At 70.1% G+C, this 54,473-nt stretch carries 55 protein-coding genes and 5 tRNA genes (1 of these 60 running past the window's edge); 25 read left to right on the forward strand and 35 right to left on the reverse strand.

From position 1 onward, the window contains the following. The 9 genes from rplA to EAT51_RS00830 form a co-directional block, all read right to left on the reverse strand. Positions 1-380, reverse strand: partial view of a 50S ribosomal protein L1 gene (rplA, locus tag EAT51_RS00790; RefSeq protein WP_130515948.1) — the 5' portion only. 319 nt of this gene lie to the left of the window's left edge; only the first 380 of its 699 coding nucleotides appear in the window; its start codon is at positions 378-380; its stop codon lies beyond the left edge, outside the window. A gap of 4 nt (positions 381-384) precedes the next feature. Then, positions 385-813, reverse strand: coding sequence for a 50S ribosomal protein L11 (rplK, locus tag EAT51_RS00795; protein ID WP_130515946.1), 429 nt, complete (start codon positions 811-813; stop codon positions 385-387). A 203-nt stretch (positions 814-1,016) separates the two neighbouring features. Then, positions 1,017-1,574 carry a transcription termination/antitermination protein NusG gene (gene nusG, locus EAT51_RS00800; RefSeq protein WP_130515943.1) on the reverse strand — a complete coding sequence of 186 codons (558 nt, stop codon included), beginning with the start codon at positions 1,572-1,574 and terminating at the stop codon, positions 1,017-1,019. Between the two features lie 13 nt (positions 1,575-1,587). Then, positions 1,588-1,980, reverse strand: a complete 393-nt coding sequence (gene secE, locus EAT51_RS00805) for a preprotein translocase subunit SecE (protein WP_130515941.1) — start codon at positions 1,978-1,980, stop codon at positions 1,588-1,590. 59 nt (positions 1,981-2,039) lie between these two features. After that, positions 2,040-2,115, reverse strand: a tRNA-Trp gene (locus EAT51_RS00810). 173 nt (positions 2,116-2,288) lie between these two features. Continuing rightward, the gene (tuf, locus tag EAT51_RS00815) at positions 2,289-3,479 is read right to left on the reverse strand and encodes an elongation factor Tu (RefSeq protein ID WP_130515940.1); all 1,191 of its coding nucleotides are present in this window, start codon (positions 3,477-3,479) and stop codon (positions 2,289-2,291) included. Positions 3,480-3,530: 51 nt separating this feature from the next. Beyond that, positions 3,531-3,606 (reverse strand) — tRNA-Thr (locus tag EAT51_RS00820). A gap of 53 nt (positions 3,607-3,659) precedes the next feature. Beyond that, positions 3,660-3,733, reverse strand: a tRNA-Gly gene (locus tag EAT51_RS00825). Between the two features lie 29 nt (positions 3,734-3,762). Next, a tRNA-Tyr gene (locus EAT51_RS00830) sits at positions 3,763-3,848 on the reverse strand. Between the two features lie 307 nt (positions 3,849-4,155). On the opposite strand from EAT51_RS00830, the gene EAT51_RS00835 reads away from it, so the two are divergent. After that, on the forward strand, positions 4,156-5,316 hold the full coding sequence (locus tag EAT51_RS00835) for an isovaleryl-CoA dehydrogenase (RefSeq protein ID WP_130515938.1): 1,161 nt from the start codon (positions 4,156-4,158) through the stop codon (positions 5,314-5,316). Between the two features lie 217 nt (positions 5,317-5,533). Here the strand turns inward: EAT51_RS00835 and ychF are convergent, their stop codons facing one another. The 8 genes from ychF to EAT51_RS00875 all read right to left on the reverse strand — a co-directional run bounded on the left by ychF (position 5,534) and on the right by EAT51_RS00875 (position 12,570). Then, positions 5,534-6,625 carry a redox-regulated ATPase YchF gene (gene ychF, locus EAT51_RS00840; RefSeq protein ID WP_130515936.1) on the reverse strand — a complete coding sequence of 364 codons (1,092 nt, stop codon included), beginning with the start codon at positions 6,623-6,625 and terminating at the stop codon, positions 5,534-5,536. 79 nt (positions 6,626-6,704) lie between these two features. After that, on the reverse strand, positions 6,705-7,286 hold the full coding sequence (gene pth, locus EAT51_RS00845) for an aminoacyl-tRNA hydrolase (RefSeq protein ID WP_130515934.1): 582 nt from the start codon (positions 7,284-7,286) through the stop codon (positions 6,705-6,707). 54 nt (positions 7,287-7,340) lie between these two features. Continuing rightward, a complete protein-coding gene (locus tag EAT51_RS00850) occupies positions 7,341-8,009 on the reverse strand; it encodes a 50S ribosomal protein L25/general stress protein Ctc (RefSeq protein WP_130515932.1) in 669 nt (222 codons plus the stop codon). A gap of 165 nt (positions 8,010-8,174) precedes the next feature. Continuing rightward, positions 8,175-9,134, reverse strand: coding sequence for a ribose-phosphate diphosphokinase (locus EAT51_RS00855; protein WP_130515930.1), 960 nt, complete (start codon positions 9,132-9,134; stop codon positions 8,175-8,177). Between the two features lie 148 nt (positions 9,135-9,282). Next, positions 9,283-9,360 (reverse strand) — tRNA-Gln (locus EAT51_RS00860). Between the two features lie 5 nt (positions 9,361-9,365). Then, on the reverse strand, positions 9,366-10,247 hold the full coding sequence (ispE, locus tag EAT51_RS00865; RefSeq protein WP_130515927.1) for a 4-(cytidine 5'-diphospho)-2-C-methyl-D-erythritol kinase: 882 nt from the start codon (positions 10,245-10,247) through the stop codon (positions 9,366-9,368). After that, positions 10,244-10,891, reverse strand: coding sequence for a lipoprotein insertase outer membrane protein LolB (lolB, locus tag EAT51_RS00870; RefSeq protein WP_130515925.1), 648 nt, complete (start codon positions 10,889-10,891; stop codon positions 10,244-10,246). Before lolB ends, ispE begins: the two co-directional genes overlap by 4 nt. Beyond that, positions 10,888-12,570 carry a tetratricopeptide repeat protein gene (locus EAT51_RS00875; protein ID WP_165422672.1) on the reverse strand — a complete coding sequence of 561 codons (1,683 nt, stop codon included), beginning with the start codon at positions 12,568-12,570 and terminating at the stop codon, positions 10,888-10,890. Before EAT51_RS00875 ends, lolB begins: the two co-directional genes overlap by 4 nt. Before the next feature lie 64 nt (positions 12,571-12,634). On the opposite strand from EAT51_RS00875, the gene hemA reads away from it, so the two are divergent. Together hemA and prfA are read left to right on the forward strand one after the other, a co-directional pair. Further along, positions 12,635-13,915 carry a glutamyl-tRNA reductase gene (hemA, locus tag EAT51_RS00880; protein ID WP_130515921.1) on the forward strand — a complete coding sequence of 427 codons (1,281 nt, stop codon included), beginning with the start codon at positions 12,635-12,637 and terminating at the stop codon, positions 13,913-13,915. After that, a complete protein-coding gene (gene prfA, locus EAT51_RS00885) occupies positions 13,893-14,975 on the forward strand; it encodes a peptide chain release factor 1 (protein ID WP_130515919.1) in 1,083 nt (360 codons plus the stop codon). Before hemA ends, prfA begins: the two co-directional genes overlap by 23 nt. 437 nt (positions 14,976-15,412) lie before the next feature. Here prfA and EAT51_RS00890 read toward each other — a convergent pair whose 3' ends face one another. After that, positions 15,413-16,153 carry an anti-sigma factor family protein gene (locus EAT51_RS00890; protein WP_130515917.1) on the reverse strand — a complete coding sequence of 247 codons (741 nt, stop codon included), beginning with the start codon at positions 16,151-16,153 and terminating at the stop codon, positions 15,413-15,415. Beyond that, positions 16,150-16,659: an RNA polymerase sigma factor gene (locus tag EAT51_RS00895; RefSeq protein WP_130515915.1), complete on the reverse strand. Its 510-nt coding sequence runs from the start codon at positions 16,657-16,659 to the stop codon at positions 16,150-16,152. Before EAT51_RS00895 ends, EAT51_RS00890 begins: the two co-directional genes overlap by 4 nt. Positions 16,660-16,798: 139 nt before the next feature. On the opposite strand from EAT51_RS00895, the gene EAT51_RS00900 reads away from it, so the two are divergent. The 5 genes from EAT51_RS00900 (at position 16,799) to EAT51_RS20720 (ending at position 21,661) form a co-directional block, all read left to right on the forward strand. Beyond that, complete coding sequence (locus tag EAT51_RS00900; protein ID WP_228257774.1) at positions 16,799-18,025, forward strand: S8 family serine peptidase; 1,227 nt, start codon at positions 16,799-16,801, stop codon at positions 18,023-18,025. 83 nt (positions 18,026-18,108) lie between these two features. Next, positions 18,109-18,993 (forward strand): hypothetical protein, encoded by an 885-nt coding sequence (locus EAT51_RS00905; RefSeq protein ID WP_130515913.1) that lies wholly within the window; start codon positions 18,109-18,111, stop codon positions 18,991-18,993. A 108-nt stretch (positions 18,994-19,101) separates the two neighbouring features. Next, a complete protein-coding gene (gene moaB / locus EAT51_RS00910) occupies positions 19,102-19,620 on the forward strand; it encodes a molybdenum cofactor biosynthesis protein B (protein ID WP_130515911.1) in 519 nt (172 codons plus the stop codon). A gap of 32 nt (positions 19,621-19,652) precedes the next feature. Further along, positions 19,653-20,438 carry a polyphosphate kinase 2 gene (gene ppk2, locus EAT51_RS00915; RefSeq protein WP_130515909.1) on the forward strand — a complete coding sequence of 262 codons (786 nt, stop codon included), beginning with the start codon at positions 19,653-19,655 and terminating at the stop codon, positions 20,436-20,438. Between the two features lie 155 nt (positions 20,439-20,593). Continuing rightward, positions 20,594-21,661 (forward strand): glycosyltransferase, encoded by a 1,068-nt coding sequence (locus tag EAT51_RS20720; RefSeq protein WP_323052876.1) that lies wholly within the window; start codon positions 20,594-20,596, stop codon positions 21,659-21,661. An 18-nt stretch (positions 21,662-21,679) separates the two neighbouring features. Here EAT51_RS20720 and EAT51_RS00925 read toward each other — a convergent pair whose 3' ends face one another. The 3 genes from EAT51_RS00925 to EAT51_RS00935 are packed head-to-tail and all read right to left on the reverse strand — an operon-like array spanning position 21,680 to position 23,801. Beyond that, a complete protein-coding gene (locus tag EAT51_RS00925; RefSeq protein WP_130516246.1) occupies positions 21,680-21,952 on the reverse strand; it encodes an acylphosphatase in 273 nt (90 codons plus the stop codon). Next, entirely contained in the window at positions 21,949-22,524 is a 576-nt protein-coding gene (locus EAT51_RS00930; protein ID WP_130515905.1) for a TlpA family protein disulfide reductase, read from the reverse strand. Before EAT51_RS00930 ends, EAT51_RS00925 begins: the two co-directional genes overlap by 4 nt. Further along, entirely contained in the window at positions 22,524-23,801 is a 1,278-nt protein-coding gene (locus tag EAT51_RS00935) for a YihY family inner membrane protein (RefSeq protein ID WP_130515903.1), read from the reverse strand. The genes EAT51_RS00930 and EAT51_RS00935 overlap by 1 nt, the downstream gene beginning before the upstream one ends. Positions 23,802-23,919: 118 nt before the next feature. Between EAT51_RS00935 and wrbA the strand changes: the two genes are divergently transcribed. From wrbA to EAT51_RS00950, 3 genes are read left to right on the forward strand one after another with little or no spacing between them, the layout of a single operon-like run. After that, the gene (gene wrbA / locus EAT51_RS00940) at positions 23,920-24,519 is read left to right on the forward strand and encodes an NAD(P)H:quinone oxidoreductase (protein ID WP_130515901.1); all 600 of its coding nucleotides are present in this window, start codon (positions 23,920-23,922) and stop codon (positions 24,517-24,519) included. Continuing rightward, the gene (locus EAT51_RS00945) at positions 24,516-24,878 is read left to right on the forward strand and encodes a DUF2069 domain-containing protein (protein ID WP_130515899.1); all 363 of its coding nucleotides are present in this window, start codon (positions 24,516-24,518) and stop codon (positions 24,876-24,878) included. Before wrbA ends, EAT51_RS00945 begins: the two co-directional genes overlap by 4 nt. A gap of 56 nt (positions 24,879-24,934) precedes the next feature. Further along, positions 24,935-25,420 (forward strand): asparaginase domain-containing protein, encoded by a 486-nt coding sequence (locus EAT51_RS00950; RefSeq protein ID WP_130516244.1) that lies wholly within the window; start codon positions 24,935-24,937, stop codon positions 25,418-25,420. 676 nt (positions 25,421-26,096) lie between these two features. Here EAT51_RS00950 and EAT51_RS00955 read toward each other — a convergent pair. From EAT51_RS00955 to sufT, 3 genes are all read right to left on the reverse strand, one after another. Next, positions 26,097-27,863 carry a S8 family peptidase gene (locus tag EAT51_RS00955; RefSeq protein ID WP_130515897.1) on the reverse strand — a complete coding sequence of 589 codons (1,767 nt, stop codon included), beginning with the start codon at positions 27,861-27,863 and terminating at the stop codon, positions 26,097-26,099. Positions 27,864-28,272: 409 nt separating this feature from the next. Further along, positions 28,273-29,367 (reverse strand): branched-chain amino acid aminotransferase, encoded by a 1,095-nt coding sequence (locus EAT51_RS00960; protein ID WP_130515895.1) that lies wholly within the window; start codon positions 29,365-29,367, stop codon positions 28,273-28,275. Positions 29,368-29,476: 109 nt separating this feature from the next. After that, positions 29,477-30,028: a putative Fe-S cluster assembly protein SufT gene (gene sufT / locus EAT51_RS00965; protein WP_130515893.1), complete on the reverse strand. Its 552-nt coding sequence runs from the start codon at positions 30,026-30,028 to the stop codon at positions 29,477-29,479. Positions 30,029-30,183: 155 nt separating this feature from the next. On the opposite strand from sufT, the gene EAT51_RS00970 reads away from it, so the two are divergent. Further along, positions 30,184-30,597, forward strand: coding sequence for a hypothetical protein (locus EAT51_RS00970; RefSeq protein ID WP_130515891.1), 414 nt, complete (start codon positions 30,184-30,186; stop codon positions 30,595-30,597). 27 nt (positions 30,598-30,624) lie between these two features. On the opposite strand, the gene EAT51_RS00975 is transcribed toward EAT51_RS00970, so the two are convergent. Continuing rightward, positions 30,625-32,079, reverse strand: a complete 1,455-nt coding sequence (locus tag EAT51_RS00975) for an NAD(P)(+) transhydrogenase (Re/Si-specific) subunit beta (protein WP_130515889.1) — start codon at positions 32,077-32,079, stop codon at positions 30,625-30,627. Then, complete coding sequence (locus EAT51_RS00980) at positions 32,076-32,375, reverse strand: NAD(P) transhydrogenase subunit alpha part 2 (RefSeq protein ID WP_130515887.1); 300 nt, start codon at positions 32,373-32,375, stop codon at positions 32,076-32,078. Before EAT51_RS00980 ends, EAT51_RS00975 begins: the two co-directional genes overlap by 4 nt. Before the next feature lie 145 nt (positions 32,376-32,520). On the opposite strand from EAT51_RS00980, the gene EAT51_RS00985 reads away from it, so the two are divergent. From EAT51_RS00985 to EAT51_RS00995, 3 genes are read left to right on the forward strand one after another with little or no spacing between them, the layout of a single operon-like run. After that, a complete protein-coding gene (locus EAT51_RS00985; protein ID WP_130515885.1) occupies positions 32,521-33,093 on the forward strand; it encodes an RNA polymerase sigma factor in 573 nt (190 codons plus the stop codon). Then, entirely contained in the window at positions 33,090-33,458 is a 369-nt protein-coding gene (locus EAT51_RS00990) for a hypothetical protein (RefSeq protein WP_130515883.1), read from the forward strand. Before EAT51_RS00985 ends, EAT51_RS00990 begins: the two co-directional genes overlap by 4 nt. Then, positions 33,455-33,940, forward strand: a complete 486-nt coding sequence (locus EAT51_RS00995; protein WP_130515881.1) for a DUF3106 domain-containing protein — start codon at positions 33,455-33,457, stop codon at positions 33,938-33,940. Before EAT51_RS00990 ends, EAT51_RS00995 begins: the two co-directional genes overlap by 4 nt. 186 nt (positions 33,941-34,126) lie before the next feature. On the opposite strand, the gene EAT51_RS01000 is transcribed toward EAT51_RS00995, so the two are convergent. From EAT51_RS01000 to EAT51_RS01010, 3 genes are all read right to left on the reverse strand, one after another. Next, positions 34,127-35,224 (reverse strand): NAD(P) transhydrogenase subunit alpha, encoded by a 1,098-nt coding sequence (locus tag EAT51_RS01000; RefSeq protein ID WP_130516242.1) that lies wholly within the window; start codon positions 35,222-35,224, stop codon positions 34,127-34,129. Positions 35,225-35,291: 67 nt separating this feature from the next. Beyond that, a complete protein-coding gene (locus EAT51_RS01005) occupies positions 35,292-37,682 on the reverse strand; it encodes a DUF1631 domain-containing protein (RefSeq protein WP_130515879.1) in 2,391 nt (796 codons plus the stop codon). Between the two features lie 136 nt (positions 37,683-37,818). Continuing rightward, positions 37,819-40,044 carry a DUF1631 family protein gene (locus EAT51_RS01010; protein ID WP_130515877.1) on the reverse strand — a complete coding sequence of 742 codons (2,226 nt, stop codon included), beginning with the start codon at positions 40,042-40,044 and terminating at the stop codon, positions 37,819-37,821. 138 nt (positions 40,045-40,182) lie between these two features. Between EAT51_RS01010 and EAT51_RS01015 the strand changes: the two genes are divergently transcribed. The 5 genes from EAT51_RS01015 to EAT51_RS01035 all read left to right on the forward strand — a co-directional run bounded on the left by EAT51_RS01015 (position 40,183) and on the right by EAT51_RS01035 (position 44,005). Continuing rightward, positions 40,183-40,767, forward strand: coding sequence for a nitroreductase family protein (locus tag EAT51_RS01015; protein ID WP_130515875.1), 585 nt, complete (start codon positions 40,183-40,185; stop codon positions 40,765-40,767). A gap of 117 nt (positions 40,768-40,884) precedes the next feature. Then, positions 40,885-41,778 (forward strand): 5'-3' exonuclease, encoded by an 894-nt coding sequence (locus tag EAT51_RS01020; RefSeq protein ID WP_235871573.1) that lies wholly within the window; start codon positions 40,885-40,887, stop codon positions 41,776-41,778. Continuing rightward, positions 41,775-42,326 (forward strand): NUDIX hydrolase, encoded by a 552-nt coding sequence (locus EAT51_RS01025; RefSeq protein ID WP_130515873.1) that lies wholly within the window; start codon positions 41,775-41,777, stop codon positions 42,324-42,326. The genes EAT51_RS01020 and EAT51_RS01025 overlap by 4 nt, the downstream gene beginning before the upstream one ends. Beyond that, positions 42,319-43,095, forward strand: coding sequence for an N-formylglutamate amidohydrolase (locus EAT51_RS01030; RefSeq protein ID WP_130515871.1), 777 nt, complete (start codon positions 42,319-42,321; stop codon positions 43,093-43,095). Before EAT51_RS01025 ends, EAT51_RS01030 begins: the two co-directional genes overlap by 8 nt. Before the next feature lie 43 nt (positions 43,096-43,138). After that, a complete protein-coding gene (locus EAT51_RS01035; protein ID WP_130515870.1) occupies positions 43,139-44,005 on the forward strand; it encodes a transglutaminase-like domain-containing protein in 867 nt (288 codons plus the stop codon). Positions 44,006-44,018: 13 nt separating this feature from the next. Here EAT51_RS01035 and pip read toward each other — a convergent pair whose 3' ends face one another. Together pip and prmC are read right to left on the reverse strand one after the other, a co-directional pair. Beyond that, positions 44,019-44,960, reverse strand: coding sequence for a prolyl aminopeptidase (gene pip / locus EAT51_RS01040; RefSeq protein WP_130515868.1), 942 nt, complete (start codon positions 44,958-44,960; stop codon positions 44,019-44,021). Positions 44,961-44,995: 35 nt separating this feature from the next. Further along, on the reverse strand, positions 44,996-45,868 hold the full coding sequence (prmC, locus tag EAT51_RS01045) for a peptide chain release factor N(5)-glutamine methyltransferase (protein WP_130515867.1): 873 nt from the start codon (positions 45,866-45,868) through the stop codon (positions 44,996-44,998). 63 nt (positions 45,869-45,931) lie between these two features. Here prmC and EAT51_RS01050 point away from each other — a divergent pair, with 63 nt between their 5' ends. The 5 genes from EAT51_RS01050 (at position 45,932) to EAT51_RS01070 (ending at position 51,800) form a co-directional block, all read left to right on the forward strand. Further along, on the forward strand, positions 45,932-46,771 hold the full coding sequence (locus EAT51_RS01050; protein ID WP_165421877.1) for an alpha/beta hydrolase: 840 nt from the start codon (positions 45,932-45,934) through the stop codon (positions 46,769-46,771). Between the two features lie 154 nt (positions 46,772-46,925). Continuing rightward, a complete protein-coding gene (ahpC, locus tag EAT51_RS01055) occupies positions 46,926-47,486 on the forward strand; it encodes an alkyl hydroperoxide reductase subunit C (RefSeq protein WP_130515863.1) in 561 nt (186 codons plus the stop codon). Between the two features lie 158 nt (positions 47,487-47,644). Beyond that, positions 47,645-49,240: an alkyl hydroperoxide reductase subunit F gene (ahpF, locus tag EAT51_RS01060; protein WP_130515861.1), complete on the forward strand. Its 1,596-nt coding sequence runs from the start codon at positions 47,645-47,647 to the stop codon at positions 49,238-49,240. A gap of 594 nt (positions 49,241-49,834) precedes the next feature. After that, entirely contained in the window at positions 49,835-50,797 is a 963-nt protein-coding gene (locus EAT51_RS01065; protein WP_130515859.1) for a LysR substrate-binding domain-containing protein, read from the forward strand. A gap of 43 nt (positions 50,798-50,840) precedes the next feature. After that, positions 50,841-51,800 carry a transaldolase gene (locus EAT51_RS01070; RefSeq protein ID WP_130515856.1) on the forward strand — a complete coding sequence of 320 codons (960 nt, stop codon included), beginning with the start codon at positions 50,841-50,843 and terminating at the stop codon, positions 51,798-51,800. A 93-nt stretch (positions 51,801-51,893) separates the two neighbouring features. Here EAT51_RS01070 and serB read toward each other — a convergent pair whose 3' ends face one another. From serB to EAT51_RS01085, 3 genes are all read right to left on the reverse strand, one after another. Continuing rightward, positions 51,894-52,607 carry a phosphoserine phosphatase SerB gene (gene serB / locus EAT51_RS01075; RefSeq protein WP_130515854.1) on the reverse strand — a complete coding sequence of 238 codons (714 nt, stop codon included), beginning with the start codon at positions 52,605-52,607 and terminating at the stop codon, positions 51,894-51,896. 72 nt (positions 52,608-52,679) lie between these two features. Then, on the reverse strand, positions 52,680-53,366 hold the full coding sequence (locus EAT51_RS01080; protein ID WP_130515852.1) for a YoaK family protein: 687 nt from the start codon (positions 53,364-53,366) through the stop codon (positions 52,680-52,682). A 111-nt stretch (positions 53,367-53,477) separates the two neighbouring features. Continuing rightward, positions 53,478-54,074, reverse strand: a complete 597-nt coding sequence (locus tag EAT51_RS01085) for a DUF922 domain-containing protein (protein ID WP_165421878.1) — start codon at positions 54,072-54,074, stop codon at positions 53,478-53,480. Between the last annotated feature and the right edge of the window lie 399 nt (positions 54,075-54,473).

Genomic DNA, 54,473 nt, shown 5'->3' on the forward strand with positions numbered 1-54,473 from the left:
AGCTTACCGACCACGCGCATCGCGTCCGGCGTGGCGATGACCACGTCGTAGTTCAGATCGCCGGCCTGCATCTTCTCGGCCAGGTCGTCCATGCCGACCGCTTCGGCGCCGGCGGCCAGGGCTTCGTCAGCCTTGGCACCGGCCGGGGCGAACACCGCCACGCGCACGGCCTTGCCGGTACCGGCCGGCAGCACGGTCGAACCGCGCACCTGCTGGTCGGACTTCTTGGCATCCACGCCCAGACGCACGGCCACGTCGATGGACTCGACGAACTTGGCCTTGGCGGCGGTCTTGAGGATGTTCACGGCCTCTTCGAAGGCGTACGCCTTGCCCGGGGTCACGGCGGCCAGGATGGCCTTCTGTCGCTTGTTCATTGCCATGTCTTCAGCCCTCGACCGTCAGACCCATGGAACGGGCCGAGCCCGCAATCGTGCGCACCGCCGCGTCCAGATCGGCCGCGGTCAGATCGGGTTCCTTCGCCTTGGCGATGTCCTCGAGCTGCTTGCGGGTGACCTTGCCCACCTTCTCGGTGTTGGGGCGCTTGGAGCCGGACTGGATGCCCACCGCCTTCTTCAGCAGCACCGAAGCCGGGGTCGACTTGGTCACGAAGGTGAAGGTACGGTCCGAGTAGGCGGTGATGATGACCGGGGTCGGCAGACCCGGCTCGAGCTTGGAGGTCGCTGCGTTGAACGCCTTGCAGAACTCCATGATGTTCAGACCGCGCTGACCCAGCGCAGGACCGACCGGCGGCGAGGGGTTGGCCTGGCCGGCCTTCACCTGCAGCTTGATGTAACCGACAACTTTCTTTGCCATTTCAATGCTCTCCGGGTGCTAGCGCCTAGGATCAGGCTCCCCATCGGATCGGGAAAATCACGCGTCCCGACATCGCGTATGCGTTCGCGACAAAGGCCGCCAACGAGGGCGGCCATTGCGGTTGCCCGGCTGACCGGACAAGGGAGCCGGGCACTATAGCAGGTTTTGGGCCGTCCGGCGCAAGCGGCGCCGGCGGCGGGGGCTCAGGCCTTCTCGACCTGGCCGAATTCCAGCTCCACCGGGGTGGAGCGGCCGAAGATGAGCACGGCCACGCGCAGGCGGCTCTTCTCGTAATTGACTTCCTCGACCACGCCGTTGAAGTCGTTGAACGGGCCGTCGACCACGCGGACCATCTCGCCCGGCTCGAACAGCACCTTCGGACGCGGCTTCTCGACACCTTCCTGAACACGGTCCAGGATCGCGGCAGCCTCTTCGTCGCGGATCGGCAGCGGACGGTCGGCGGTGCCGCCAATGAAGCCCAGGACCTTGCTGGTGTCCTTCACCAGGTGCCAGGACTCGTTGTCCATGCGCGGGATGCCGGCTTCGTCGTGGGTCTCGATCTGGACCAGCACGTAGCCGGGGAAGAACTTGCGCTCGGACCGGCGCTTCTGGCCCGACCGCATCTCCACCACTTCCTCGGTGGGCACCAGCACGTCGCCGAAGCGATCTTCCATGCCGTCGCGCACGATCCGATCGCGCAGCGCCTGTGCCACGGACTTCTCAAAGCCTGAATAGGCGTGTACCACGTACCAACGCTTCACTGTGGAAATCTCCTCAACGGCCCATCGTGAACAGTTTTTCGACCAGCCACTGAATGCCGAAGTCGAAGCCAGCCAGGATCAGGCTGAGGATCACCACCACCACCATCACCACCCAGGTCATGCGCAGCGACTCCTGACGGGTCGGCCACACCACCTTGCGCAGCTCGAAGCGCGACTCGGACAGGAATTCCAGGGTGTCCTTGCCCTTGGCCGTGGCCACAAACACCGCGGCGCCGGCGACCAGGCCGACGATCACGATCAGCGCGCGCAGCGGGGTCGCCCACTGGCCGGCAGACCACCACCACACCACCAGGCCGGCAACGACCAGTGCCCCGGCCGCCACGTACTTGGCGATATCGCCCGCGGACGTGGTCGGCGCCTTGGATGGTTGGATCTTGCTGTTCATTCGGGTTGGATGTGCCGCCTTGCACTGCACCGCCTGCGAAGGCGGGACGATCTGGACAGTGGCACGCCAGGAGGGACTCGAACCCCCAACCTGCGGTTTTGGAGACCGCTGCTCTGCCAATTGAGCTACTGGCGTATGAACTGTAAAGGCACCGGCGAACCGCAAGACTCGCCCGTGCCGATGCGTGGACTCCCGCGGGTGCGGGACTGATAGCTTGGTGCGTCTATGTCGAGTCGCTGGATCCCCGCTTTCGCGGGGATGACGCTCCGGCAAAGGCGCTCGCGCTTGCGCGCGAGCGCGCCGTCACGTCACTTGATGATCTTGGCCACCACGCCGGCGCCGACGGTACGGCCACCCTCGCGGATCGCAAAGCGCAGGCCTTCGTCCATCGCCACCGGGTTGATCAGCGTGACCTTCATCTTCACGTTGTCGCCCGGCATCACCATCTCGGTGCCTTCCGGCAGCTCGATCGCACCGGTGATGTCGGTGGTGCGGAAGTAGAACTGCGGACGGTAGCCCTTGAAGAACGGCGTATGACGGCCACCCTCATCCTTGGACAGCACGTACACCTCGGCCTCGAACTCGGTGTGCGGGGTGATCGAACCCGGCTTGGCCAGCACCTGGCCACGCTCCACGTCGTCACGCTTGGTGCCGCGCAGCAGCAGACCCGCGTTGTCGCCCGCCTGGCCCTGGTCCAGCAGCTTGCGGAACATTTCCACGCCGGTCACGGTCGTCTTCTGGGTCGGACGGATACCGACGATCTCGATTTCCTCGCCCACCTTGATCACGCCGCGCTCGATACGGCCGGTCACCACGGTGCCGCGGCCCGAGATCGAGAACACGTCTTCCACCGGCATCAGGAACGCCTTGTCGACGTCACGCTCCGGGGTCGGAATCCAGGTGTCCAGCGCCTCGACCAGCTTCAGGATCGCCGGCACGCCGATCTCCGACTGGTCGCCTTCCAGCGCCAGACGGGCCGAACCGTGGATGATCGGGGTGTCGTCGCCCGGGAACTCGTACTTGCTCAGCAGTTCGCGGACTTCCATCTCCACCAGCTCCAGCAGCTCGGCGTCGTCCACCATGTCGGCCTTGTTCAGGAACACGACGATGTACGGCACGCCCACCTGGCGCGAGAGCAGGATGTGCTCGCGGGTCTGCGGCATCGGGCCGTCAGCGGCCGAGCACACCAGGATCGCACCGTCCATCTGGGCGGCGCCGGTGATCATGTTCTTCACGTAGTCGGCGTGGCCCGGGCAGTCCACGTGCGCGTAGTGGCGGCTCGGCGATTCGTATTCCACGTGCGCCGTGGAGATCGTGATGCCGCGCGCCTTCTCTTCCGGCGCCGCGTCGATCGCGTCGTAGGCCTTGAACTCGCCGCCGAAACGCTCCGCGCCCACCTTGGTCAGCGCCGCCGTCAGCGTCGTCTTGCCATGGTCAACGTGACCAATCGTGCCCACGTTCACGTGCGGCTTGGTGCGCTCGAACTTACCCTTTGCCATGGCTGCTTCTTCTCGGATCGTTAGATAAGAGGGTGAAACGTACTGCTTGGATGGTGCTCACGAAAGGAATCGAACCTTCGACCTCCTCCTTACCAAGGAGGTGCTCTACCGACTGAGCTACGTGAGCGTGAAACGTGTGGCAGCTGCGGACCATCTGGCGACGATGGAGCGGCAGTTCAATGGAGCGGGAGACGGGAATCGAACCCGCACCATCAGCTTGGAAGGCTGAGGTTCTACCGTTGAACTACTCCCGCGCCGGGATACCGCAACTGCTCGAACTTCTTGGTGGAGGGAGGTGGATTCGAACCACCGAAGGCGTAAGCCAGCAGATTTACAGTCTGCCCCCGTTGGCCGCTTGGGTATCCCTCCGGATGACGCTTGGGTCCGGCCTTTCGGGCCGGGGTGAAACAGCCGGTGATTCTGGCGTGGGATCGATGTGCTGTCAACGACTGCGCGAGGATCCTGCCCGATTCACCGATGCGCCTGGAGCGGGCGCATGCTCGCCTGCGAAGGCGAGCCCCACGGCGGCCTGCCGCGGGGGCGCGCATTGTGGCAGGCAATGGCCGCCACGGGAAGCACCATGTTGCCCTGCGGCGTGCCATCACGGGCGCTCGTCTTCAGCCTGTATGGTGCGCAGCGCGTCGGATCGTGGCGTGGCGCCTGACTTCGGAGACTCATGACACAGGATTTCAGCTTCGAGCTTGGCGAGGACATCGACCAGCTCCGCGACGCCGTGCGCACGTTTTCCAGCGAGGTGATCGCCCCGCTGGCCGACCAGGCCGACCGCGACAACGCCTTCCCTAACGCGCTATGGCCGCAGCTGGGGCAGATGGGCCTGCTCGGACTGACCGTGGAGGAGGAATACGGCGGCACTGCGCTGGGTTACCTGGCGCACGTGGTGGCCATGGAGGAGATCTCGCGCGCGTGCTCGGCCATCGGCCTGTCCTACGGCGCGCATTCCAACCTGTGCGTCAACCAGCTGCGCAAGAACGGCGACACCGCGCAGAAGGCGCGCTACCTGCCCAGGCTCGTCAGCGGCGAGCACATCGGCGCGCTGGCGATGAGCGAGGCCGGGGCCGGTTCGGACGTGGTCGGCATGAAGCTGCGCGCGGACCGGCGCGGCGATCGCTACCTGCTCAACGGCACCAAGATGTGGATCACCAACGGGCCCGACGCGCACACGCTGGTGGTGTACGCCAAGACCGATCCGGCGGCCGGGGCGCGCGGCATCACGGCGTTCATCGTCGAACGCGGGTTCAAGGGCTTTTCCACCGCGCAGAAGCTGGACAAGCTGGGCATGCGCGGGTCGAACACCTGCGAGCTGGTGTTCGAGGACTGCGAGGTGCCCGAGGAGAACATCCTGGGCGGCCTGGGCCAGGGCGTGAAGGTGCTGATGTCCGGCCTGGACTACGAGCGCATCGTGCTCTCCGGCGGTCCGCTGGGGATCATGGCCGCGTGCCTGGACACGGTGCTGCCCTACGTGCGCCAGCGGCGGCAGTTCGGCCGGCCGATCGGCGAGTTCGAGCTGATGCAGGGCAAGCTGGCCGACATGTACGTGGGCTTCAACGCCTGCCGCGCCTACGTGTACGCGGTGGCGCGCGCCTGCGACCGCGGCCGCAGCACGCGCAAGGACGCGGCCGGGGCGATCCTCTACAGCGCCGAGAAGGCCACCTGGATGGCCGGACAGGCGATCCAGGCGCTGGGCGGCAACGGCTACATCAACGAGTACCCGACCGGGCGGCTGTGGCGCGACGCCAAGCTCTACGAGATCGGCGCGGGCACCTCGGAGATCCGGCGCATGCTGATCGGGCGTGAGCTGGTGGGCCGCTCGGATTGAGCGGTCCGGCGGGATCCCGGAACGGGTGACGCGTGCCGTGTCCGCAGCGCCCAGCGCCCTTGGCTCACTGCGCCAGAGTCGCTGGGTTCCCGCTTTCGCGGGAACGACGACAGGGATGCCTGTCAGCGACTCCAGGACGCATGCAACGAAAAGGCCGCGCAATGCGCGGCCTTCTCATGACGACTAGGCAATAGCGACCCGCAGGGCCGCGTCCGGCTCATACGTTGAAGCGGAAATGCAGGATGTCGCCTTCCTGCACCTTGTACTCCTTGCCTTCCAGCCGCAGGCGCCCGGCCTCCTTGGCCCCGGCCTCGCCCTTGTACTTGATGAAATCGTCGTAGGCGATGGTCTCGGCGCGAATGAAGCCCTTCTCGAAGTCGGTGTGGATCACCGCCGCGGCCTTGGGCGCCGTCGAGCCGGCCTTGACCGTCCAGGCGCGCACTTCCTGCACGCCGGCGGTGAAGTAGGTCTGCAGGCCGAGCAGCTGGTAGGCGGCGCGGATCACGCGGTTCAGGCCGGGCTCTTCCAGGCCCAGGTCGGCCAGGAAGGCGTCGCGGTCGGCGTCCTCCAGCTGCGAGAGCTCCTCTTCGATCGCCGCCGACACCGGCACCACCTGGGCGCCTTCGGCCTGCGCGCGGGCGCGCACGGCGTCCAGGTGCGGATTGTTCTCGAAGCCGTCCTCCAGCACGTTGGCGATATACATCACCGGCTTGAGGGTGAGCAGGAACAGGTCGCGCACCAGCGCCTTCTCCTCCTCGTCCAGGCCGGCCGCACGACCGGGCTTGCCGTCGTCCAGCGCCTTGCGCAGCTTCTCCAGCACCGGCTTGCGCGCGATCATTTCCTTGTCGCCGCCCTTGGCGCCGCGCTCGGCGCGGTTGAGCGCCTTCTCCACGCTGTCCAGGTCGGCCAGCGCCAGCTCGGTGTCGATGGTCTCGATGTCCGAGATCGGATCGACCTTGTTGTTCACGTGGATGATGTCGCCATGCTCGAAGCAGCGCACCACGTGGGTGATCGCATCGACCTCGCGGATGTGCGCCAGAAACTTGTTGCCCAGGCCCTCACCGCTGGCCGCACCGGCGACCAGGCCGGCGATGTCGACGAACTCCACCGCCGTGGGCACGACCCGCTGCGGCTTGACGATTTCCGCCAGCGCGCCCAGGCGCGGATCCGGCACCGGCACCACGCCCACGTTGGGCTCGATGGTGCAGAACGGGAAGTTGGCCGCGGCGATGCCCGCCTTGGTCAACGCGTTGAAGAGGGTCGACTTGCCGACGTTCGGCAGGCCGACGATGCCGCATTTGATGCCCATGTGTGTCATCCGGGAATGGAGAATCGGGAATAGGGAATCGAAGAGCGTGGCCGCCTTTCCATTCCCCATTCCCCATTCCCTATTTGCCCTGCGTGTGCAACCGCTTCATCGCCTCGTTGAAATCGCCGGCCACTGCCAGGGGCAGCACGTCCAGCGCGTCGTCGATCGCACGGCCGATCAGGATTTCGTCGTCCGCGCTCGGTCGGCCCAGCACCCAGCCGGTGACCTTGTCCTTGTGGCCGGGATGGCCGATGCCGATGCGCAGGCGGCCGAAGCGCGCGTGGCCCAGCAGCCTGATGGTGTCGCGCAGCCCGTTCTGGCCGCCGTGGCCGCCGTCGAACTTCAGGCGCGCGATGCCGGGCGGCAGGTCCAGTTCGTCGTGGACCAGCAGCGTCTGCTCGGGCTCGAGCTTCCAGAAGCGCAGGGCCGCCACGACCGACTTGCCCGATAGATTCATGTAGGTGGCCGGCTTGAGCAGGCGCACCGTCTGCCCGCCAAGGCTGACCTGGGCGGTCTCGCCGAACAGCTTGGCGTCCACGGCGAAGCGCGCGCCCAGCTGCATGGCGAGGGTGTCGACAAAACGGAACCCGGCGTTGTGCCGGGTCCGCAGGTGTTCGGGTCCGGGATTGCCCAGCCCGACGATGAGACGCACGCCTTCCATCGAAGGTTCGCCGAACCGCCGGGACGCGCCGCTGGCGCGCCCCGGCGCGTCCGGTTACTCGGCGTCCTTGGCTTCGCTGTCGTCGGCGACCTTGGCGGCCGGCACGTCGGCCGACGCCTCGCCCTCGGCGGACTCGTCCTCGACCTTGACGTACTTGGCGGTGACCACGGCCACGTCGTGCTCGGCGCCCAGCTTCAGCTCCGGCAGTTCCACGCCCTTGGGCAGCTTGAGCTGCGAGAGGTGGATCACGTCGCCGACGGCCAGGTTGGACAGGTCCAGCTCGATGAACTCGGGCAGGTCGCCCGGCAGGCACTCGACCACGACTTCGTTGAGCTCGTGGGCGACCACGACGTCGGCGGCCTTGCCGGCCGGCGAGGTGTCCTGGCCCAGGAAGTGCAGCGGCACGGCGGTGCGGATGGACTCCTTGTCGTTCACGCGCTGGAAGTCCAGGTGCATGATCTGCTGCTTGTACGGATGGCGCTGCATGTCACGCAGCAGCACCTTCTGCACGTCGCCGTTGAGGCTCAGCGAGAGGATCGAGGAGTAGAACCAGTCGTGCTGGCTGGCCAGCCAGACGTCGTTGTGGCTCAGCTGGATGCTGACCGGCTTGAGGTCGCCACCGTAGACGATGGCGGGGACGCTACCAGCGTGACGCAGGCGGCGGCTCGCACCCTTCCCCCCGTCCTCGCGGCGCTCCACCTTGATTTCATGTGTCGTTGCCATGGGTTTTTCACTTCTTTGCTTGAGTAAGCCACCTCGCGGTGGCGATGCGACTCCCCCGCGACCAGGAGAGCCGTTGGAAGGCCGGGATTCGGCATTCGGGATTGGGGATTCGCCAAGCGCGCTAACGCCTTGCGAATCGCCAATGCCCAATCCCCAATCCCGACCTCAATCCACGTACAGCGAGCTGACCGACTCGCCGAAGGCGATGCGGCGGATGGTCTCGGCCAGCATGCTGGCCACCGACAGCTGACGGATCTTGCTGCAGCCCTTGGCCGCATCCGACAGCGGGATGGTGTCGGTGACCACCAGCTCGTCCAGCACCGACTTGTTGAGGTTGTCCACGGCCGGGCCGGACAGCACCGGATGGGTGCAGTAGGCGGCGACCTTGGTCGCGCCCCGGTCCTTCAGCGCCGCGGCGGCGGCGCACAGGGTGCCGGCGGTGTCGACGATGTCGTCGACCATCACGCACTCCTTGCCCTCGACGTCGCCGATGATGTTCATCACCGTGGACACGTTGGCGCGCGGACGGCGCTTGTCGATGATCGCCAGCTCCGCATCGTCCAGGCGCTTGGCGACCGCGCGGGCGCGCACCACGCCGCCCACGTCCGGCGAGACCACCATCATCTTGTCGGTACCGTAGGCGCGCCAGATGTCGGCCAGCAGCAGCGGCGAGGCGTAGACGTTGTCGACCGGGATGTCGAAGAAGCCCTGGATCTGGTCGGCGTGCAGATCGACGGTGAGCACGCGGTCGGCGTTGACCGCGCTGAACATCTTGGCGGCGACCTTGGCGGTGATCGGCACGCGCGAGGAGCGCAGGCGGCGATCCTGGCGCGAGTAGCCGAAGTACGGCACCACCGCGGTGACGCTGGCGGCGCTGGCGCGCTTGAGCGCGTCGATGATCACCAGCAGCTCCATCAGGTTCTCGGCGCTGGGCGCGCAGGTCGGCTGGATCACGAACACCTCCTGCCGGCGCACGTTCTCCTCGATCTCCACCTGCACCTCGCCGTCGGAGAAGCGCGAGACCATCGCCTTGCCCGGACGCACGCCGAGTTCGCGGCAGATGCTGTGGGCCAGCGGCTTGTTGGCGTTGCCGGAAAAGACCAGCAGGCTGCGATCGTCTTGCATGGGAATCTCGTGGGACAGCGGCAGGAAAGCGGGATGGACGGCACTGCGCGGGCGCCGGACTGCGTGGCGTGCAGGCCGAGGACTCGCCTTGCGCGTCCCGGGCCGATGAGGCAACCGGTCGGGCCGCGCGCGCATGCGATGAGGACATTGGCTGGGGCGGTAGGATTCGAACCTACGAAATGCCGGGATCAAAACCCGGTGCCTTAGGCCTCTTGGCGACGCCCCAGTGGATCAGTCCTTGCGTGCGCTCCCGTCCAGGGCGTCCAGCAGGGGCGAACGCGCCGCCCCGGCCACCACCCAGCCGCGCAGTTCGCTCGGCAGCAAGGCCAGTCCGGCCTGGGCGGCCTGAAGGCTTGCGAACTCCACGAAACAGCCGCTGCCCGTCCCCGTCAGTCGTGGCGTCCCGATGCGCGAGAGCGTGGCGAAGACCGCCTCGATGGCAGGTTCGCGACGACGCAGCACCGGCTCGAACACGTTGTCGGGCACGGATCCGGAAAGGAAGTCCGCTATTTTCACGGGTGCGGCATTGCGCGTCAAATCCGGGGAGGCGAACAGGACCGGCGTGGCGACATGCAGGCCGGGGTCGACCAGCACATACCAGGCCGGCGGCAGCGCGATCGGGGTCAGGCGCTCGCCGACGCCTTCGGCCCAGGCGTTGCGCCCTCGCACGAAGATCGGCACGTCCGCGCCCAGCGTCAGGCCCAGCGCGGCCAGCGCGTCCTCGCCCAGGGCCGTGCCCCAGAGGTGGTCCAGGACGCGCAGGACGGTGGCGGCATCGGACGAACCGCCGCCGAAGCCACCGCCGGCCGGAATGCGCTTTTCGACGCGGATATCCGCACCAAGCGCGACGTTGGCGTGCTTTTGCAGCAACTTGGCGGCACGAACCAGCAGATCGTCGGCCTCCGCCACGCCCGGCACCGAGTCGCCGACGCGGGCGATCACCCCGTCCTGGCGCAGCCGGATGCCGACAGTGTCGCCCCAGTCCAGCAGCCGGAAGGCGCTCTGCAGCTCGTGGTAGCCATCCGGGCGACGGCCGGTGATGCGCAGACACAGGTTCAGCTTGGCCGGCGCCGGCCACCAGGACCAGCCGCCGGGCACGAGGGACTGGCTCATGGCGTCGCGACGGCCGGTTGCCAGGTGTCGACGATCAGGCGCACGCGCGCATCGCCGCGCTGGGCCTCGATCCGTGCCGGCAGCGCCGGCGTGCCGTCCGCCGCCGGCGGCTGCCAGGCGGTGAAGTCGATGGTCCAGCCGCCCTGCTGCAGCCGGGACAGCTGCCCGTCGGCACCGTAGGCGAGCCGGGCCGGCGCCAGCGTCGGCGCGGCCTGACCGCGGATCCAGTAGGCCAGGGCCTGCACGGGAATCTCCCAGCCGGTGGTCTCAAACAGCAGCTGGCCGGCGTCGGCGCCCTGGCGCGGGCCGCCGTCAACGCCCTCCAGCCGCACGTGCCCGGGGCTGCCGACCAGGCGCCAGGTCTGGCGCGTGACCGGTGCGGCGAGCGCGACATCGAATGCGTCGCTGCGCTGGGTCCAGTCGATGCGGCCGCTGCCGCCCTTGTCGGCGCGGCGGATCGCCACCCGCCCGGTCATCGACCAGTCGCGGTGGGCGGCCAGCCAGGTCTCGCGCGCGGCCTGGGCGTCGGCCGCGATACCAGCATCGACCGGGGCCGGCGCCGGTCCACGCACGCCGGGGCTGGCGCAGCCAGCCAGCAGCAGGACGCCGCACAGCGCGGCCACGGACAGGAGGCGAGCGATCATGCGCCGGTCTTCTCCAGCGCGCGCTGCAGCGAGCGGTTGTCCGGATCGAGCCGGCGCGCCTCTTCGAACAGCTTGCGCGCCTCCTCGTGCTGGCCCTTCTCCCACAGCAGCTGGCCCAGGTGGGCGGCGATCTCCGGGTCCTTCATCAGCGTGTAGGCGCGGCGCAGCTGCACCAGCGCCTCGTCCTTGCGGCCCAGGCGATAGAGCACCCAGCCGTAGCTGTCGATGATCGCCGCCTCGTCCGGCGCCGCGGCGCGGGCGCGGTCGATCAGCTCCAGCGCTTCCTTGTAGCGGTCGGTGCGGTCGGCCAGGGTGTAGCCCAGCGCGTTGAGCGCGGCGGTGTTGGTCGGGTCGGTGACCAGCACGCGGCGCAGGTCGGCCTCGGCGCGGTCGATGCGGTCGCGCCGCTCCCAGGCCAGGCCGCGCGCGTAGAGCAGGTTGTTGTCGTCGGGATAGGCGGCCAGGCCGCGGGCCAGGGCGTCCAGTTCGCCGGCATCGTCGTCGTGCTTCTGGCGCAGTTCGGCCTCCAGCAGGTAGGCGTCGCGGCGGGCGGATTCGTCGATGGACGCGTCGGCCTGCATGGCATGGACCCGGGCGAAGGCCTCTTCGGTGCGGCCGAGCTGGTCGAGGGTGCCGATCGCGCGCAGGCCCGCCTCGATCGCGTGCTCGCCGGCGCCGACGCCCTCGTACCACCCCAGCGCGTCCTGCGGGCGCTTGAGGTATTCGGCGATCTGGCCCAGCAGCAGGCGCTGGGCCGGGTCCTGCGCCTCGGCCGAGGCCTTGGCCTCGTCGTACAGCGCGGCCAGGCCGGCGTCATCCTGGGCCTTGGCCAGCAGCGAGGCGCGCAACCCGAAGCTGCGCGTGTCCTGCGGCCCCTTGGCCAGGGCGGCGGCGGCCAGCGCGGGCGAGCCCAGGTGGTCGTATTCGGCGGCCACGCCCAGGCGCACAGATGGGTCCAGGTTGGCCTGGCCCTGCAGGTCGGCCAGCACCTGGCGGGCCTGGTCGAGCTTGCCAGCCTGGCGCAGCTGGCTGGCATGCAGCAGGGCCACGCGCGGATTGACCGGGAAGCGCTTGACCACCTCGCCGACGATGCGTTCGGCCAGCGCCGGCTGGTCCAGCGACTGGGCCAGGCCGCCGAAGGCCAGCCAGGCGGTCAGGTCGTTCGGCAGCGCCTTGTCGTCCAGCAGCTGGCCGAGCAGGCGCCCGGCCAGGGCCGGGTCGCGGCCGCCGCTGCCCAGCACGGTCAGCGCGTAGCGCCAGGCCTGCGGGTCCCTGTCGCGCAGCAGGGATTCGAGCTGGCGCCGGGCCACGCGCTCGCGCCCCTCGCGCAGCGCCACGGTGGCCTGGGCCGCGCGCATGGCCAGCGAACTGGGCGCGCGCTGCTGCCACAGCGCCAGCGCCTGCGCGGCGCGCGCGTCGTCATTGGCCAGCAGGGCGATGCGGGTGGCCAGTTCGGCCAGGCCCACGTCGTGGCCGGCCTGGGCGGCCTGCAGGTACCAGCGCGCGGCCTCGGGCAGCTTGCCAGCCTGCAGGGCGAATTCGCCGGCCATGACCGGCTCGAGCACCGCGCCGGTCGTCCCGCCTGGCGGGACCGACTCCTTGGCGAGGACCGCGGCAGAGGATGCGAATCCGGCAACGAACAGCAGCAACGGCGGGACGAAACGCATCTTTGCGGGCATTAGGGGGAACCGGGCCGTAAAATGGCAGGCAACAACACGCCAGCAGCTTAGCGCAAGCCCCGAAATGACGTTGTGGGTCCTTGGACTGAATCACCAGACCGCGCCGGTCACCCTGCGCGAACGGGTGGCCTTTGCCGGCGAGGCGCTGCCTGCGGCGCTGGACGCGCTGCGCGCCCTGCCGCAGGTCAGCGAGGCCGCGCTGCTGTCCACCTGCAACCGGACCGAGCTCTACGCCGTGGCCGACGACGCCACGCCGCTGGTGCAGTGGCTGGCCGCGCATGGCGAGGGACTGGACACGTATCTGTATCGCCACCGCGATGCCGACGCGGTGCGCCACCTGTTCCGCGTGGCCACCGGGCTGGATTCCATGGTGCTGGGCGAGCCGCAGATCCTGGGCCAGGTGAAGGACGCCTGGGCCCTGGCGCGCGAGCATCAGGCGCTGGGCAGCGGCCTGGACCGGCTGTTCCAGCAGGCCTTCGCCGTGGCCAAGCGCGCGCGCACCGACACCCGCGTCGGCGCCAACCCGGTGTCGGTGGCCTCCACCGCGGTGCGGCTGGCGCAGAACTCCTTCGCCCGCCTGAGCGACTCGACCGTGCTGCTGGTCGGCGCCGGCGAGACCATCGAGCTGGCCGCCCGGCATCTGAGCGAAGGCAAGGTGCGGCGCCTGCTGATCGCCAACCGCACCCTGGCCCATGCCCAGGCGCTGGCCAGCCAGCACGGCGGCTATGCCCTGCCCCTGGACGAGCTGGACCGCCACCTGGCCGAGGCCGACGTGGTGTTCTCCGCCACCGCCGCGCGCGAGCCGGTGATCAGCCGCGCGCAGGTCGCCCAGGCGCTGACGCGGCGCCGGCACAAGCCGATGATGCTGTTCGACCTGGCCGTGCCGCGCGACATCGAGGCCAGCGTCGCCGACCTGGCCGACGCCTATCTCTACACGGTCGACGACCTGGAGCGCGCGGTCGAGGAAAACCGCCGCAGCCGCCGCCAGGCCGCCGACGAGGCCGAGGCCATCATCGACCTGCAGGTGGCGCGCTTCGTCGAGACGCTGCAGGCCGCCCCGCGCCAGGAGCCGCTCAAGCGCCTGCGCGCCTACGGCGAGACCACGCGCCGCGATGCGCTGGAGAAGGCCCAGGCGCAGCTGGCCAACGGCCGCGACCCGGCCCAGGTGCTGGAGCAGCTGGCCCACACCCTGACCAATCGCCTGCTGCACCCGCCGACCGCCGCCCTGCGCGAAGCGGCGCTGCGCGGCGATACCGAACTCACCCGCGCCGCCGAACGGCTGTTCCCGGCCAAGGCCCCCTACTCCCACGCCACGTTGCCCGATGACGCCGACCCTGCGCCGTAAGCTGGAAGCGCTGGCCGAGCGTCGCGAAGAACTCGAACGCCTGCTCGCGGACCCGTCCGTCGTCGCCGACACCACGCGCTTCCGCGACCTCTCGCGCGAGTTCGCCCAGCTGGCGCCGCTGGCCAGCGCACTGGACGCCGAGGTGCGCGCCAAGGCCGACCTGGTCGCCGCCGAGGCGCTGCGCGCCGACCCGGAGATGCGCGAGCTGGCCGAAGAGGAAATCGCCAGCGCGCAGACGCGCCTGGCCGAGCTGGAGGACGAACTGCTGGCCCTGCTGGTCCCGCGCGATCCGCGCGACGAGGGCAACCTGTTCCTGGAGGTGCGCGCCGGCACCGGCGGCGACGAGGCGGCGATCTTCGCCGGCGACCTGTTCCGCATGTACGCGCGCTACGCCGAGCGCCAGGGCTGGAAGGTGGAAGTGGAATCCGACAGCCCCGGCGAGCACGGCGGCTACAAGGAAGTGGTGGCGCGCATCGTCGGCCGCGGCGCGTATTCCCGGCTGAAGTTCGAGTCGGGCACCCATCGCGTGCAGCGCGTGCCGGCGACCGAATCGCAGGGCCGCATCCATACCTCCGCCGCGACGGTGGCGATCATCCCCGAGGCCGACGAGGTCGAGGAGATCGTGATCAATCCGGCCGATCTGAAGGTCGACACCTTCCGCTCCTCCGGCGCCGGCGGCCAGCACGTCAACAAGACCGATTCGGCGATCCGCATCACCCACGTGCCGACCGGCGTGGTGGTCGAGTCGCAGACCGAGCGCAGCCAGCACGCCAACCGCGACAAGGCGATGAAGCGGCTCAAGGCCCAGCTGCTGGACGCCGAGCGCAGCCGGCAGGCCGCGGCCGAGGCGCAGACGCGCAAGCTGCAGGTCGGCAGCGGCGACCGCAGCCAGCGCATCCGCACCTACAACTTCCCGCAGGGCCGCATCACCGACCACCGCGTCGAGGGCCTGACCCTGTACGACCTGCCCAACATCATCGAAGGCGGCCTGGACGAGCTGATCGGCCGGCTGGCGCAGGAGCACCAGGCCGACGAACTGGCGCGGTTGGCTGAGGGCTGAGCCAAGCGCAGAGCGTGGGCGCGCCTGCTGGGTGGATCAGGCCGTCGTTCCGGCACGCGCGTAGCGGGTCGAGGGAACGGCGCGACAGGCTGAAAGCCAAGAGCGCGGTGGGGAGAGCCCGCGCCGTCCATGCACTCGCGGACATGCATCAGTCCGTCATTCCCGCGAAGGCGGGAATCCATGGACGTGACGCTTCAGATCACAGGGCATCGAACCAGGTGATGGCCGCCCCAAGGCAGAACACCAACAGCCGTGGCTCCTGCGGACGCGGGCACCCAGTGCCTTCGAGTTTCCCGCGTCAACGTCCATGGGTTCCCGCCTTCGCGGGAACGACGGTAGTGGGACTGTAGGGACTTGAAACAGGGAGCCCACTGGAAGGTGCATGCTTCCAGGAAGCGACAGTCCGCCTGACCCTGTTCCGCCGGCTAGCCCGTCGCTCAGCGCCAGCCCGCCTTGCGCGCAGCCTGCTCCCCACCGGCATCCAGCGCGTCGCCGTCGATACGCGCATCCACCGCATCGAGCACCGCCGGCGGCAGCGGCGAGGCGGCCTGCCTGAGCTCGCCCTGCGCGTGCTCGGCATCGCGCGCCAGCACCGGCAGCGACCAGCCCTGGGCGCCGCGGCAGGCCAGGCCCGCGGTCCTGGCCGATTCGACGCGGAAGGCGCGGCAGTACTGCCCGTCCTGGTCGCGGAAGCTCAGGGCGATCTGCACCTTGCCCGCGCGGTCGGCAGAGAGCTGATCGTCCAGCGCGGCGGCCAGCGCGCCGCGTGCCTGCAGGCCGTCGGCGCCCTGCACCCAATCCGCGCCGCCGGTGCCGCGCAGCCAGGGCAGCGCGATCACCGCCAGCACGACGCCGGCCGCCAGCGCGCCCAGATGCGTCCACAGCGTGCGCGCCCGCTTGCGCGGCGGGAACGCCACCACGTTGCTCGGCGCCGCCGTCGGCTCGGCCGCGGGCGATGCCGCGCCGTGGCCCAGGACGAACTGCACCAGCGCGTCGGGCATCGGCTCCTCGAGCGTGGCGGCATGCGAAGTGCGCAGGCGCGCGTCCAGACGCTGCTGCCGCGCCACACGCGCGGCCAGTTCCGGATCGCGCGCCAGCGCGGCATCGACCTGCGCCGCGTCCTGCGGGTCCAGCTCTTCGTCCAGGTAAGCCATCAGGGTGGCGTCGTCGATGTTCATGTCGCTTCTCCAGGTTCGCCCAGCAGGGCCTGCAACGCCTCGCGTCCACGCGCGAGTCGGCTGGTCAGGGTGCCGATCGGAATCTCCAGCACCTGCGCGGCCTCGCGGTAGGCCAGGCCTTCCACCAGCACCAGCGCGATGGCGCTGCGCTGTTCCTCCGGCAGGCGCGCCATCGCCGCCTCCACCGACAGGCGCAGCGCGTGCGCCCCGACCGCGTCCTCGCCGACCTGCTCGCCCAGCTCCGCATCGGCGAACACCTCCTGGCCGCGCCGGCGCGCGCGCACCTCGTCGATCCAGGCGTTGCGCACGATGCGATACAGCCAGGGATCCAGCGGCTGGGCCGGATCCCACTGCGCCGCGCGCGCCAGGGCGCGCTCGGCGGCGACCTGCAACAGGTCGTCCGCATCGTGCGGTGTGCCGGCCAGATTGCGTGCGTAACGGCGGAGTTTGGGCAGCCGCTCGCACAGCGCCTGGCGGAAACACGGGCTCGCCGCGTCCTGCTTCATGCCTGATATACGATTGGGAAGCCAGATTGCTTCCATGACCCGCGCAACATTTTTCCCCCTGCCACGGCGATCCCAAGGCGGCGCGATCCTAGCGCAGACGGTCGCCCTTGCGGCGCTGCTGGCCTGTGCGCCGGTCGCCATGGCCCAGTTGCAGCCGCTGCCGCCCCTGCCGCAGGCCGCCGCGCCGATCACCCGGACGCTGGGGCAGGTCGTGGACCCGCTGATGCGCGACGCCACCACCCTCGCCGACCGCACCCTCACCCACGCACGCCAGCTCGGCCAGCGCCAGCTGCTGCGCGAGCACCGCGACGTGCTCGATACCGACCCCAATGACAACGTGGTGATCCGCAGCCAGGTCCTGGCGCTGGCGCCGACCCCCGAGGCGCTGGAACGCGCGCGCCAGGCGGGCTTCACCGTCGAGGCGCCGCGCCGGCTGGACGGGCTGGACCTGGAGGTTGTGGCGCTGCGCGCGCCGGCCGGCCAATCCACGCGCCGGGCGGTCGAAGCGTTGCGCGCACTCGATCCGGCCGGCAGCTACGACTACGACCACCTCTATGCCAGCAGCGGCGCGGCCGAAGCGGCCAGCGGCGCTGCGGCGACGCCCGCCGCGGGAGGGGCCACGCCCTGGCGCGTCGGCCTGGTCGACAGCGGCGTGGACGCCGGCCACCCCGCGCTGAAAGGCGCGCAGGTGCAGCGCTGGGGCTGCGACGACCAGCCGCACCCGGACCTGCACGGCACCGCGGTGGCCTCGCTGCTGGTCGGCGATGGCCAGCACGCGCAGCCCGGCGTGCAGTTGTTCGCCGCCGATGTGTATTGCGGCGCGCCGACCGGCGGCAACGCGTTGGAAGTCGCCCAGGCCCTGGCCTGGCTGGCCCGGCAGCAGGTCCGCGTGGTCAATCTGAGCCTGGTCGGGCCGGACAATGCGCTGCTCAAGCGGGCGGTGGCCGCCGCCATCGGGCGCGGCATGGTCGTGGTCGCCGCGGTCGGCAACGATGGGCCGGCGGCGGCGCCGCTGTTTCCTTCGGCCTATCCAGAGGTGATCGGCGTGACCGCGGTCGATCCGCGCGATCGCGTCCTGCCCGAAGCCGGGCGCGGTCCGCAGGTGGATCTGGCGGCGGTCGGCGCGCAGGTGGAGGCCGCCGCGCCGGGCGGCAGGTTCGAACGCATGCGCGGCACCTCGTTCGCCGCCCCGCGCGTGGCCGCGCTCGCTGCGAAAGCCTTGGCCGTGCATCCGGACGAGGATGCCGACGCCCTGCTCGCCGCCCTGGCGGCGCATGCGCGCGACCTCGGCAAGCCGGGCCCGGACCCGGTCTACGGCCGCGGGCTGGTCCCGGGCACGCCAGATGAACAGGCGGCAACACGTTAGAAACGCCGGGAAGAAATTTTCCCGCTGGGCCGTAGTGCTTCCTGAAGGCAGCGGATTTCCCGCGCCAACGAGGGAGACATCTCATGCGTCACAACACTCTGACGTGGGCCACGGCCGCCATCATCGCGCTGGCCAGCACCGGTGCATCGGCTCAGGTCCTGGGCGGTCTGGGTGGCCAGGTGGGCGGCGCCATCGGCGGCGCCGGCAACCTTGGCGGCCAGATCGGCGGCGTCGGTGCGCCCGTGAACGGCATCGGCAACACCATCGACAACACCCGCGGCATGGCCGGCGATCGCCTGCAGCAGACCCGCAACCGCGCCGAGCGCGCCACCCAGCGCGCCCAGCAGCGCGCGTCGGACACCGCCGCCTCGGTGCGCGACCAGGCGCAGTCGGTCGGCGGCCAGGCGCAGGCGCTGGGCAACGCCGCCGGTTCGACCGCGTCGCTGACCGGTGACGCCAGCGGCACAGGCAACGCCGCCGCCAGTGCCTCGAACGGCGACCTGAGCGGTGCGCTCAACGGGGCCGGCAACGCGGCTGGCTCGGCCAGCCTCGACACCAGCGGTGTGACCAGCGCCGCCGAGTCCAGCGCGGCGCAGGCCGTCGGCTCGGCCCGCGCCGGCGCCAGCCAGGCCACGCAGGGCGTGCGCAACACCGCCGGCCGCGTGCGCAACGGCGCGCAGGCCGCCGCGACCCGCGCCCAGAGCGGTGTGCAGGGCGCCGCCAGCCAGGTCGGCAGCGCCGCCTCGCAGGCCGGTGACAGCGCCGCGTCGACCAGCGCCAACGGCTCGGCCTCGGGCAACGCCAACGGCAACGGCGCGCTGGGCAACAGCCTGGGCAACAGCACCAGCAACGCCGCCGCCTCCGGCAACACCAGCGGCAACACCAGCGGCAGCGCCTCGCGCAAGGGCGTGAACGCCTCGGTCGGCGGCTCGGCCAACGGGTCGGCCAACGCCAGCACCCAGCCGTAAGCGTCAGCTGCGGTCCGCACCGGCGCCGGCTTCCTTCGGGAGGCCGGCGTCTTTCATTTGGACATGGCCTTCGTTGAAGCCTCACCGCCCTGGGCTTAGGCTGGCGCGATGAGCCATGCAGATACCTTGATTCCCCTGCGCCTGTGCGTGCTGACCGTCTCCGACTCGCGCACCCTGGCCAACGACAGCTCCGGCGACTACCTGGTCCAGGCCGCCACCGACGCCGGCCACCTGCTGCACGAGCGCACGCTGGTGAAGGACGACATCTACCGCATGCGCGCCATCGTCTCGGCCTGGATCGCCGATGACGAGGTGGACGGCGTGCTGATCACCGGCGGCACCGGCTTCACCGGGCGCGATTCCACGCCCGAGGCGATCGCGCCACTGCTGGACAAGCAGATGCCCGGCTTCGGCGAGCTGTTCCGCGCGGTCAGCGTGGGGGAGATCGGCACCTCCTCGCTGCAGTCGCGCGCCTTCGCCGGGCTGGCCAACCAGACCTTCGTGTTCTGCCTGCCGGGCTCGACCTCCGCCTGTCGCACGGCCTGGGAGAAGATCGTCTCGGCCCAGCTCGACGCCCGCACCCGGCCCTGCAACCTGGCGACCCTGCGGCCACGGCTGAAGGAATAAGCTCGGCCGCCACGCCCGCGCCAGGACCCGTCATGAGCAAGAAATTCAAGCGCAAGGACTACGAGGAAGCACTCGCGCCGCTGCAGCTGCAGCTGGTCAACCTGTCGCGCTGGCTGCTGCAGACCGGCAAGCGCGTGGTGGTGATCTTCGAAGGCCGCGATACCGCCGGCAAGGGCGGGGCCATCGATGCCATCCGCGAGCACCTCAACCCGCGCCAGTGCAAGGTCGTGGCGCTGCCCAAGCCGTCCGACCGCGAAGCCACGCAGTGGTATTTCCAGCGCTACGTGCAGCAGTTGCCGGCCGGCGGCGAGATCGTGCTGATGGACCGCAGCTGGTACAACCGCGCCGGCGTGGAACGGGTCATGGGCTTCTGCACGCCGGACCAGTACGCGTCCTTCCTGCAGCAGGTGCCGATCTTCGAACGCCTGCTGATCGACGACGGCATCCTGCTGTTCAAGTACTGGCTGACCGTGGACCAGGCCCAGCAGGAGGCGCGCTTCGCCGAGCGGCTGGAGGACCCACTCAAGCGCTGGAAGCTCTCGCCGGTGGATCTGGAGGCGCGCAAGCAGTACGCGGCCTATACCGAGGCGCGCGAGGCGATGCTGGCCGCTACCCATACTCACCACGCGCCGTGGACCCTGGTGGACTTCAACGACCAGCGGCGCGGGCGCATCACCCTGATCCGTGACCTGCTCTCGCGCCTGCCGGATACCACAGTGCCACCGGCCCGGCTGGACATGAAACCCCTGCACGGCAAGCTGCTGACCGAGAGCTACCACCTGATCGAGCCGATCCCGGACACCAGCGACGAGCGGTAACGCCGGTAACGCGTCAGCCGATGGCCCGGCGAGGGCGTCCGGGCCACAGCGACTGAATACACGGTGACAAATGCTGCCCCCGCAGCGTGACGAAATGCGCTAAACCTTTCATCATGTGTTCATCACGGCACCTGTGCCCGTGCCGGACGTCACCCATGCTGCATTTCGCCCCTGCTTCCGCCTCGCCCCCCCTCCCGCCGCGCGTCCGCCTGATCACCCGTGACAACGGGGTGGGGCTGCGCCGCGACCTGGTCATCATGTCGCGGGCCCTGGCCAGCGCGCAGATCGGCAGCCAGGCGCTGGCCTTCGGCGGGTCGCGGATGGGCAACAACCTGCGCCAGGCCCGGGCCCGACTGGGGGCCCTGGCCACCGGGCGCATCGAGACCCAGATCTTCCTGGAGCGCGTCTACCGGGGCTGCCTGCCGGCCGCCCGGCGCAACGTGCTGGTCCCCAATCCGGAGTGGATGCTGGACAAGTGGCTGCCGCTGCTGCCGCGGTTCGAGCGGGTGCTGTGCAAGACCCGCCACGCCGAGCGGGTGTTCGGCGCGCTGGGCTGCGAGACGCGCTACATCGGCTTCACCAGCGAGGACCGCTTCGACGCCAGCGTGCCGCGCCGCCGCGCCTTCCTGCATGTGGCCGGGCGCAGCACGGCCAAGGGCACCGAGGCGGTGGTCCAGGCCTGGCTGCGCCACCCGGAGTGGCCGACCCTGACGGTGGTGCAGTCGCGCGATGTGCCCCGGATCGTGGCCCCCAACATCAATCACCGCCTGGACTACCTGGACGATGCGCAGCTGCGCAAACTGCAGAACGCGCACGCCTTCCACCTGTGCCCGTCCGAGGCTGAAGGCTTCGGCCACTACCTGGTCGAGGCGCTGAGCACCGGCGCGGTGGTCATCACCACCGACGGCGAGCCGATGAACGAGCTGGTCACCCCCGAGCGCGGCCTGCTGCTGCAGCCCTCGGCGCAGCGGGCGATGGCGCTGGGCACGCGCTACCGCGTGGAGGCCGAGGCGATCGAGGCGGTGGTCGAACGCGCGCTGGCGCTCAGCCCCGAGACCTGCGCCGCGCTGGGCGAGGCCGCGCGGGCCTTCTTCCTGGACAACGACGCGGCCTTTCCGCAGCGCCTGGCCCAGGCCCTGCAGCTGTCGCTCGACCCGGAAGTGCCGCGCCGCGGCCTGGCCCGTCTGGCCACCGCCATGCTGCCGGGCCAGAGCACAGGCTGAGCACGACGGCGGCGGCCGTCAGCCGATGCCGAAGCCCGGCGCGACCGCCTCATCCCAGGCGGCACGTTCCAGCGTATCGACCCGCGCCAGCGCGGGGCCGTGCGCCAGCCAGGCAGCCAGCGCCTCCACGGCGGCGGGCTCGCCGCGCGCCACCACCTCGACCCGGCCATCGGCCAGATTGCGCGCGTAGCCGTCCAGCCCCAGCGCACGGGCCTGATCGCGGGTGGAGGCGCGGAAGAACACGCCCTGCACCCGTCCGCTGACCAGGAACCGGGCGGCGATGGCGCTCAGGACTTGGCCGCCGTGCCGGCGTCGACGGCCTGTTCGATCTCCTGCGGGGTGATCGGCCCGAGGAAGCGCTTGGCGATCCGGCCCTGCGGATCGAGCAGATAGGTCGTGGGCAGGCCGGCCGGCGGCTCGAACGCGGCCGGCGGGTGATCCATCGACACCTGCGCGATCGGATAGGCGACCGGGTGCTGCTTGAGGAAGGCCACCAGCGCATCCGGCGCGATGTCGTCGAAGGCCAGGCCGACCACGTCGATGTCCTGGCGCCGCTGGTCCAGTTCGGACAGGGCCGGCATCTCGGCCAGGCAGGGATGGCACCAGGTCGCCCAGAAGTTCACCACCACCCAGCGCCCGCGATGCGTGGCCAGGTCGAGCGTGCTGCCGTCGGTGGCGGTCAGCTTCAGCGCGACCGGGCCATCGGCGGCGGCCGGCGTGGACGGCGGCGCGGTGGTCGTTTCGGGCGCGGCGACGGCGGGTGCGGAGGTGGCGGGCGCCTGCGCGCGCTGGCAGGCCGCCAGCACAAGCAGCGCCGTGCAGGCCAGGGACAGGGACAGAACGCGGGAACGGGAGGGCGTCATCAGCGGGGCGACTCGGGCAGGTTGCGGTAGAGGGTGCCGGCGTGGTGCTGCAGCAGCTCGCGCACGGGCAGGCGGACGCGGTCCAGCGCCTCGCGCGCGGCCACGCCCAGCGCGTCGTCCTGGCAGGGCAGCGTCACCTCGGCGATGGGGATGCGCAGCTGGCAGGCCTCGTAGAGTTCGGCCAGCGTGGTGTCTTCCAGATCGCGGGCCAACAGCCACTGCCCGTCGTCCGCGCAGCGCAGCAGGTTGATGCGCGCCAGATGGCCGATCAGTTCCTGGACCAGCGAGTCGGTCAGCATCGGCTCGAGCTTCATGATCTGGTTGTCGGTCAGGCCATGGCCGTGGCGCCGCGCCTCGACGAAGCGCCCGAGCAGGCGCAACAGGCCGTAGATCTCGAAGCCCTCGGGCAGGCGCATGGCCTGCGGCTGGTAGCGGAAGGCCGCCATCGACGAGGCCAGCGAGGCGCCGAGCAGGATCGAGCTCCAGCTCAGATAGATCCACAGCATCAGGATCGGCGCCACCGCCACCGCGCCATAGATGCGCGTATAGGAATTGAAGCTGGCCAGATACAGGCCCATGCCCCACTTGATCGCCTCCAGCCCGACCGTGGCCAGCAGCGCGCCGGCGAAGGCGTAGCGCCACTGGATGGATCGATGCGGCACCACGCGGTAGATCGCGGCGATGGCGCACAGCTCGATCAGCACCGGCGCCAGCGACAGGGCCAGCGAGGCCACCTGCCGCCCCTCGGCGGTCCGGAACAGCGGCAGCGCGAACACCTTGGCGGTGATCGCCAGCGAAGCGGCCGACAGCAGCGCGCCCAGCGTCAGCACCGTCCAGTACATGACGAAGCGCCCCAGCCGCGGGCGCGTGCCCGACACGCGCCAGATGCGGTTGAACGCGGCCTCGACGCTGTTGAGCGTGATCAGCAGCGAGATCACCAGCGCGATCACGCCGGCCACGGTCAGATCGCGCGCCGCCGCGGCGAACTCCTTCAGATAGCCCTGCGCCGAGCGCGCCGCGCTGGGCACGAAGTTGGAAAACACGTAGTCGCTGAGCGTGTCGCTCCACTGGCGGAAGCCGGGGAACGCGGCCAGCACGCCGAACACCACCATTGCCAGCGGCACCAGCGCGAACATGGTCGTATAGGCCAGCGCGGCCGCGGTCTGGAACAGGCGGTCGTCCCAGAAGCGCCCCAGCAGAAAGCGCGCGAACGCCGTCAGCCGCGCCCGGTCGCGCACGTGCTCGTTCCAGCGATGCAAGGTGGAGGCCAGGGACATCGGGGCCAAGCCTACCCGAAGTGGCGTGGGCGGCTGTGGTGGCGGCCATCCTCGTCCGCGACAAGCCGGCCTGTCAGCGCCGATACTGGCGCCCCCTTGCCGCGTGGATGCCCCGCCGATGCCCGAGATCCTGGTCCTCTACTACAGCCGTGGCGGTTCGGTCGCGCGGCTGGCGCGGCAGATCGCACGCGGCGTCGGCGAGGTCGAGGGCATGGCGGCGCGCCTGCGCACCGTGCCGCAGGTGGCGGTGGTGACCGAGCGCAGCGCGCCGCCGATCCCCGAGGAGGGGGCGCCCTACGTCGACAAGCAGGATCTGGCCGACTGCGCCGGGCTGGCGATCGGCAGCCCGACGCGCTTCGGCAACATGGCCGCGCCGATGAAGTTCTTCTTCGATTCGCTGGGCGCCGAATGGGCCAGCGGCACGCTGGTGGGCAAGCCGGCGGCGGTGTTCACCTCCACCGCCAGCCAGCACGGCGGACAGGAAGCGACGCTGCTGAGTATGCAGATTCCGCTGCTGCACCACGGCTGCCTGATCGCCGGCATTCCGTTCACCGAGCCGCAGCTGAGCACCACGCGCACCGGCGGCACGCCTTATGGCGCCAGCCACGTGGCCGGCGGCGAGGACGATCCGCAGCCCAGCGAGGAAGAGGCCGCGCTGGCCCGTGCGCTGGGCCGGCGTCTGGCCGACATCGCGCGTCGGCTGCAGGCCACGCCATGAGCGGCGTGCGCACCCCGCGCCCGCTGCTGGCGCTGATGCTGCTGGCGCTGTCGGCGCTGTTCGGCTGGTGGTTCCGCGACGATCGCCATGTGCTGGCCACGCTGCTGGTGTTCACCGCCCCGCCGCTGGTGCTGGCCATCGGTGCGCGGCTGGGATCGCGGCTGGCGGTGTTCTGGTCGGGTGTGCTGGCGCTGGGCTGGTTCAGCCACGGGGTGATGACGGCCTGGTCGCATCCGGAAGTGCGGCTGTACGGCTGGATCGAGCTGCTGCTGGCGCTGGCCATCGTGCTGACCTCCAGCTGGCCGGGGCTGCGCGCGCGGCTGGGCCGCAAGCCGAAGGCCGGCGGCGACGCACGCTAAAATCGTCCGTCTTCGATCCCTGCCTGGACCACGCCGTGAACGCTCTTTCCTCGCCCATGGACGATCTGCTCATCGTCACCACCGGCGGCACCATCGACAAGATCTACTTCGACGACAAGTCCGATTATCAGGTCGGCGAGCCGCAGATCGGTCGCATCCTCAAGGAGCTGGGCGTCGCGTTCCGCTTCACGGTGATCCCGATCATCCGCAAGGATTCGCTGCACATCACAGACGCCGACCGCGAGTTGATGCGCGCCACCATCGCCGCGCAGTCCGCGCGCCATGTGCTGATCACCCACGGCACCGACTCGATGGTGCAGACCGCACAGGCGCTGGCCTCGCTGGAGGACCGCGTGATCGTGCTCACCGGCGCACTCAACCCGGCCGGCTTCCGCGGCTCGGACGCCGAATTCAACATCGGCTGCGCGGTCGGTGCGGTGCAGTCCGCGCCGGAAGGCGTGTGGATCGCCATGAACGGCCGCATCTGGGATCCGCGCCATGTGCGCAAGAACGTGGCGGCCAACCGCTTCGAACCGGCCTGAGGAGGCGTGGCTGTCAGCGGAGGCTCTTGCGCGGCCGGACTTCCCACCACGGGAACCTGAAAGATCTACTCCAGATTGAGAGAGCACATCGCCTGAGCGCCCTACTTCGGAAGGGCAGCGGTCCGGCGGGCAGGGGCCGCTTATCCCTCAATCAGGGCATCCTGCCCTGATTCGGGCGCTCGGCTCCTGCCTCGCTAGGCGCGCCCCCTGCCCGCCGGCCCGCTGCCTCGCGCGTCATGTGTTGAGGCTTCGGTTCGAAAGAAGCCCCGATCCATCCGCAGAGGGCCTCTACCGGTTGGGTGCGGACCCCAGTCAGCGTGGGAGCCGCCATGGCGGCGATGGGCTTTTCTCATCAAAGCTTCAGCGCTGCTCAAGCATTGCCCGGCCGAGCCTCATCGCCGCCATGGCGGCTCCCACCAAAGCACGAGGCGCGGTCAGTCCTTTCCCATCCCGGCGTCGGCGGACTGAGCCGAGGAGCCGCGCCCGGCCGGATCAAGGCTGGCGGGCGAAGTGCGCTCGTCGTAGCGCACGCACCCGCACTCCAGCGGAACAACAAAAAAAACCCGCCGGGCATCCCTGCTCCGGCGGGTCGTTCGTTGCGCGCTTCCTTACGGCGCAGGGCGGGCGTCCTTAACCCCGCGCAATCCTTGCGCGACCCTGCGAACCTGGTGACGGATTACGGGGTGTAGCTCCCGGTCAGCTGCACGCCCGAATAGGTCGAGTAGGCCTTGACCCGCACGTAGTAGGTCCCGGTCTGCGGCGAGGCGAAGCTGCAGCTCTCCGAATTACCCGACTTGTACGGCCGGCAGGCGTAGGTCGAATCGGTCGGCGCACTGCCGAACCTCACATACAGGTCCGCATCACCCGAGCCACCGCTGATGGTGAACTTCAGGTTGGTGGCGCCGGCCGGCACGTTGAGCGTGTAGTTGACCGAATTGCCGGTACTGGCCGACAGCCCGGTCACCGCCACGCCGTTGGTGAGCGTCGAACCACTGCTACCGCCGCCGCCACTGCTACCGCCGGCCTTGGCCGCATCCACCGCCGCGCGCGCCTGCACGATGCCGGCGCCGATCGGCTGCGACGGCGTGGACGGGAAGGCCCGCGCGGTGTTCTTCAGGATCATCTCGACCTGGGCCGGGGTCAGCGCCGGGTTGGCCACCGACTGCATCAGCGCCACCACGGCCGCCACGTGCGGAGTGGCCATCGAGGTACCGCTGTAGGAGGCGTAGGTCTCCGAACCCGGCGAGGTGGTGCCGGAATTGAGCGTGGAGAGGATGTTCGAGCCCGGCGCGGCGATGTCCACCAGCGAGCCGTAGTTGGAGTAGCTGGCCCGCGCACCGCTGCTGGTGGTGGCACCCACGGCGATGACGTTGTTGCAGTTGGCCGGGCTGGCGTTGGAGACGTTGGTGTTGTCGTTGCCGGCGGCGATCACCAGCGTGGTGCCGCGCGACACGGCGCTGTTGATCGCCGATTGGGTCGTGCTGCCGCAGGCGCCGCTGCCGCCCAGGCTCAGGTTGATCACCTCTGCCGGGTTCTGGTTGGCCGGCACGCCGCTGACCGTGCCGCCGGAGGCCCAGATGATCGCGTCGGCGATGTCAGAGTCGTAGCCACCGCACTTGCCCAGCACGCGCACCGGCAGGACCTTCGCGCCATAGGCGATACCGGCCACGCCCTTGCTGTTGTTGGTGACCGCGGCGATGGTGCCGGCCACGTGCGTGCCGTGCCAGCTGGAGTTGGAGGCGCCGATGCCGGCGCCGCACTCGTTGGCCGCATAGGCGTCGCCCGGATCGGAGGCGTCGGAGTCGCGCCCGTTGCCGTCGTTGGCCACGAAGGTGTCGGCGATGAAATCGTAGCCGGACAGGACGTTCGCATTGAGGTCCGAATGCGAAGTGATGCCGGTATCGAGCACCGCCACCACCGTGCCCGCGCCGTTGGTCACGTCCCACGCGGTGGTGGCGTAGATGCCGCCGGTACCGGTGCCCAGGTCCCACTGGTCGCCGAAGCGCGTGTCGTTGGGCGTGAGCGTGGCATGGTTGAGCTTGTCGACCTCGACGTACTCGACGTCCGGATCGACGGCCAGCTGGCGCATCAGCGTTTCGGCGTCGGCGCGGTCCAGCTTGCGGCTGGCCACCAGCACGTCCGAGCCCACCGCGGTGCGGCGCAGGTGCCGCAGCCCCAGGGTGGCGCCCTGCGCCGAGGGCACGACGCGCGCGACGCTGCTCAGGGACTGGGTCAGCGACGCGTCGCTGGTCGCCTTGGTGCTGCCGTCACGGTACTTGACGATGAAACGCTGGAATCCCTGCTGCTCGGTCGACTGCAGGCCGCTGAGGTTGACCCGACCCTGGGCCATCGCCGGGGACAACACCATCGTGGACAACGCGATGGCGGTTGCGGCGGTCAGGGCACGCAGCTGCAGACGACGCTTGGACACAACATCGGACATCGTGAATTCCTTTTTCGCTTGAGTAGACCGCGCTTGGCGCGGAGAAGAACCGGCGATGACCCACGGCCACATCGGGGGCTGTTTGGCGTGGACTGCAGCGCGTGTGACCTCCGGCGGACGGGCTTGCCGTTGTGGCGAACCTGACCGAAACCTAACCGAGGCAAACGTGCCGCGAGATGGCCTCGATGTCATTTTGTGACCGAGTGCGTCATGAAAAAAACTCATCTAGACACCCACTGAAACCATCAGGATGCGAGCTGTTGCGGTCGAAACCTGTCCTGTCTTGGCCTTTCATGGCCTGAGCGCGTCATTCCGCGACCTCGGCGAGACATCCCTCGCCGCAAACGACGACGCCCGGCGCGAGGCCGGGCGTCGGGGGCCGCTTGCTGCGGCGCGTCAGGGTCTGCGATCAGGCATCCAGGCGCACCAGCCAGCCGTGGCGGTCCGGCAGGCGGCCGTACTGGATGTCGGTCAGCTCCTTGCGCAGCGACATGGTGACCTCGCCGGCCGGCGCATCCGGGCTGCCCACGGCGAAGCCCTCGCCCTTCAGCTCGCCGATCGGGGTGACCACCGCGGCGGTGCCGCAGGCGAAGACCTCGGAGATCGTGCCGTCGGCCACGCCCTGCTTCCACTCGTCGATGGAGACCTTGCGCTCCTCGACCTGCAGGCCGCGGTCGCGCACCAGCTGCAGGATGGATTCGCGGGTGATGCCTTCCAGGATGCTGCCGGACAGCGCCGGGGTGACCAGGCGGCCGTCGGCGAAGACCAGGAACACGTTCATGCCGCCCAGTTCCTCGACGTACTTGCCCTCGACCGGGTCCAGGAACAGCACCTGCGAGCAGCCCTGAGCCTGGGCGATGGTCTGCGGCAGCAGCGAGGCGGCGTAGTTGCCGCCGCACTTGGCCGCGCCGGTGCCGCCCTTGCCGGCGCGCGCATAGTCGGTGGACAGCCAGATCGAGACCGGCGCCACGCCCTTGGTGAAGTACGGGCCGGCCGGGCTGGCGATGACGTAGTAGGACGCCTTCTGCGCCGCGCGCACGCCCAGGAAGGCCTCGTCGGCGATCATGAAGGGGCGGAAATACAGGCTGGTTTCCGGCGCCGAGGGCACCCAGGCGCCGTCGACGGCGATCAGCTGGCGCAGCGACTCGACGAACAGCTCCACCGGCAGCTCCGGCAGCGCCAGGCGCTTGGCCGAGCGCTGCAGGCGCGCGCCGTTGGCCTGCGGGCGGAAGGTCCAGATCGAGCCATCGGCGTGGCGATAGGCCTTGATGCCTTCGAAGATCTCCTGGCCGTAGTGCAGCACCGAGGCGGCCGGATCCAGCGACAGCGGACCGTAGGGCTGCACCCGGGCGTCGTGCCAGCCGTCGGCGCGCGTCCAGCGGATGGCGACCATGTGGTCGGTGAAGTGGTTGCCGAAGCCCGGTGCGGCGAGGATCGCCTGGCGATCGGCATCGCTGCGCGCGGCGGCGGAGGGCTGGACGGTGAAAGCCTGTGACGAAGACATGGACCGCGACCTTGCTGGAGGACAAAACCCGGCAAGGATAGCGCCGCGCGCGCGGCGATTCACCCGACGCGACCACACGCAACCAATGCGCCGGCCCCGGCGCGGCGCCTTACAGCATGCCGGTTTCCAGACGCGCGGCCTCGGACATCATCGTGCGGTTCCAAGGCGGGTCGAACACCAGCTCGACATCGGCCTCGGTGACGGTGGGGATCATCTCCAGCTTGCTGCGCACGTCGTCGACCAGGATCTCGCCCATGCCGCAGCCGGGCGCGGTCAGGGTCATCTTGACGCCCACCTCGCGCTCGCCGCCGTCGCGATGGCGCAGGTCGACCTCGTAGACCAGGCCCAGATCGACGATGTTGAACGGGATTTCCGGGTCGAAGCAGGTGCGCAGCTGGCGCCAGACCAACTGCTCGACCTGCTCGTCGCTGGCGTTGTCGTCCAGTTCCAGCGGCTCGGGCGGCTCCTTGCCCAGCGCATCGGCGTCCTTGCCCGCGATGCGGAACAGGTTGCCTTCGACGAAGACGGTGTAACTGCCGCCCAGGGCCTGGGTGATGTAACCGTAGGTGCCGGCCGGGAGCGTCACCGACTCGCCGGCGGGCACCATGACGGCGGCGCAATCACGCTCGAACTGGACCGGTTCGCTGCTGCTGGAATACATGGGGGAGAAATGGGGACGCGGGGCCGCGAGGCAAGCGCGCATTCTACCCGGCGCATCGCCCGGCCACGGCGCCAAGCCGCGCGCCACAGCGTTGCGGGCCGATCGCGCCGGCCGGGACGGGTATGCTTGTCCGATTGCCCTGCGCGCCGTTGCCGATGCCCGCCCCGTCCGTTCGCTTCCCTCCGCTGACCGCCCTGGTCGTCTTCGCGCTGCTGGCCCTGCTGCAATCGCTGATGTGGATCGGCCTGGCCGCCTGGCTGGACCGCCAGTGCGGCTGGATGGCGCTGCTGCCGGCGCTGACCGCGGCCTGGCTGCTGCGCGCCGGCGGCATGGCGCCCGGCGCGTGGCGCGCACTGTGGGCCGGCCTGCTGACCCTGCTGACGGTGGCCTGGGCCAACTGGGGCATCGTGGTGCTGCAGGTGGGCGTGATGATGGGCGTGACGCCGCAGGAATCGGCCGGCAAGCTCGGCGCGCACCTGGCCTGGACCCTGATCACGCTGGCCACCACGCCGCTGGACTGGGCGCTGATGGCCCTGGCGGTGATCGTGGCGGCGGTGCTGGCGCGCTGAAGTCCAGGGCGCAGTGCTGTCGGCGGCTCAGTGGCCGCCGTCGAGCGCCTTGAGTTCGCTGACCAGCGCGCTGGCCATCTCCGCGCCGTCGCCGTAGAGCATGCGCGTGTTGTCGGCGTAGAACAGCGCGTTCTCGATGCCGGCAAAGCCGGTGCCCTTGCCGCGCTTGATGACGATGACGTTGCGGGACTCGACCACGTCCAGGATCGGCATGCCGTAGATCGGGCTGGCCGGATCGGTCTTGGCGACCGGGTTGACCACATCGTTGGCGCCGATCACCAGCGACACGTCGGTGTTGGGGAACTCGGGGTTGATGTCGTCCATGTCGGCGATCAGGTCGTAGGGCACGCCCGCCTCGGCCAGCAGCACGTTCATGTGTCCGGGCATGCGCCCGGCGACCGGGTGGATGGCGAACTTCACCTTCACCCCGCGCGCGATCAGGCGCTGGGCCAGCTCCCAGATCTTGTGCTGGGCCTGGGCCACGGCCATGCCGTAGCCGGGCACGATCACCACGCGTTCGGCGTAGGCCATCATCGCCGCCACGTCGCCGGCCTCGATCGGCTTCTGCGTGCCGCTGATCTCGGCCGCAGCACCGCCGCCGCCGAAGTTGGAGAACAGCACGCCGCTGACCGGACGGTTCATCGCCTTGGCCATCAGCCGGGTCAGCAGGATGCCGGCCGCGCCAACCATCATGCCGGCGATGATCAGCGCCTCGTTGCCCAGCACATAGCCCTCGAAGGACACCGCCAGGCCGGTGAAGGCGTTGTACAGCGAGATCACCACCGGCATGTCCGCCCCGCCGATGGGCAGGGTCATCAGCACGCCCAGCGCCAGCGCGGCCACGAAGAAGGCCACGATCGCCAGCGGCGACAGCGACACCGCCGCCCACACGCCCAGCGCGACCACCGCCAGCGCCACGCCCAGGTTGAACAGCTGCTGGCCCGGGAAGGTCACGCGCCGGTCCAGGCGCCCGTCCAGCTTGGCCCACGCGATCACCGAGCCGGACAGCGACACCGCGCCGATGGCCGAGCCGATCACCGCCAGCGCCAGCGTGGTCGCCCCGGGCGCACGCGCGGCCAGCTGGGCCACGGCGGCCTCGCTCCAGTTGGACGTGTCGCGATGGACGATGAAGGCGTAGCGCAGCAGCTCCACCGCGCCGATGGCCGCGGCCGAACCGCCGCCCATGCCGTTGTACAGCGCCACCATCTGCGGCATGTCGGTGATGGCCACCTTCTTGGCCGAGATCCAGGCCGCGCCGACGCCGATCGCCATCGCCAGCACGATCAGCGCCAGGTTGTGCAGGCCCGGCAGGAAGAACGTGGCGCCGGTGGCCAGCAGCATGCCCGCGCCGGCCCAGCGGATGCCGCTGCGCGCGGTCACCGGCGAGGCCATGCGCTGCAGGCCCAGCAGGAACAGCGTGGCCGCCACCAGATAGCTGGCGCTGACCACCCAGTCCAGCACGCCCACGGTGGTCGGGTTCACGGCGCGTCCCCGGGTTTGCGGCTGGGCTTGAACATGTCCAGCATCCGCTCGGTCACCACGTAGCCGCCGGCGGCGTTGCCCGCGCCCAGCAGCACCGCGACGAAGCCCAGCGCCTTCTCCAGCGTGGTATCGGCATGGCCGAGCACCACCATCGCGCCGATCAGCACGATGCCGTGGATGAAGTTGGAACCGGACATCAGCGGCGTGTGCAGGATCACCGGCACGCGCGAGATGATGACGTGGCCGGCGATGGCCGCCAGCATGAAGATGTACAGCGCAACGAAGCCGTCGATCATGGAACCGCGCTCCTCATGGACCCGCGCCCGGCACCGACCGGGGCGGGGCGCATCATAACCGCGACCTGACCGGGCCCGCCGCGCCGGTCAACCGCGCCGCGCGCGGCGCGTTTGCTCCGGTAACCGTGCTGCGTTGGCTATCCTCGTGCTGGTGAGTCCCCTGCTCCCCGATCCACCCGACATCCAATCGCCTGCGCCCGCCGTGCCCCCGGCCTCGCTGGAGGCGTTCCTGGGCGGCATCTCCACCCGAGCCTTCCGCTTCGCCGAGGCCGGGCTGCGCAGCCGCGAGGACGCGCTGGACGCGGTCCAGGATGCGATGATCAAGATGCTGACCTACGCCGACAAACCCGCCGCCGAATGGACGCCGCTGTTCTGGAGCATCCTGCGCCGGCGCATGATCGACCTGCAGCGCCGCGGGCGCTTCCGCCTGCGCTGGATGGTGCCGGCCAGCGAGCGCAGCGAGGAGTCGCTCATCGACTGGGCCGATCCGCACGCCGGCCCGGCCGACACCCACGACCAGCGCGAAGGCTATGCGCGTCTGGTGGAAGCCCTGCGCGGCCTGCCGGCCCGACAGCGCGAGGCCTTCACCCTGCGCGTGCTGGAGGAGCTGGACGTGGCCCAGACCGCGCGTGCGATGGGCTGCTCGGAAGGCTCGGTCAAGACGCATCTGTCGCGTGCGCGCGACGCTCTGCAGAAACAACTGGAGGAGTTCCGATGAACGCCCCGTCCGACTTCGACCACCGCATGCGCCAATGCCATGCCGCCTCGCTGCAGGCGCTGTCGCCGCAGACACTGGCGCGGCTGCGCGATGCGCGCCACGGCGCCGGCCGTGCGCGGCGGCCGCGCGGCTACGCCTGGCTGGGTGCCAGTGCGTTGGCGGCCGTGCTGGCGGTGGTCGCCGCCGCCCGGCTGATGCCGCCGTCTTCCCTGGCCGTTTCGTCCAGCGCCACCCACCAGGTGCTGGCCGTGCAGGCCACCCTGCCTTCCGATGCCACCGACGCCTATGTCAGCACCGCCGACGTGCTGGACCAGAACCCGGACCTGTACGTCTGGCTGGGGGCCTCGGACACCAAGATGGAATGACGCCCATGCGCCGCTTTGCTTCCCCCCTGCTGCTGTTGCTGCTCGCGCTGTGCTCCGTCACGGCCACCGCGCAGGACCGTCGTCCGCCGCCCCCGCCTCCGCCGCCGCCGGGCGACCAGGGGCCGCAGCAGAACTGGCCGGCCTGGGACCAGCTCACTGCGCAACAGCGCGACGTGCTGGTCTCGCAGCTGCGCGATCGCTGGAACGACGACCCGTCCCGGCGCGGCCGGATGATGGACCACGCCCAGCGCTGGCAGCGCATGAGCCCGCAGCAGCGCGACCAGGCCAAGCGCGGCATGGAGCGCTACGAGCGCATGAGTCCCGAGCAGCGCGACCAGGCCCGCGCCCTGTTCGACCGGATGCGCACCCTGTCCCCGGCCCAGCGCAAGCAGCTGCGCGACCAGTGGGACGCCATGACGCCGCAGCAGCGCGAGGACTGGGTCCGCGCCCACCCGCCGTCGCCGGAAGACGATCCGGATTGAGGGTGTGCGCCGTCTTCGTGGCCTTCGGGCCAGTGGCGGCGATCGGTCTCTCGGTAAAGCCGCATCGCCGGCATGCCGGCTCCCACTTGTAGAGCGGAGCTCGCTCCGCTGGGGCTTCCCCGATGATCCCACCGAAGAGCAGCGGAGCAAGCTCCGCTCTACAGGTGAGGGCCGTGCCGGCCGCCTTCAGGCCGGCACGGCCTCGGCCTGCCACCGCGTCTTGGCCAGCAGCTCGTCGTCCCAGTCGAACGACAGGGCATCGCCCTTCAGGAACTGCGCCACGAAGTTGTAGACGTTGCGCGCATACATCTCGCTGGCGTGCACCGCGCCCAGGCTGGCCAGGTTGAGCGGCCCGGCGACGGTCACGCCGCCCTCCGTGGTCACGGTCTGGCCGGGCTGGGTCAGTTCGCAGTTGCCGCCGGTCTCGGCCGCCAGGTCGACGATCACGCTGCCCGGCCGCATGCCTTCCACCATCGCGGCGCTGACGATCTTCGGCGCCGGGCGTCCGGGCACCGCGGCGGTGCACACCAGGGTGTCCACGCTCTTGAGATGTTCGGCCAGGCGGCGCTGCTGTTCGGCGCGCTCGTCCTCGGTGAGCTGGCGCGCATAGCCGCCCTCGCCGGCGGCGCTGACGCCCAGGTCGAGGAACTTGCCGCCCAGCGATTCGATCTGCTCGCGCGTCTCCGGACGCACGTCGAAGCCTTCCACCTGCGCGCCCAGCCGGCGCGCGGTGGCGATCGCCTGCAGCCCGGCCACGCCGGCGCCGACGATCAGCACCTTGGAGGGCCGGATGGTGCCGGCCGCGGTGGTCAGCATCGGGAAGAAGCGCGGCGTCAGCTCGGCCGCGATCAGCACCGCCTTGTAGCCGGCCATGCCGGCCTGCGAGCTGAGCACGTCCATGGCCTGGGCGCGTGTGGTGCGCGGCAGCCGCTCCAGCGGGAAGGCCAGCACGCCGGGGCGCTGCAGCGCCTGCGCGCGGTCGGCATCGGCCTGCGGATGCAGGATGCCCACCAGCACGGTGCCGGCCGGCCAGCTGGCGATGGCCGGCGCCGGCGGGCACTGCACGCACAGCACCAGCCCGCCGCCGATCGGCGCGCCGGCGTCCACCACGGCCGCGCCGGCATCGCGATAGGCCTGGTCGGGGAACCCGGCCGCGGCCCCGGCGCCGGATTCGACCTGCACGGCGGCGCCGGCGGCGATGAGCTTCTTCACGGTCTCCGGGACGGCGGCCACGCGCCGTTCGCCCGCTGCCGTCTCCCGCACCACCCGTACCTCGACCGTCATCCCGGTTGCGCCCGCCATCGAAGGAGCCGCGATGCTAGCAAAGCGCCGCGCCGCCGGTGACCGGCCCTCAGCCCGGACCGGGCTGGCGCAGCACGCCGTCCAGGCGGTCGATCACGCCCTGCATGGCGCTGTCGAAGGCGTCCTCGTGCCGGTGCCGGCGCAGGCGGCCCAGCCGCACCATCACTGCCAGCTCCTCGGGCGAGGCCACGCAGAAGCGCACGCCGCGGCGGTTGACGAACAGCAGCCGCGCCGAGATCGGGCTGACCCAGGACAGCTTGCCGGCCTGGACCTTGTTGTCCTTGTCGATGAAGTCCAGCCAGGTGCCGATCGGCAGCCCGCGGAAATGCTCGGCATCGGCGCTGTCGAACTCCAGCGCGTCGGTGCCGCCGACCAGGGCCAGGTTAGGCGACTGCGCCGCGGCCGCGGCGGCCTGCGCGGCCGGTTCGGCCACCGGCGGCAGATCGGGCAGCGCGCGCTCCAGGTCCGGGCGCGAGACCGACACCGCCTGCAGCGTGTCGTGCAGCGCGTCGATCGCCGCGCCGGCGGCCTCGCCGCCCATGCCCACGCTGCTGAATACCTTGATCAGCCCGTGCCGCCATTCGGACAGCCACGGCTTGCCGACCACCTGCGCCTGGGCCTCGGCCAACTCGTGCAGCACGCCATCGGCCAGGGCCAGCGCGCTGGCCGCCATCTGGCTGTCCTCGCCCTCGCGCAGCAGGGCCATGGTCAGATGGTGCGCCCAGGGCTGGCGCAGGAAATCCTCGATCGTCTGCGGCACGCGCCGGCTCTCCAGGCGCTTGGCCAGCTCGATCGCGGCGCGCGCCCGCGCCGCCTCCAGCCGCTCCTGGCCGCGCTGCAGCTCGGTGGCACGCCGCTCGGCGATCTCGATGCGGCGCTTGTGCTGGCCGAGGAAGTCGCGGAACTCCTCCTCCAGCATCTGGAAGATCGCCAGGTTCTCGTTGAACTCGGCCACCAGCCGGTCGACCACTTCCTCCACCTTGGCCAGCAGCGTGCGGTCGGCCTGCGACTCGCCGGTATTGCCCTCGCAGGCCTCGGCCAGCACGTTGAGCAGGCGCCGCGCCGGATGGGTCTTCTGCACGAACATGCGCCGGTCCAGCAGCGCGACCTTGACGAAGGGCACCACCAGCTTGCCCATCAGCTCGCGCGAGTGGGTCTCCAGGTCACGCTCGTCGAGCATCACGTCGAACAGCATGCCAACCAGGTCGATGGCGTCCTCGTCCACCGGCGACAGGCGCGTTGCGCCCGGCTCCATGCCCAGGCGCGAGGCGTTCTGGATGACCTCGCTCTTCAGGCGCTGGGCCAGCGATTCGCTGCTGCTGCCGGTGGCCACCTCCTGCAGCGTGTCGCTGGGCGTGGTTTGCAGCATGGACAGCACCGAGAGCATCTCGCGCTTGGACAGCGAGCGGCTGTCCATGCCTTCCACGCCCTGGCCGCGGCCATCGCCGGGCCCCGCCGCAGCGACGTCGCCGACGCGGTGGCTGCGCGATTCCTGCAGCAGGTGGTGCAGGGCCTCGAGCAACACGCCCTGCGCGCCGGGCGCCAGCGGCGCCTCGGCCCCGGACCAGGCGCCGTAGCCGTCGCCGCCCTGGCCCTCGCCGGGCCAGCGCTGCGCGGGCGAGCTCAGGCGCTCGGTGAAGCGCGCCATCCATGCCGGCAGCGCGTCGTCGTCGTTGACCGCGCTCTGGCCCTCGCTGGCGGCCTGGCGCACCTCCACCGATTCCAGGCCCGGGATCGCCGCCGGCGGCGGCGCGGCCGGGCGCGGCACCGGCCTGCGCGCGGCGGTGGGTTGCTCGGGCATCACCCCGGCCTGGGCCAGCAGCAGATCGAGCGTGTCGTAGATGCGGCCCAGCTGCGGGACCAGCTCGCGCTCGCCCAGCTTGAGCACGGTCAGGCGCACTTCCAGGGCGAAGTCGCAGGGTGCGAAGGCCTCGTGCAGGGCCACGCCCACGTGCTCGGCGCCGATCGGGTTGTGCTCGGCGTCCAGCTCCTCGATCCCGGCGATCATCGCCAGGCGCCGGTCCAGGCGCTGCAGCACCTGGCGGCAGTCGCGGCCGACCACGCTGGCCAGGTTGCGCGCGGCCAGGCGCGATTCCAGCTCGGTCTCCGACAGCAGGCTCAGGCCGGTGACGTTGGCATCGGTCAGCGCGGTGTCGACCGACAGCGGCTTGCCGTCCTCCAGCGCGCGCCAGGCCTTTTCCAGGTGATCGCGGAAGCGGGCGACGGAGGGTTCGCGCTGGCGGCGCAGTTCGCGCATGCCGTCCAGGAAGGCCATCTGCGCCGGACCCGCGCGCTCGGCGCGGTCGAACAAGGCATCGTCGAACCGCCCCAGCGCCTCGCCGAACGCGCTGGTCAGCGCAGGCAGTACCGTGCGCCGGGCCTGCTCGAGCAGACGCGGACTGCGTCCCAGTCCGTGCTGGAAGTCGGCGTAAGAAGACATACGGGCATCGTGTCCGTGGGGGTCAGACTGGGGGGAATGCGGTCCCCGACCGCTGCGTCATCCTAGTGTGAGCCCGGGCCATGAACCGTGACGGAACTCCCACTGCCTGCCCCTCCAAAAACAAAGACTTAGCGCCTCAGTTCTCCAGCTGATCGATGGCGCCCTGCATGGCGCTGTAGAAGGCGTCCTCGTGCCGATGCATGCGCACGCGATCCAGCTGCGCCATCGCCGACAGCTCGTCGGGCGAGGCCACGCACATGCGGCTGCCGCTGCGGTCCACGAACATCAGTCGCGCCGAGATCGGGCTGATCCAGCTCAGCTTGCCGGCGCGCACGCTGCCGCTGCGCGAGACGAAGTCCAGCCAGGTGCCCATCGGCAGCTGGCGGAAGTAGTCGGCGGTGACCTCGTCGACCTCGGCCAGCGCCTGCGGCTCCTCCCACGCCGCAGGCGCGGGCGCCTCGGGCTGGGCGATCAGCGGCGGACGCGGCAGCGGCGGCAGCTCGGACAGGGCCGCCGCATCCTTGCTGGCCTGGCCGGACAGCGCATCGCGCAGCGCGGCGCGCGCGGCCTGCGCATCGGCCTGGCTCAGCCCCAGGTTGTCCAGTAGCTTGGTAAGCGCCGGCTGCAGCTGCTCCAGCCAGGGCCGGGCCTGATCGTGGACGCGGGCCAGGTCCAGTTCCTCCAGCAGCGCATCGGCCAGCGCCAGCGCCTGGGCCAGATCGTCCGCGCCGCTCTCCCCGCGCAGCACGGTCATGCCCACATAGGGCGACCAGTAGCGGGTCATGAAGTCGCTGATCGCCGGCGGCAGGGTGCGGCCCTGCAGCCGCGCGGCGGCGGCGCCGTCGGCGAAGCGGCGCGCTTCCTCGCGGCGCTCCTGGGCGCGATGCAGCTCGGTGGCGCGGCGCTCGGCGATCTCGACCCGGCGCTTGTAGCTGGCAAAGGCGGTGCCGAAGGACTGCAGCCAGCCGGCGAACACCTCGGTGTGCTCGGCGAAGTCCTGCTGGATGGCGTCGACGGTGCGGTCGAACTCCGCGCGCAGGGCCTTCTCGGCGGCCTCGTCGCCGACCAGGGACTCGGCCGCATCCGCCAGCAGGTTGAGCAGGCGGCGCGGCGGGTCGTTCTCGCGCAGGAACAGGTCCGGGCTCAGCAGTGCGACCTTGGCGTAGGGCACCAGCAGCTGCTGCATGTCCTGGCGCACCGGGCCCTGCAGGTTGCATTCGTCGAGCATCACCTCGAACAGCATCGCCACCAGGTCCAGCATGTCCTCATCGACCGGATCCAGCCGCACCCGCGACGGGTCGATGCCCAGCTTGGCGCCGGTGGCGCGGATGTCGTCCTTCAGCCGGTCCTTGAGCCGCGCCGGGCGCGGGCCGGCGGGCGACTCCTCCGGCATGGACTGCAGCAGCGAGAGCACCGAGAGCAGCTCGCGCTGGGACAGCGCCCGCCGCGCGTCCGGGCCGGCCTGCTGCTCGAGCTGGCGCGAGCGCTGCAGCAGCGCGTGCAGGTCCGCCGGCAGGATCTCCTGCACCGCACGGGCGTGCTCGTTGCCGGCCGGCGCGGTGCCGGCCGCGTCCGGCGGCTGCCACTGGGCGAAGAAGCGCGCGATCCAGTCCGGCGCCTGCTCGCCATCGGCCTCACCCTCGGTGATCAGCCGCGTGCTGGGGATGCGCCGGCGCGAGCGCGGCTGCAGCAGCGCGCGCTCTGAGGCCTGGATCACCTGCATCAGGCGCTGTTCCAGCCCGGCGTACAGCACGCCCAGGCGCGACTGCAGCTCGTCCTCGCAGATGCGGATGATCTCCAGCCGCGCGGCCGGAGCCAGGGTCAGCTCCTCGAAGGCGTCGAACACACCGGCGCCGAGGTGGTGCGGGCCGAACGGCAGCGTGTCGTCGCTGAGCTTGATCCCACCGGCGAGCAGGCCGACGTAGCGGTTCACCCGCATCAGCTCGGTCCGCCAGCGCGCGGCGATGGCGTCGGCCATGCGCCGGATTGCCAGGCGCACCTCCATGTCCTGGTAGCTGAGCAGGCTCAGGCGCGCGGCGCCGTCGCGATCCAGGTCGGCCTCGGCCAGCTTGTACTCCACCGACAGCGGCCGGCCCAGCTCCAGCAGCTGCCAGGCGTTGACCAGATGGCTGCGGAAGCGCGAGAGGCTGTGCTCGCGGCGGCGGCGGACTTCCTGCTTGGCCTCGATCAGGTCGATCTGCGAGGCGCCGCCGCTGCCGGCCTGTTCATCCAGGCGCGCGGGCAATACGTCCATCACCGACTGGAAAATCTCGCCCAGCGGCACGACGGCCAGCAGCCGCACGTGCTCCAGCAGCGCCGCATTGCGGTCGCGCCTGCTGTCCTGGGTGAAACCGTTCAACATGCCCCGATCCCACGCCCCCGTCAGTGCCGTCAAGTCGCTCGAGAATCTCCTGGCCGGATGACCATGAGACCGGCGCCGCATGCGCCGGTCGACCTGTACAACACTCAAAAACCGTGCCAAGCCGCTAAACTTCAGCGTATGCCGACCCCAGAACTGCTGCAAGCGCTCGACCAGCGCCGTTCAGTCCCGTCAAAGCAGCTTTATGCGCCCGGGCCGGACACGCCGACGCTGTTGCGCATGCTGGAGAGCGCCAGCCGCGTGCCCGACCACGGCAAGCTGGTGCCCTGGCGCTTCATCCGCATCGAAGGCCAGGCCCGCGCGGCGATGAGCCGGCTGCTGGAAGCCCGGACGCGGCAGAAGGATCCGCAGGCCTCCGAGGCGGCGTTGGAGAAGGAGCGCGGCAGGTTTTCTTACGCGCCCGTCATCATCACCGTGGTCGCCCGCCTGCAGCCCGGTCACAAAGTGCCGCTCGAGGAGCAATGGCTGACCGCCGGCAGCGTCTGCTTCGCCCTGCTGCAGGCCGCGCAGGCGCTCGGCTTCGGCGCGCAATGGCTGACCGGCTGGGCGGCCAGCGATCCGGTGGTGTGCACCGAGCTGGGCCTGGGCCCGGACGAGCGCATCGCCGGCTTCATCCATATCGGCACCGCCGCGATCGAGGTCCCCGAGCGCGAGCGCCCGGACGCTGCGGCGCTGCTCACCGACTGGACCGGCGAACGTGCCTAGTCCGCACCCGGCCTGCGTGCGGCCTTGCCGGGCCTGGCATGGCGGCGGAGGTGGGTCGTGCTGAAGGACCTGTATCTGGTCGATGCCAGCCTGTACGTGTTTCGGGCCTGGCACTCGATGCCCGACCAGTTCCGCGATGCCGAGGGCTGGCCGACCAATGCCGTGCATGGCTTCGCGCGCTTCCTGCTGGAGCTGGGCGAACGCCAGCGCCCGACGCATATCGCGGTGGCCTTCGACGAGGCGCTGGACAGCTGCTTCCGCCATGGCCTGTATCCGGCCTACAAGGGCAACCGCGAGCCTGCACCGCCCGAGCTGCGGCGCCAGTTCGCGCACTGCAAGGCGCTGTGCGCGGCGCTGGGCTTCAACGTGCTGGCCCACACCGAGTACGAGGCCGACGACCTGATCGGCAGCGCCCTGCACGCGGCGCGGCCGCTGGGCTTCCGCGGGGTGATCGTCTCGGCCGACAAGGACCTCTCCCAACTGTTGGGTGAAGGCGACGAGCAGTGGGATTTCGCCCGCGGTGTGCGCTGGGGCGCGGCCGGGGTCAAGGCGCGCCATGGCGTGGAAGCCCACCAGATCGCCGACTACCTGGCCCTGTGCGGCGATGCCATCGACAACATTCCCGGCGTCAGCGGCATCGGCGCCAAGACCGCGGCGATCCTGCTGGCGCACTTCGGCAGCCTGGACGCGCTGCTGGCGCGCTGCGACGAAGTCGCGTTCCTGCGCCTGCGCGGCGCCGCCCAGGTCGCAACGCGCCTTCGCGAGCAGCGCGAACACGCGCTGCTGTGGCGGCAGCTGACCACCATCGCGCTGGATGCGCCGCTGGACGGGATCATGCCCGGCTTCGCGCGCGCGCCGGCCGATGGCCAGTTGCTCGACGCACTGTGCGAAGCGCTGCGCTTCGGGCCGACCCTGCGCCGGCGCCTGCGCGCCGCCTCCGGGCTGGAACAGCCGTGGACGCCACCGCACGACGACGCCCCCCATTTCCCCTCCTACGAGCCGGCCCAATGAGTTCCAAGACCGAACCCGCAGAAGTGATGTACGACGGCCAGTACCTGCGCCTGATCCGGCGCGGCACCTGGGAATACGCCGAGCGCGCCCATGCCGGCGGGCTGGCGGCGATCATCATCGCCGTCACCCCGGAGGACAAGATCGTCTTCGTCGAGCAGTTCCGCGTGCCGCTGCAGGCCAACACCATCGAGATGCCGGCCGGCCTGGTCGGCGACATCCACACCGGTGAGTCGATCGAGGTCTCGGCCATCCGCGAGCTGGAGGAGGAAACCGGCTGGACCGCCGAGCACGCCGAGGTGCTGCTGATCGGGCCGGTGTCCTCGGGCTCGACCAACGAGCGCATCGCCTTCGTGCTCGCCACCGGCCTGCGCCGCGTCGGGCCCGGCGGCGGCGACGAGGACGAGAACATCACCGTGCACGAGATCCCGCGCGCGCAGGCCGCTGCCTGGCTGGTGGGCAAGCTCGGCGAGGGCTATGAGCTCGACGCCAAGCTCTGGGCCGGCCTGTGGATGATCGAGCACCACCTGGACGGCACGCCGCGTGGCTGAGCCGACCCTGCTGGGACCGCAGGACCCGCCGCCGTTCACCGTGCTCGGCGCGCAGGGCGCCTCGCCCTACCTGCTCATCGCCGACCACGCCGGCCAGGCCGTGCCGGCCGCGCTGGACCAGCTGGGCCTGCCGCAGGCCGAACTGGACCGCCACATCGGCTGGGACATCGGCATCGCCGGCACCACCCGCGCGCTGGCCGCACTGCTGGACGCCACTGCGATCCTGCAGACCTATTCGCGCCTGGTGATCGACTGCAACCGGCCGCTGGACGCGCCGGGCTCGATCGCCGCGGTCAGCGACGGCACCGACATCGCCGCCAACGTCGCGGCCAACCCGCAGCAGCGCGCGCAGCGGGCCGCGGAGATCTTCCAGCCCTACCACGACGCGATCCGCGGCCAGCTCGACGCGCGCGCCGCGCGCGGGCAGCCGACGATCCTGATCGCCATGCACAGTTTCACCCCGGTGTTCGCCGGCATCGTGCGGCCCTGGCACGCCGGCGTGCTGTACCAGCGCGACGCGCGCCTGGCCCACGCCCTCAAGCCGCTGCTCGAGACCGAGGGGCTGACCGTCGGCGACAACGAGCCCTACGCGGTCAGCGACGCCACCGACTACGCCATCCCCGTGCACGGCGAGGCGCGCGGGCTGGTGCACCTGGAGCTGGAAATCCGCCAGGACCTGATCGCCACCGACGAGGGCCAGCGCGCCTGGGCGCAGCGGCTGGCGCGCCTGTTCACCCGTCTGGCGCCGGATTTCACACCACAACCCTGAAAATCCCGCTATATGGAGGGCTGTCCCCCGACCGCCCTCCCACATGCTCATCCGCCTGGGTTACGAAATCGCCTTCCGGCTGCCGCAGCCCACCTCGATGCTGGTGACGCTGAACATCCACGACAGCCGCCGCACCGACATCGTCATCGGCCAGGAGCTGCGCGCCCTGCCCGGCGTGCCGATGCGCCAGTACCACGACAGCTTCGGCAATACCTGCACCCGCCTGCACGCGCCGGCCGGGCTGTTCACCCTGTACGCCGACGCGGTGGTGCAGGACGACGGCCAGCCCGATCCCGTCGCGCCGGGCGCGCGCGAGGTGCCGGTGGACCAGTTGCCGGACGACACCCTGCTGTTCCTGCTCGGCAGCCGTTACTGCGAGACCGACCAGCTGGTCTCCATGGCCTGGGACCTGTTCGGCGCCACGCCGACGGGCTGGGCGCGCGTGCAGGCGATCTGCGACTACGTGCACAACGCGATCCAGTTCGGCTACCAGCATGCGCGCGCCACCAAGGGCGCGGTCGAGGCGCTGCAGGAGGGCCGCGGCGTGTGCCGCGACTTCGCGCATTCGGCCATCGCCCTGTGCCGCTGCATGAACATCCCGGCGCGCTACTGCACCGGTTATCTGGGCGACATCGGCATCCCGCCGGTGGATGCGCCGATGGATTTCTCGGCCTGGTTCGAGGCCTATCTGGACGGGCGCTGGTACACCTTCGACGCGCGCCACAACACCCCGCGCATCGGCCGCGTGCTGATCGCCCGCGGCCGCGATGCAGCCGATGCGGCGATCAGCAACAGCTTCGGCTTCAACACGCTGGAGAAATTCGAGGTTTGGACCGACGAGACCGACGATCCGACCCTCTCTCCACGCGTGCCGGTGCCGCCCATGCCGCTGGGCTACGCGCTCACCTGAGCGCGCGGCCGGCTCAGGCGAAGCGGTCGGTGGCGCGCACCAGCGCGTCGATGTTCTCTTCCTCGAAGGCCGAGTGGCCCGAGGTCGGCGTGATCTCCAGGCGCGCCTTCGGCCAGGCCTGGTGCAGGTCCCACGCATTCTGGATCGGGCAGACCACGTCGTAGCGGCCGTGCACGATCACGCCGGGGATGTCGGCGATGCGGTGCGCGTCGCGCAGCAGCTGATCCTCGACCTCGAAGAAGCCGCCGTTGACGAAGTAGTGGTTCTCGATGCGGGCGAAGGCCAGCGCGAACTCCGCATCCTCATGGCCGCTGACGAAGTCCTCGTCCACGCGCAGATAGCTGGTCGCGCCTTCCCACACCGACCAGGCGCGCGCGGCAGCCAGGCGCGTGGCCGCATCGTCGCTGATCAGCCGGCGGTGGAAGGCCGAGATCAGATCGGCGCGCTCCACTTCGGGGATCGCGGCGATGTAGTGCTGCCAGGCCTCGGGGAACAGGCGGTTGGCGCCTTCCTGGTAGAACCACTCCAACTCCCAGCGGCGCAGCATGAAGATGCCGCGCAGCACCAGCTCGGTCACGCGCTGCGGATGGGTCTGCGCGTAGGCCAGCGCCAGGGTCGAGCCCCAGCTGCCGCCGAACACCTGCCAGGTCTCGATGCCCAGGTGCGCGCGCAGCTTCTCGATGTCGGCCACCAGGTCCCAGGTGGTGTTGTCCACCAGATCGGCGTGCGGCCGCGAGCGGCCGGAGCCGCGCTGATCGAACAGCACGATGCGGTACTTGGCCGGATCGTGGAACTGGCGCATCTTCGCGTTGCAGCCGCCGCCCGGCCCGCCGTGCAGCATCACCACCGGCTTGCCCCGCGGATTGCCGCACTGCTCGAAGTAGAGCGTATGACGCGCGTCGACCTGGAGTTCGCCGGTGTCGAAGGGTTCGATGGCGGGATAGAGCTGGCGCATGGACGGCCTGGAAGTCGGGAAAAACGATCGGCAGTTTACGCCACGCCCTGTTGCGACTCGCCGGGCCAGTGACCCAGGCTCACGCGGTCGCGCTGCTCCAGATCCTGTTCGGTGCGCGCCTGATCGAAGCCCGCCTCACGCAGCAGCGCGCACACCGCCTCGCCTTGATCGAAGCCATGCTCCAGCAGCAGCCAGCCGCCCGGCCGCAGGTGCGCGGGCGCCTGGGCGACGATGCGGCGGATGTCGTCCAAACCGTCGGCGCCAGAGGCCAGTGCGCTGGCCGGCTCGAAGCGCAGGTCGCCGCGCGTCAGGTGCGAATCGCCGGCCTCGATGTAGGGCGGGTTGCTGGCGATCAGGTCGAAGCGCTCGCCGGCCAGCGGCGCCAGCCAGTCGCCGTGGACGAAGCGCACCTGGCCCAGGCCGTGCTCGCGCGCGTTGGCCTGCGCGATCTCGAGCGCGGCGGCGCTGGCGTCGGTGGCGACCACCTGCGCCAGCGGGCGCTCGCTGGCGATGGCCAGGGCGATGGCGCCGCTGCCGGTGCCCAGGTCCGCGACCCGCGCCGGTGCGTCGGCCGGCAGGCGGTCCAGGGCCAGTTCGACCAGGCGTTCGGTCTCGGCGCGCGGGATCAGCGTGGCGGGGCCGACCCGCAGGTCAAGCGTCCAGAAGCCGCGCCGGCCGGTGATGTAGGCGATCGGCTCGCCGGCCGCACGCCGCGCCAGCAGCGCGGCGTAGGCGTCGTGCACGACGGGTTCAACCGGGTCGGAGCCATGCGCGAACAGCCAGGCGCGGTCGCGGCCCAGGGCATGCAGCAGCAACAGCTCGGCCTCGAAGCGCGCCGCGTCGCTGCCCAGCTGTGCGGCGCCGTGCCGCAGCAGCGCGTCCAGGCGTTCGGGTGACTGCGTTTTCATTCGCGCCATGGTAGCCGTTGCACCCTGCGCCCTTTCCTATTGTCCTTGCCGGAGCCCTACGCCTTGAAGCCTTCACGTTTGCTGCGCCTGGGTCTGGGCGCGCTGAGCGCACTGACCCTGAGCGCCTGCCAGAGCCTGGCCTTCGGCATCGCCAACCATGGTCAGGGCCAGCCCGACGCAACAGCCGTCTACGACCCGGTGCGGCAGCTCTCGCTGGACGTCTATCGCCCCGTCGCCGCGGGCCACGACGCGCCGGTGCTGGTCTATTTCTACGGCGGCAACTGGCAGCACGGGTCCCGCAGCGATTACCGCTTCGTCGGCCGGCGGCTGGCCTCGACCGGCGCGGTGGTGATGATCGCCGACTACCGGCTGGCGCCGGACACGGTCTTTCCCGGCTTCGTCGAGGACGGCGCGCGCGCGGTGGCCTGGGCGCGCGCCCATGCGGCCGATTACGGCGCCAACCCGGCGCGGATCTTCCTGGCTGGCCATTCGGCCGGGGCGCAGATCGCCGCCCTGCTGGGCACCGATGCGCACTATCTGGCCGACCAGGGCGTGCCGCGCTCGGCGATCGCCGGTGTGATCGGGCTGGCCGGGCCGTACGACTTCCAGATCAGCGGGGAGCTCACCGAGGTGTTCGGGCCGCCGTCGCGCTGGCCGCGAGCGCAGCCGATTGGCTTCGTCGATGGCGACGAGCCCCCCTTCCTGCTGGTCAGCGGGCGCAAGGACACCGAGGTCGAACCGCGCCAGACCGAGGACCTGGCCGAGCGCCTGCGCGCGGCGGGCGGACAGGTGGAGGTGCTGTGGCTGCCCGGTGGCCATCTGGCGCCGCTGATCGACCTGTATGCGCCCCGCCGGCACCCGGCGCTGCTGGCGCGGATCGGGGAGTTCGTCCGCGCGCCGTGACCGAACTGAAACGTGGCGCGGCCTAGGATGAGGCACTCGCCCGTCAATTGAATCGAGCTATCGAATCGATGCCATCCATCGATTTGAGAAATCGATTCGCGGTGCGTAGGATGCCCCTATCGCCTCCACCCCCTCAGCAAAAAGGAAGAAAACGATGTCCGTCATCAACACCGAAATCCTGCCGTTCAAGGCCACCGCCTACAAGGACGGCGAGTTCATCGAAGTCTCCGATGCCGACCTGAAGGGCAAGTGGTCCGTGGTCGTGTTCTACCCGGCCGACTTCACCTTCGTCTGCCCGACCGAGCTGGAAGACCTGGCCGACCATTACGCCGAGTTCCAGAAGCTGGGCGTCGAGGTCTACTCGGTCTCCACCGACACGCACTTCTCGCACAAGGCCTGGCACGACACCTCGGCGGCGATCGGCAAGATCAAGTACGCCATGATCGGCGACCCGACCCACCAGATCTCGAAGAACTTCGACGTGCTGCGTCCGGCGGGTCTGGCCGACCGCGGCACCTTCATCATCGACCCGCAGGGCGTGATCCAGTCGGTGGAAATCACCGCCGAGGGCATCGGCCGCGAAGCCGGCGACACCCTGCGCAAGGTCAAGGCTGCCCTGTACGTGGCCTCGCACCCGGGTGAGGTCTGCCCGGCCAAGTGGAAGGAAGGCGCCAAGACCCTGGCTCCGTCGCTGGACCTGGTCGGCAAGATCTAAGCCGTTCCGCTGCTGCCACGCCGCCTCGCCTCACGCGGGGCGGCGCAGGCGGCAAACCGGAGCCCGCCTGCGTCGCGGCCTGCGGTTTGCCCCCTCACCCCCTCGTCTGCCCACTCCGGGCCGGACGGTCCTTTGCCGCCCTTTCAAGGAGAAGCGCCATGTTGGACGACACCCTCAAGACCCAACTCAAGGCCTACCTGGAGCGCCTGACGCGCCCGGTGGAGCTGATCGCCTCGGTCGACGACTCGCCCACCTCCAAGGAGATGCTCGAGCTGCTGAGCGACATCGTGCTGCTGTCCGACCAGGTCTCGCTGGTCGAGCACCGCGATGCCGACGTGCACACGCCCTCCTTCGCCCTCAACTCGCCGGGCCAGGACATCCACCTGCGCTTCGCCGGCCTGCCGATGGGCCATGAGTTCACCTCGCTGGTGCTGGCGCTGCTGCAGGTCGGCGGCTATCCGTCCAAGGCCTCGCTGGAGACCATCGAGCAGGTGCAGGGGCTGGAAGGCGACTACAAGTTCGAGACCTACTTTTCGCAGAGCTGCCAGAACTGCCCGGACGTGGTCCAGGCCCTGAACCTGATGGCGGTGCTCAACCCCAGGATCCAGCACGTGGCCATCGACGGCGCGGTGTTCCCCGACGAGGTGGAACAGCGGCAGGTGATGTCGGTGCCGACCGTGTACCTCAATGGTGAAACCTTCGGCCAGGGTCGCATGAACCTGGAAGAGATCGTCGGGCGTCTGGACGCTGGTGCGGCCAAGCGCGACGCCAAGAAGATCTCTACCAAGGCGCCGTTCGAGGTGCTCGTGGTCGGCGGTGGCCCGGCGGGCTCGGCCGCGGCGATCTACGCCGCGCGCAAGGGCATCCGCACGGGCGTGGCCGCCGAGCGCTTCGGTGGCCAGGTGCTGGACACGATGGCGATCGAGAACTTCATCTCCGTGCAGGAGACCGAGGGGCCGAAGATGGCCGCCGCGCTCGAGGCGCATGTGCGTCAGTACGAGGTGGACATCATGAACCTGCAGCGGGCCGAGAAGCTGATCCCCGCCGGGCCCGATGGCCTGATCGAGGTGCAGCTGGCCAACGGTGCCTCGCTCAAGAGCAGGACGGTGATCCTGTCCACCGGTGCGCGCTGGCGGCAGATGAACGTGCCGGGCGAGAACGAGTACCGCAACAAGGGCGTGGCCTATTGCCCGCACTGCGACGGCCCGCTGTTCAAGGGCAAGCGCGTGGCGGTGATCGGCGGCGGCAACTCGGGCGTCGAGGCGGCCATCGACCTGGCCGGCATCGTCAAGCACGTCACGCTGATTGAGTTCGATCACAAGCTGCGTGCCGACGAGGTCCTGCAGCGCAAGCTGCGCAGCCTGCCCAACGTGGACATCATCGTCTCGGCGCTGTCCACCGAGGTACACGGCGACGGCAACAAGGTCACTGGTCTGTCCTACACCGACCGCACCAACGAGGCCAAGCACACGCTGGAGCTGGAAGGCATCTTCGTGCAGATCGGTCTGCTGCCCAACACCGAGTGGCTCAAGGACACCGTGGCGCTGTCGCCGCGCGGGGAGATCATCGTCGACGACCGCGGCGCGACCAACGTGCCGGGGGTGTTCGCCGCCGGCGATGCCACCACGGTGCCGTACAAGCAGATCGTGATCGCCATGGGCGAAGGCTCCAAGGCTGCGCTGAGCGCCTTCGACCACCTGATCCGCCACAGCGCCCCCGCCGCGCAGGAGCCGGCTGCCGCCAAGGCTGCCTGATCCGCCCCACGCGATAAGGTGCGAATGACGCCCGCCGGTGACCCCGGCGGGCTTTTTTGCTTTGCGGGGATGAGGGATCGCCGCGGCTGAGTGCTGCGGCTTCGGATGGGCAGCGGTCCGGCGGGCAGGGGCCGCTTTTCCCTCAATCAGGGCATCCTGCCCTGATTCGGGCGCTCGGCTTCCTGCCTCGCTGGTCGCGGCCCCTGCCCGCCGGCCCGCTGCCTCGCGGGTCGAGATACAAGGCTTCGTTTCAAAAAAAGTCCTCATCCCTCCGCAGAGGGCTTCTGCCGGTTAGGTGCAGCCCCAGTCATCGTGGGAGCCGCCATGGCGGCGATGGGGCTTTCCCGTTAAATCTCCACCGCGGCTCAAGCGTTGCCGGCCGAGCCACATCGCCGCCGTGGCGGCTCCTACCGAAGCGTGAGGCGCGGTCAATCCTTTTCCATCGCGGCGTCGGCGAACCTCGCGGGCACCATCAACTCATTCAAGTCCCCAAACCCTTGCCGGGGGTTCAGCCTGCGTCGATTGATCGGGCGAGGCAAAAGGCGTTGAATGCATCGACGGCGCCGATGGCCGTGTCAGACAAGTCCTCCAGCCGTGAACCTGCGTGACCTCAAGTACCTGGTCGCCCTCGCCGACCACATGCATTTCGGCCGCGCCGCGGCGGCCAGCTTCGTCAGCCAGCCCACCCTGTCCACCCAGATCAAGAAGCTGGAGGACGAGCTGGGCGTGTCGCTGGTCGAGCGTGCGCCGCGCAAGGTCATGCTGACCCCGGCCGGTCGCGACGCGGCCGAGCGCGCGCGCCGGATCGTGGCCGAGGTCGAGCAGATGAAGGAATCGGCGCGGCGCAGCCAGGACCCCGAGGCCGGCACCGTGCGGCTGGGCATCTTCCCCACGCTCGGCCCGTATCTGCTGCCGCACGTGGTGCCATCCATCCGCACGCGCTTCCCGCAGCTGGAGCTGCTGCTGGTGGAGGAGAAGAGCGACGTGCTGCTGCAGCGGCTGCGCGAGGGCAAGCTCGACGCCGGCCTGCTGGCTCTGCCGGTGGACGAGGACCAGCTGCACGTGGAGTTCCTGTTCGAGGAGCCCTTCGTGCTGGCCGTGCCCGAGGGGCATCCGCTGGCCGCGCGCGATTCGCTGACCCTGGACGAACTGTCCGACCAGAAGCTGCTGCTGCTCGAGGACGGCCACTGCCTGCGCGAACAGGCGCTGGAGGTGTGCCGGCTGTCGGGCGCCAACGAGAAGTCCGAGTTCCGCGCCACCAGCCTGGAAACCCTGCGCCAGATGGTCGCCGCCGACGTCGGCGTGACCCTGCTGCCGACGCTGGCGGTCAAGCCGCCGGTGGCGCGCTCGGACAACATCCATCTGCTGGGGTTCAGTGACTCCCATCCCAGCCGGCGCATCGCCATGGTGTGGCGCAAGAGCTCGGCGATGTCCGGCTTCCTGATGCAGCTGGCGCAGGTCTTCAAGGACCTGCCGCCCGCGCTGCTGGATCCTTCCGCGCCTGCCACCGCACCGCCGCGCCGCGCCGCATCGACAATCCGGCAACGACGCGCGTGAGACCCTTTCCCCATTCCTCTCTTCCAACCTGACGGAACGCCCCATGAGTGCCCCAAGCAAACTGCAGCAGCTGCGCGACCTGTCGGTGGTCGTGGCCGACACCGGCGACTTCGATGCGATCAAGCGCCTCAAGCCGGTGGACTGCACCACCAACCCGACACTGGTGAAGAAGGCGCTGGACCTGCCGGTCTATGACGACCTGATCGATGAGCAGATCGCCTGGGCGCGCGGCCAGGGCGAGGTCACCGATGAACTGGTGGCCGAGGTCGCCGATCGCCTCACCGTCGGCGTGGGCACCAAGCTCTCCGGCCTGATCGAGGGCCGCGTGTCGACCGAGGTCGATGCCGACCTGGCCTATGACACCGCCGCCAGCGTGGCCAAGGCGAAGAAGTTCATCGCCATGTACGCCGACAACGGCGTGCCCAAGGACCGCGTGCTGATCAAGCTCGCCTCGACCTGGGAAGGCGTGGAGGCCTGCCGCCAGCTGCAGGCCGAGGGCATCGACTGCAACTGCACGCTGATCTTCAACCCGACCCAGGCCCTGGCCTGCGCCGAGGCCGATGCGTTCCTGATCTCGCCGTTCGTGGGCCGCATCCTGGACTGGTACAAGGCCCACGGCCAGGCGCCGGCCAGCATCGATGAGGACCAGGGCGTGGTGTTCGTGCGCGGTGTCTACGACACCTTCAAGCGCCGCGGCATCAAGACCGTGGTGATGGGCGCCTCGTTCCGCTCGACCGAGCAGATCGAAGCGCTGGCCGGCTGCGATCGCCTGACCATCTCGCCGGACCTGCTGGACAAGCTCGATGCCGACCACGGCGAGCTGCCGCGCAAGCTGACGCCCGCCAAGGCCGAAGGCGGCAGCCACACGCCGGTGGATGCGGCCAAGTTCAAGGCCGACGTCGAAGCCGACCCGATGGCCAAGGAGAAGCTGGCCGACGGCATCCGCATCTTCGCCGAAGACCTCAAGAGCCTGCGCAAGACCATCGCCGACCGTCTGGCCTGATCGGCTCCGCCGCGCCCTGCCCTCGCTCGTGAGGGTAGGCGCTGCACCCGGGCCTGCTTCCGCGCCAACCGCGGAAGCGGGCTCGCGACTGCGCTATCCCAGGACGTCCAGCAGCCGTTCCAGCCCACCCGTGTCGATCGACACCTCCGCCACCTCGCGCACGCGCGGCTTGGCGTGGAAGGCCACCGACAGGCCCGCGGCCTGCATCATCGGGATGTCGTTGGAGCCATCGCCCACCGCGATCGTGCGCGCCGGGTCCAGGCCCAGCAGCGAGGTCACGTCCAGCAGCGTCGCGCGCTTGACCGCGCCATCGCAGACATCGCCCCAAGCCTGGGCCAGCACGCGCCCGGTCAGCACGCCGTCGGCCACCTCCAGCCGATTGGAGCGGACGAAGTCCAGCCCCAGCCGCGCGCGCAGGCGCTCGGCGAAGAAGGTGAAACCGCCGGAGACCAGCAGCGTCTTCAGCCCGGCGGCCTTGCACGCCTCGAGCAGCTGCTCTGCGCCAGGCGTGAGCTGCAGGCGTGTGTCGTAGACCTCCTGCAGCGCACCCTCGGGCACGCCCTTGAGCAGGGCCACGCGGCGCAGCAGGCTCTCGCGGAAGTCGGCGATCTCCCCGCGCATGGTCGCCTCGGTGATCGCGGCCACCTGCGCCTTCAGGCCCACCGCCGCGGCGATCTCGTCGATGCATTCGATGGTGATCAGCGTCGAATCCATGTCCAGCGCGATCAGGCCGAAGTGCGCCAGCGGCGGCAGCGGAGTGGCGCGACGCAGCTGCAGGCCATCGGCGGGTGCGTGGGAATCGGTCATGGGCGAACAGGCGCACCGGCCGTGGGACGAAGGGCCTGCAAGCGTAAAGACCTCGGCCGCGCCGGGATAGGCCTAGGCGACGCCCTTGGAAGCGGCATGCTCCGCCACGCGCCGCGCATAGAGCGCGTACACGCAGGCCAGCGCCAGGCAAATCAACGCCGGCGCGATCAGCACCGTATACGACCAGCGATGGAAGCCCAGCGCGCCGGCCAGGCCGCCAGCCAGGAAGCCGGTGATCACCGTCACGCACAGCGACAGCCGGCGCCAAGGCAGCGGCATGCGCCGCAGCCCATGGCCGATGGCCAGCCCCAGGTCGGTGAACATGCCCGAGACATGCGTGGTGCGCACCACCGCGCCGCTGTAGGTGGTGGCCATCGCGTTCTGCAGGCCGCAGGCGCAGGCCGCCAGCCACAGGCCCCACATCGAGGCACGCGTCATCAGCGGCACCGAGGCCAGCAGCAGGCCGGCTTCCAGCACCAGCACCAGCCCATAGCGCCGCCCCAGCTGCAGGGCGACATCGCCGATCAGCGCCCCGCTGAGCGCGCTTCCCGCCACGAAGAAGAACGCGCCACCGGCCAGCTGCGCCAGCCCCCGCAGATCCAGCACCGCCGCGCGCGCGCCCATCTCCGAGGTGATGCCGGTCATATGGCTCACGCCCTGATGGCCGAACCCCAGCAGCGCCACGACATTGACGATGCCCGCGGTAAAGGCCATGACCCAGGCACCGGACCAGACCCAGCGCGGCAGTTTGGAAATCATCGAAGGGGCGCCAATGGCTCGCGGACGCAGCAAGCGTCGCGCCGCGGCGCGATGGCTGTCAACGCCACGGCCGGCAAAATCTCAATGGTGGCGACGGACCGTTCGCCAACACTAGCGCCGCTTGGCTCCGGCCATGATGCGTCCTGCAACGATGGCTGCCGGAACGATCGAGCATCCCCAGGCCAGGATGAAAATCAGCACCGCAGGCCCGCTCGCTCTCCCATGCTCGATCAAGAGCATGGCCAATGGCGGAAGGATTGCGGTGGCGAAGAGGCAAGCGACCGCGACCACGTCGTCTTGCAGCCTCGGGCCGGCCCGCGTGCGTTCGGCCGCAGCCTGCCTGCGCGCCATCAGCGCCCAGAGATAGCGCGCGCCGATGCCATACGCGGCGAAGAAGAAGACCCACAGCAGGGATTTGCTCGCTCGCGAATTCGACAGCCTGCGTTCGACCGCCGCACCAGGCTTCGCCCATGAAAGCTTAAGGTGTCCATCGACCTTGTCGAAGTCCGCCTGCGCCTTCTGCATCTGAGCGACGACCTCGGCCCCCTTCTGCTTGGCCAGCCGCTCAGCGGTTGAACACGAAGAGGCCTGGATGCGCTCGACCGCGTCTGCCAGCTGGTGTGCATAGCGGCGGGCGATCGCCACATGGTGCTCTTCATGGACCTGCACTCGCTGCTGGAGATCACGCCAGAATTCGCGCGTCGCCACCGACGCCCTGGGATCGGGGTCCAGACAGGCAAGGCGACGGAGATACCGATCCCCACTTGGCTCCTGATGATGCGGCAAGCCCCTGACGACTCGCGCAGGACATAATCCAGGCGCATCTTTGCGCGCGTCAGGCCAGCGAGTGTTTCCTCTGCCGGCCCATCATCCTTTCCCAGCTGAGCCTTGGCCCGATCGCTCCAGGCCTTCATGGAGGCCAGGATCTGGTGACCATCCCGCCCCGTCACGGTGTAGCTGGAATCCTTGCGGTTCTCCCGAACCGTGCCAGCGTGCGCACCGGTGGCCAGGGCAAGCATGACCACGACAGCAAGACGCCATCCAGCGCGTCGCAACATCCTTGAGCACATTCGACCGTCCATTGTCTGTCCCCGTCGGATGAGCCTA

It is taken from the genome of Pseudoxanthomonas winnipegensis, assembly GCF_004283755.1.
Taxonomy (GTDB): domain Bacteria; phylum Pseudomonadota; class Gammaproteobacteria; order Xanthomonadales; family Xanthomonadaceae; genus Pseudoxanthomonas_A; species Pseudoxanthomonas_A winnipegensis.

Bases quoted from the DNA above. Each gene is read 5' to 3' on its own strand.
- EAT51_RS00960 (WP_130515895.1), bottom strand. From the start codon at position 29,367: ATGTCTTCGTCACAGGCTTTCACCGTCCAGCCCTCCGCCGCCGCGCGC.
- EAT51_RS01080 (WP_130515852.1), bottom strand. From the start codon at position 53,366: ATGATTTCCAAACTGCCGCGCTGGGTCTGGTCCGGTGCCTGGGTCATG.
- wrbA (WP_130515901.1), top strand. From the start codon at position 23,920: ATGCCCGAGATCCTGGTCCTCTACTACAGCCGTGGCGGTTCGGTCGCG.
- rplK (WP_130515946.1), bottom strand. From the start codon at position 813: ATGGCAAAGAAAGTTGTCGGTTACATCAAGCTGCAGGTGAAGGCCGGC.
- EAT51_RS01070 (WP_130515856.1), top strand. From the start codon at position 50,841: ATGAGTGCCCCAAGCAAACTGCAGCAGCTGCGCGACCTGTCGGTGGTC.
- EAT51_RS00935 (WP_130515903.1), bottom strand. From the start codon at position 23,801: ATGTCCCTGGCCTCCACCTTGCATCGCTGGAACGAGCACGTGCGCGAC.
- ispE (WP_130515927.1), bottom strand. From the start codon at position 10,247: ATGAGCCAGTCCCTCGTGCCCGGCGGCTGGTCCTGGTGGCCGGCGCCG.
- EAT51_RS00835 (WP_130515938.1), top strand. From the start codon at position 4,156: ATGACACAGGATTTCAGCTTCGAGCTTGGCGAGGACATCGACCAGCTC.
- ahpC (WP_130515863.1), top strand. From the start codon at position 46,926: ATGTCCGTCATCAACACCGAAATCCTGCCGTTCAAGGCCACCGCCTAC.
- EAT51_RS20720 (WP_323052876.1), top strand. From the start codon at position 20,594: ATGCTGCATTTCGCCCCTGCTTCCGCCTCGCCCCCCCTCCCGCCGCGC.
- ppk2 (WP_130515909.1), top strand. From the start codon at position 19,653: ATGAGCAAGAAATTCAAGCGCAAGGACTACGAGGAAGCACTCGCGCCG.
- EAT51_RS01015 (WP_130515875.1), top strand. From the start codon at position 40,183: ATGCCGACCCCAGAACTGCTGCAAGCGCTCGACCAGCGCCGTTCAGTC.
- serB (WP_130515854.1), bottom strand. From the start codon at position 52,607: ATGACCGATTCCCACGCACCCGCCGATGGCCTGCAGCTGCGTCGCGCC.
- pip (WP_130515868.1), bottom strand. From the start codon at position 44,960: ATGCGCCAGCTCTATCCCGCCATCGAACCCTTCGACACCGGCGAACTC.
- ychF (WP_130515936.1), bottom strand. From the start codon at position 6,625: ATGGGCATCAAATGCGGCATCGTCGGCCTGCCGAACGTCGGCAAGTCG.
- EAT51_RS00995 (WP_130515881.1), top strand. From the start codon at position 33,455: ATGACGCCCATGCGCCGCTTTGCTTCCCCCCTGCTGCTGTTGCTGCTC.
- EAT51_RS01000 (WP_130516242.1), bottom strand. From the start codon at position 35,224: ATGACGGTCGAGGTACGGGTGGTGCGGGAGACGGCAGCGGGCGAACGG.
- EAT51_RS00990 (WP_130515883.1), top strand. From the start codon at position 33,090: ATGAACGCCCCGTCCGACTTCGACCACCGCATGCGCCAATGCCATGCC.
- EAT51_RS01020 (WP_235871573.1), top strand. From the start codon at position 40,885: ATGCCCGACCAGTTCCGCGATGCCGAGGGCTGGCCGACCAATGCCGTG.
- EAT51_RS01005 (WP_130515879.1), bottom strand. From the start codon at position 37,682: ATGTCTTCTTACGCCGACTTCCAGCACGGACTGGGACGCAGTCCGCGT.
- EAT51_RS00855 (WP_130515930.1), bottom strand. From the start codon at position 9,134: ATGCAAGACGATCGCAGCCTGCTGGTCTTTTCCGGCAACGCCAACAAG.
- EAT51_RS00890 (WP_130515917.1), bottom strand. From the start codon at position 16,153: ATGAACATCGACGACGCCACCCTGATGGCTTACCTGGACGAAGAGCTG.
- ahpF (WP_130515861.1), top strand. From the start codon at position 47,645: ATGTTGGACGACACCCTCAAGACCCAACTCAAGGCCTACCTGGAGCGC.
- tuf (WP_130515940.1), bottom strand. From the start codon at position 3,479: ATGGCAAAGGGTAAGTTCGAGCGCACCAAGCCGCACGTGAACGTGGGC.
- moaB (WP_130515911.1), top strand. From the start codon at position 19,102: ATGAGCCATGCAGATACCTTGATTCCCCTGCGCCTGTGCGTGCTGACC.
- EAT51_RS00895 (WP_130515915.1), bottom strand. From the start codon at position 16,659: ATGAAGCAGGACGCGGCGAGCCCGTGTTTCCGCCAGGCGCTGTGCGAG.
- EAT51_RS00900 (WP_228257774.1), top strand. From the start codon at position 16,799: ATGGCCCAGTTGCAGCCGCTGCCGCCCCTGCCGCAGGCCGCCGCGCCG.
- EAT51_RS00945 (WP_130515899.1), top strand. From the start codon at position 24,516: ATGAGCGGCGTGCGCACCCCGCGCCCGCTGCTGGCGCTGATGCTGCTG.
- EAT51_RS00905 (WP_130515913.1), top strand. From the start codon at position 18,109: ATGCGTCACAACACTCTGACGTGGGCCACGGCCGCCATCATCGCGCTG.
- EAT51_RS00875 (WP_165422672.1), bottom strand. From the start codon at position 12,570: ATGCCCGCAAAGATGCGTTTCGTCCCGCCGTTGCTGCTGTTCGTTGCC.
- EAT51_RS00950 (WP_130516244.1), top strand. From the start codon at position 24,935: ATGGACGATCTGCTCATCGTCACCACCGGCGGCACCATCGACAAGATC.
- hemA (WP_130515921.1), top strand. From the start codon at position 12,635: ATGACGTTGTGGGTCCTTGGACTGAATCACCAGACCGCGCCGGTCACC.
- EAT51_RS00970 (WP_130515891.1), top strand. From the start codon at position 30,184: ATGCCCGCCCCGTCCGTTCGCTTCCCTCCGCTGACCGCCCTGGTCGTC.
- EAT51_RS00930 (WP_130515905.1), bottom strand. From the start codon at position 22,524: ATGACGCCCTCCCGTTCCCGCGTTCTGTCCCTGTCCCTGGCCTGCACG.
- EAT51_RS00955 (WP_130515897.1), bottom strand. From the start codon at position 27,863: ATGTCCGATGTTGTGTCCAAGCGTCGTCTGCAGCTGCGTGCCCTGACC.
- EAT51_RS01025 (WP_130515873.1), top strand. From the start codon at position 41,775: ATGAGTTCCAAGACCGAACCCGCAGAAGTGATGTACGACGGCCAGTAC.
- prfA (WP_130515919.1), top strand. From the start codon at position 13,893: ATGACGCCGACCCTGCGCCGTAAGCTGGAAGCGCTGGCCGAGCGTCGC.
- EAT51_RS00850 (WP_130515932.1), bottom strand. From the start codon at position 8,009: ATGGCAACGACACATGAAATCAAGGTGGAGCGCCGCGAGGACGGGGGG.
- EAT51_RS01010 (WP_130515877.1), bottom strand. From the start codon at position 40,044: ATGTTGAACGGTTTCACCCAGGACAGCAGGCGCGACCGCAATGCGGCG.
- EAT51_RS01035 (WP_130515870.1), top strand. From the start codon at position 43,139: ATGCTCATCCGCCTGGGTTACGAAATCGCCTTCCGGCTGCCGCAGCCC.
- pth (WP_130515934.1), bottom strand. From the start codon at position 7,286: ATGGAAGGCGTGCGTCTCATCGTCGGGCTGGGCAATCCCGGACCCGAA.
- prmC (WP_130515867.1), bottom strand. From the start codon at position 45,868: ATGAAAACGCAGTCACCCGAACGCCTGGACGCGCTGCTGCGGCACGGC.
- EAT51_RS00980 (WP_130515887.1), bottom strand. From the start codon at position 32,375: ATGATCGACGGCTTCGTTGCGCTGTACATCTTCATGCTGGCGGCCATC.
- lolB (WP_130515925.1), bottom strand. From the start codon at position 10,891: ATGATCGCTCGCCTCCTGTCCGTGGCCGCGCTGTGCGGCGTCCTGCTG.
- secE (WP_130515941.1), bottom strand. From the start codon at position 1,980: ATGAACAGCAAGATCCAACCATCCAAGGCGCCGACCACGTCCGCGGGC.
- sufT (WP_130515893.1), bottom strand. From the start codon at position 30,028: ATGTATTCCAGCAGCAGCGAACCGGTCCAGTTCGAGCGTGATTGCGCC.